The following is a 57671-nucleotide window of genomic DNA, read 5'->3' on the forward strand; positions in this document are numbered from 1 at the left end:
GTTCATGTATTTCTTCGCCACCGATTCCGGATTGCCGCCACCGAAATAGCAATGGCCGGTGTCGAGCAGCAGCTTGGCATGCGGGCCGGTAAACTCCATCAGCTTGTCGATCTCGGCTTCGGTCTCGACTACGGTGCCCATGTGATGGTGGTAGACCAGCGAAATACCCTGGCTTGCCGAGAACTCGGCCAACGCCTCGACGCCCGCGCCGAACTTTGCCCATTCGGCATCGGACAGAACCGGGCGATCAGCAAGCGCCGTATCATCGGCGCCATGGATGGCGTTCGAGGTTTCGCAGACGATGATGACCTTGCAGCCCATGGCCTTCAGCACATCGAGGAAAGGCTGCATGGCGGCCTTTTCTTCCTCGATCGTGTTGGTCAGCAGGTTCAGCGAATGCCAGCCGGAGACGAATTTAAGGCCGCGCGGCTCAAGCACCGACTTCAATCCAGCCGGATCGGTCGGCAGCTTGTGACCCTTCTCGATGCCGTCGAAACCGATCTTGGCGGTTTCGTCCAGGCACTGTTCCAGGCTGATATGGGCGCCGAGACGGCGGTCGTCATCGTTCGACCAGGCAATCGGGTTGGTTCCGAAAAGGATCATGATCAGGTTCTTTCCTTCAGAGCCGCTTCATAGGCAACGCGGGCTTGATTGACTTCGGCGCGGGCGGAGACTTCCGGCACCGCGACATCCCACCAGTAGCCGCCAGCTCCGGTGGTTGGATAAGGATCGGTATCGATGACGATAACAGTGGTCTCGGTCGCCTCGCGGGCGGCAGCGAGCGCTGTTTCGAGCTCTGATATCGACGACACCTTGTGGGACCGCGCCCCCATTGATGCCGCATGACCGGCAAAATCGATGGCGATGGGGCTGACATTCGAATGGGCGTAGAGGTTGTTGAACTGTGCGCCGCCGGTGCCCATCTGCAGCCGGTTGATGCAGCCGTAGCCCCGGTTGTCGGTGATGACGACAGTGATTTTCACGCCCATGCCGACAGCGGTTGCCAGTTCCGAATTCATCATCATGTAGGAGCCGTCGCCGACCATGACGATGACGTCGCGGTCCGGTTCCGCCATCTTGATGCCGAGGCCACCGGCGATCTCATAACCCATACAGGAGAAGCCGTATTCCATGTGATAGGAGAGCGGCAGCTTGGACTTCCAGAGCTGATGCAGCTCGCCCGGCATGGTGCCGGCGGCACACATGACCACCGTATTGTCCCGCGAGGCGCGCTGCACGGCACCGATCACCTGCATGTCGGTCGGCAGCGCATTGCTGTCGGTGGGTGCTGCCGTCACGGCATCCGCCTTGGCGAACCACGAGGCCTTGAGACCGGCATCAGGTGCTGAATACGTGTGATCACCGAGTGCTGCCGAGAGCTTTTCCAGCCCGATCTTGGCATCCGCTACCAGCGGGATCGCATCATGCTTGGCGCTGTCGTAAGGCTGGACGTTGAGCGCCAGGATCTTGCGATTAGGGTTCTTGAACAGCGCCCAGGAACCCGTGGTGAAATCCTGGAAACGCGTGCCGACGCCGATGACGAGATCTGCCTTTTCGGAGACGACATTGGCGCTCTCTGCCCCGGTGACACCAACAGGGCCGAAGTTCAGGCCATGGTCCCATGATAGTGCCGATTTGCCGGCCTGCGTTTCGACAACAGGGATCTGGTGCTTCTCGACAAAGGCCTTCAGCGTGTCTGTAGCGCCCGAAAAATGCACGCCGCCACCAGCAACGATCACAGGGTTCTTCGCAGTCTTGAGAGCCGCAACCGCTGCTTCGAACTCCACGACATCGGGCTCCGGACGACGGAAACGCCAAGTTTTCTTGACAAAGAAGCTTTCCGGGTAATCGTAAGCCTCGGCCTGCACATCCTGGCAGAAGGCAAGCGTGACAGGGCCGCAATCGGCGGGATCCGTTAGCGTGCGCATGGCGCGCGGAAGTGCGGTGAGCAACTGCTCCGGCCGCATGATGCGATCGAAATAGCGGCTGACCGGACGGAAGCAGTCATTCGCCGACATCGTGCCGTCGCCGAAATCCTCGATCTGCTGCAGCACCGGATCCGGGCCGCGATTGGCAAAGACATCGCCGGGAATGAAGAGCACCGGCAGGCGGTTCACATGGGCGAGCGCCGCCGCCGTCACCATGTTGAGCGCACCGGGGCCAATCGAGGACGTGACCGCCATCGCGCGACGGCGACCGAGCTGCTTGGCATAGGCGATCGCCGCATGCGCCATCGACTGCTCGTTCTGGCCGCGATAGGTCGGCAGCTCGTCGCGGATGCCATAAAGCGCCTCGCCGATGCCGGCGACATTGCCGTGACCAAAGATCGCCCACATGCCAGCGATATAGGGCACTCCGTCCTCGTTCATCTGGCTGGCGAGGTAACGCATCATCGCCTGGGCGGCGGTCAGCCGGATCGTCTTCATGCTTTTCCTCCCTTGGCGGAAACCGCCTTTTGGCGCGCCGCATCCCAGATCGCACAGAGGCTCTGATAACGGGCCGCCATGTCCTCCACTGCCTGGGCGTCATTGATGCTGCCGGCGAGCCACTTGCGCGCGGCGTCCCCGAAGATCGTACGACCGACAGCGAAACCCTTGACCAGATCAAAGCCGGCGGCAAGCTGGAAACTCGCCTCCAGTTCCGCCTGAGGCGCATCGAGACCGAGCACGACGATGCCGCGCGTATAGGGATCGTTGCGCTCGATGGCATTGCAGGCATTGGCCCAGGACGCGGTCGTCTTCATCGGCTCCAGCTTCCACCAGTCGGGATAGACGCCGATCTCGTAGAAGCGCTCGATGATCTTCGCCACCGTCTCGTCGTTACAGGCACCGACCTTGGAGGGGATGACCTCCAGCAGGAATTCGAGGCGATTGCGGCGCGCGGCATGGAAGAGCCTGAGCACCGTCTGCTCCTGCTCGACCTTCATCTCTGCGCTATCATCGGGGTGATAGAAGCAGAGCACCTTGACGACATGCTCAACCGGCCATTCGACCAGGCCGCCGAAATCGGGGCCGATTTCCGGCTCCAGCGTCAGCGGGCGCGAGCCCGGCCATTCGACGGGACGACCGATCCACAGCCCCGTACCGGCAGCGCGATAGAGCGCCTCCCGACCAAGGCGGCTGTCGCAGAGCAGCCCGTAACCGGAACTGCCGCCGGAGACCTTGAGTGCCGCGTCAAGGCAGAGGTTCTTAAAGGCTCCGATCCGATGTTCGGAAACGCCGGCCTCCTTCGCCATGGCTTCGAGCTGCATCCGGTGATCGAAGGCAAAGACCCGCATGGTCGACCAGTCATTCTTGCGGTTTGTCGACCAGTGCACCTGCTCGAGCGCCGCATCCTTGCGCAGCGCCTTGTTCTTGATGCCGGTGCGGAAAAAATACTGCAGCTCTTCCCAGCTCGGATAGGCCGGCGTGCAGCCGTGGCGCGAGACGGCGAAGGCGCCGCAGGCGTTGGCGAATTTCAGCGAGGTCGGCCAGTCTTCGCCGGTCAGCCAGCCCTTGAGCAGGCCGGACATGAAACCGTCACCGGCCCCCAGCACGTTGAAGACTTCGATCGGGAAACCTTCGCCCGTCTGACCCTCGTCGAGACTGTCGGGAATGGCATCCTCGAACACCACGGCGCCCATCGGCCCACGTTTGCAGACCAGCGTGGCCGGCGAGACCTGGCGCACGGCGCGCAGCGACTCGATCGTATCGGTCGAGCCACCGGCGATATGGAATTCCTCTTCCGTGCCGACGATCAGGTTGAACAGATGCAGGGTGGATTGCAGCTTGCGCGTCACCTTTTCGGATTCGACGAACCGGCTTTCGCCATCGCCGTGGCCGGCGAGACCCCAGAGGTTCGGGCGATAATCGATGTCGAGTGCGGTCAAGCCACCGGACTGGCGGGCGATTTCCAGCGCCTTCAATACGGCCTGCTCCGTGCGCGGGTTGGAGAGATGCGTGCCGGTCGCGCAGACGCAGCGCGCTTCTGCGACGAAATCCGGATCGATATCCTCTTCCGACAGCGCCATGTCGGCACAGTTCTCGCGGTAGAAGATGAGCGGAAACTGGTGTTCGTCTCTGATACCGAGCAGAACAAGCGCGGTCAGCCGCTCCTTGTCGGTCTTCACGCCGCGCACATCGACGCCTTCACGCACCAGCTGCTCGCGAATGAAGCGCCCCATATGCTCGTCACCGACGCGGGTAATCAACGCCGACTTCAAGCCGAGCCGCGCGGTGCCGGCGGCGATATTCGTCGGAGAGCCGCCAATATATTTATTGAAAGAGGCCATGTCCTCCAGCCGGCCACCGACCTGGGTCCCGTAAAGGTCCACGGACGAGCGACCGATCGTGATGAGATCGAGCGAAGCCAAGCGATGTCCTCCCTGTGATGCGGGATCTTTCGCCCCGCCTCGCGACCGCTCCGGTTTTGGAACGGCCATTCTTGAAATAGACTATAAATTCTATTTCTGAGAAATTCAATACGGACGTTCAGCCATCCTGTCGCGCAGTGCCGACAGCGACAGACAGCGTGATCGCAAGACACAACGTCGCCGACAGAGACCGGAAGGCGCCGAAATCGACTTCCGAGACCGACAAAAGCGTCGCCCCCATGCGGCGCAGCGGACTGACCACCGTATCGGTGACGGCGACGACAGGAATGCCGCGCGCCCGGACCTGCTCGACCAGTTCGAGCGTCTCGGCCGAATAGGGGGAGAAAGTGATGGCAAGCAGGGCATCGCCCTCGCGGATGGCATGATGATTGTCCAGCCGGCCGACAACGCTGTGCAACATGGCCGGCACGCCCATCTTCTCGAAGGCATAGGCCATGTAGCTCGCAACCGGAAAGGAGCGGCGCAGACCGATGATGTGGATCATACGCGCCTCGGACAACTGTTTGACCGCCACCTCCATCGCCTGCGAATCAACGGTTTTGGCGAGATTTTCGAGCGACAGTCGCCCAGCCTCGACAAATTCGGCGAGAAGGGCGGATGGCGAGCCTTCGGCCTTTTCCCGCAGATGCTGGAGACGCGTGGAATAGTCAGGCCAGCCTCCGACGAAGCTCTCGCGAAACAGCTTCTGCATCTCCGAAAAGCCTGTGAAGCCCATGATCTGGCAAAAGCGCATGAAGGCGGACGGCTGGACGCCCGCACCATCCGCCATCTCCGCCACCGTGGAAACCGCAATGCGATCCTTGTTGGCAGCGACATAATCGGCGCATTGCCTCAACCGCTTCGGCAGGCTGCCGGAGACTTCCAGCAGACGATCCTCGAAGGCCTTGATGGTCTGCGGTCCACCGCTCTCGCTCATTCGCTCCCCTACCCTCATCCGGACACATCGTCCCGCTTGACAGAAATCGTATCACGATCTAGCAAAATGGAACATATATTCCAAAACGCGGCATTTGCCAGCGCGAAATGGAACAGCTTTCAGGCGCCTCCATCAGGAGCGTCCAACGACATCACGATCGCCTCCTCTCGATGAGAGACAAAGGCGCATAGGGAGGAAATGAACATGGTCACGAGACTGGCACTTTTGGGCGCCGGCCGCATCGGCAAGGTGCATGCAAAGGCAATCGCGGAAGACAAGCGCGCGAAACTCGTCGCAGTTGCCGATGCATTCGCAGACGCCGCCAACGCCATCACGGCCCAGACCGGCTGCGCGGTGAAGACGATCGAGGAGATCGAGGCCGACAAGGACATCGACGCCGTCATCATCTGCACGCCGACCAACACGCATGCCGATCTGATCGAACGTTTTGCCAAGGCCGGCAAGGCGATCTTCTGCGAGAAGCCGATCGACCTGGATGTGGCACGCGCCAAGGCCTGCTTGGAAACCGTGCGCGCCGTCGGCGGCAAGGTCATGCTCGGCTTCAACCGCCGCTTCGACCCGCATTTCCAGGCCGTGCGCAAGGAGATCGACAAGGGCTCGATCGGCAAGGTCGAGATGGTGACGATCACCAGCCGCGACCCGGGTGCACCGCCGGCCGACTACATCAAGGTGTCCGGCGGCATCTTCCGCGACATGACCATCCATGACTTCGACATGGCCCGCTTCCTGCTCGGCGAAGAAATCGAAACGGTCCAGGCGTCGGCTTCCGTTCTCGTCGATCCCAAGATCGGCGAGCTCGGTGATTACGACAGCGCCTCCTTGATCCTGACGACGAAAAGCGGCCGCCAGGCGATCATCTCCAACTCCCGCCGCGCGTCTTACGGCTACGACCAGCGCATCGAAGTTCATGGTTCGCTCGGTTCTGTCTCGGCCGAAAACCAGCGCCCGGTCTCCATCGAAGTCGCCAACAAGGACGGCTATACCCGCCCGCCGCTGCATGACTTCTTCATGACCCGCTATACCGCGGCCTATGCAGCCGAAATCTCCGCCTTCATCGACGCGCTCGACAACGGCACGCCGATGGCACCCTCAGCGGAAGACGGCCTGATTGCGCTTGCGCTGGCTGACGCCGCCGTCAAGTCCGCTAAGGACAAGTCTGCCGTTACCGTCAGCTACTGAGACGCAAGAGCTCCCGCGTAACCGTAAGGTCACGCAGAACGGAAACGCCGCCCGAACCTCCTCGGGCGGCGTTTTCCATTTCGATCGCTAAGACTAGACCGCCAGCTCGCGCCGCTCGACTTCCGTCAGCATGGCAAGATCTAGGATCTTCTGCAGATTTGCGGCATGCCGGAAGCTCGGCTCCTGGCCATAACCGGAGCGGATCGCCGTGATGAACTTCTGATAGTTCGTCTCCACCGGATCGACTTCGATCTCGCGCCAGACCGCCTTCTCGATATCCTCTTGCAGGCAGGCCCGAAGACTTGAGCCGTCGAGCCGATGGATGACCTCAAGCGCGCCCTTGTCGCCATGCACCCGTAGGCGCAGCTCGTTCAAATGACCGGTCGCCCAGCGGCTGGCATGGATCACGCCCATGGCACCATTGGTGAACTCGGTCGTCATGGTGAAGCTGTCATTCGCATCGAGATCATATTCGCCGATCCTGTTGCCCGGCGCCTTGTCGAAGGTCTTCAGTCGCGCAAAAACATGGTCGATATCGGTCGCCGCACCGTAGCCGGCAAAGTCGAGAATATGGATGCCGACATCGCCCAGAACGCCGTTCGAGCCGTGCTTGGTGGACAAGCGCCAGAGCCATTGGCTTTCGGTCGACCAATCGCCCCAGGCCTTGGAGACGAGCCAGCTCTGCAGGTAGGAGGCCTCGATGTGGCGGACCTTGCCGATCTCGCCACCGATGACCATTTGCCTCGCCTTCTGCACCTGGGCGACGTTGCGGTAAGTGAGGTTCACCATGTTGACGAGGCCGGACATTTCCGCCGCGGTCGCCATCTCGTCGGCCTTGGCATAGTTCTCGGCCAGGGGCTTTTCGCACATGACATGTTTGCCGGCAGCGAGAAGCTTGAGCGTCGTCGGATAATGCACCTTGTCCGGTGTGACATTGGTGACAGCATCGAACTCGCCCCAGGCGATCGCCTCGTCCAGCGAGGTGAAAGTGTGGGGAATATTGTGCCGGGCGGCAAAGGCCCGCACCGTCGCCATGTCGAGATCAACAGCCGCGACGAGCTGCACATCGGTGATGGTCGAGAAGTTCATGGCATGGGTATTGGCCATGCCACCAGTGCCGAGGATCAGCAGGCGTATGGGGGCAGTGCTCATTTGTAGCCTTCCTCACCGGCCTGATGCAGGCGCGGTCCACGTTCCGTGATCGGCTCCAGCGCCTGCTCGACCGGGACATTCGGCGCATCATGCACGGCCGAATAGCGCGGCATCGGATTGTAGGCCCACTTCACCCCGTTGCGAAGCACCTGCTGAACGGTCGCGTCGTGATAGGTCGGGTAAGTCTCGTGGCCCGGCCTGAAATAGAAGATATTGCCCGCACCGCGGCGCCAGGTGAGGCCCGAGCGGAAGATCTCGCCACCGGCGAACCAGGAGATGAACACCGTCTCCAGCGGCTCCGGCACGGAGAAGAACTCGCCGTACATTTCCTCGTTTTCGAGCACGAAGTTTTCCGGAATGCCGGCTGCGATCGGATGGCCGGGATTGACCGTCCAGATCCGCTCCCGCTCACCCGCCTCGCGCCATTTGAGCGCACAGGGGGTGCCCATCAGCCGCTTGAACGGCTTGGCAAAGTGACCGGAATGCAGGACGAGCAGCCCCATGCCTTCCCAGACTCGGCTTGCGACCCGCTCGACGATCTCGTCGGAGACATCGCCATGCGCCTTGTGGCCCCACCAGACGAGCACATCGGTGTCGGCAAGGCGGGCTTCGGAAAGGCCATGCTCCGGCTCCTGCAGGGTGGCCGTCGTCGCCTCGATTTCGCTCTCAGTGTTCAGAGCAGCGGCAATCGTCGCATGCATGCCGTCGGGATAAATCCCGCGGACGACGGCGTTTTCGCGCTCGTGAATGTTTTCACCCCAGACAACCGTTCTGATCGTCATCTGAATTCTCCTTGGTTAGCGCCAGTCAACCGGCCATCAGAAAAGCCTCGACGAGACCCATCGTTCCGTCAGAACTAGGAATGAATCAAAACGAAACTAGGGCACGAAACGGAAAATTTGAAAGCGGTTTGAAGAGCCACACTTGCAGTTGGCAGCTTGGGTGTCAAACAGCCTTTCTATGAGGATTGAGGTTCTCCACGGACACATATCGCAATCTGCAAGCCACTGGACATGCTAGCTTTTGGAAGCGCTTTGACATTGCGATACAAGAATTGCCACAATGCGCCAACGCATGACATAAGCCGTGGGCGAGCAGCGATAGCCTCGCGAAGGTGCAGGCGAACGTATGAAGCTCAAAGACTTTGCCAGAGAGATCGGATTGTCACCGACCACAGTCAGCCGCGCGCTGAGTGGCTATCCGGAGGTAAGCGCCTCCACCCGCACACGGGTGATGGAAGAAGCCGCACGTCTCGGTTATCGGCCTAACATCAATGCGGTCCGGCTTGCGACGGGTCGGGCCGGCGCGATCGGCGTGGTCATGACAAGGGCGGGCGACTACCAGTTCTCCGAATTCATCAGCGGCATGGCCGACCGCCTGAGCAGCGAGGACACCGACATCCTGATCACGCCGATGATCGGGCACGATCCCGGCGACGAATTGCAGCTCTACCGCAGACTGGCCGAGAGCCGTCGTCTCGATGCTGTCGTCATCCACTCGCCCATGCCGAATGACCCGCGCATCGCTCTGCTTGAGAGATTGAAGCTGCCCTTCATCGTCCATGGTCGCTCCGTGACCGATGTGCCGCATGCCTGGCTCGACATCGACAATGAGGGTGCGATCCGACAAAGCACGGAGCACCTCATCAACCTCGGTCATAGGCGCATCACCTTGCTGAACGGTCGTGAAGGGCTAACCTTCACGCTGGATCGTCTAAAGGGTTACAGACAAGCCCTCGACGACCGCGGAATTCCGTTCGATCCTAAGCTGGTCATTCATGGCGACTTCACCGACGAGATCGGTTTCCGATTTGCCTGCTCCGCGCTCAAACAACGCCCGCAGCCGACCGCCTTCGTTGCAGGTTCAATGATGACAGCGCTCGGCATTTACCGGGCGGCGCGATCAATGAACCTTGTGATCGGCCGGGATGTTTCGATCGTCGCCCATGACGATGTCTTCCCCTATCTTACAGCCGAGAACATGGTGCCGCCGCTATCGACCACGCGCTCCTCGATCCGGGCCGCCGGCAAGCGCATCGCCGATCTCCTTCTGCAGATACTCGCGGGTCAACAAGCCCGCGACATTCAAGAACTTTGGCCAGTCGAACTCATTCTGCGCGAAACCAGCCGCCCCGCACCGGAGAAAGCTTCCGCATGAGCAAGACAGGCAGGAAGTGGGTCGTCGTTATCGGCCACATCAACCATGACCGCATCTGGCACCTGACCGAGCCGCTGCGCGCCGGTGGCCGGATTGCCTGGTCGTCGCGGGAAACACGGCTCGGCGGCGGCGGATATTTCACCGCGCGGCGGCTGCTCGACCTCGGACACGACGTGGCACTCCTCTCGAACCTGATGTCCGACATCCATGGCGAGAACGCCTTTGCCGAACTGCAGGACGCAGGGTTCGATACGTCGCTGATTGCGCGGCGTGACGGCGAGACGGATTTCGCCGACATCCTGCTCGACCCAACCGGCGAGCGGACCATCCTTTCCAGCGAGCGACGCCTCTCCCGCACGTTCCTGCTCGATCACGAGATTGCGGCCGACGCCCTCTACGTCAACGCACCCAAACTGCCGGACACCATCCTCGCATCCCTGAACCGCGCGCCGCTGGTCATCTCGCAGTTTCCGCTGCGCGAGGGAGACGTCCGTGCCGCCGATATCATGGTCGGTTCGAAAGCCGATTTGCCCGATATTCCCATCGCCGATGTCTGGGGCATGGCAAGAAGGCTCGCGACCGGTCGGCTCACCCATCTGGTGATGACGGACGGTCCCGCCGCCATCTCGGTTTATGACGGAAACACGGAAACGCGAGTGACCCTCGGCCGGTGCGTTACCGTGCGAGACACGATCGGTGCCGGCGACACCTTCAGCGGCAGTCTGCTGCACACCGTGCTGGGCGGGAAGAACGTGGTTGAGGCAAGCCAGCTTGCCGGCGACGCGACCACGGCATGGCTTGAGCACCGAGAATCGCAAACGCGAAGTGCAACAGAAAAATCAATATCATAACATTTTTATTTGATCGAAGTCCGGGAACTTCCTGACCCACCTCCGAGTTGCTGGGGCCAAACGGAGGAAGGCATGACAGAAGCCGATTTCACCTGGAACGTACCCGTCGAACTGGAACTGCCCTGTGGGCTGACGCGGCGCTTTCTGAATGCGTATGATGCGCTTGATTTTCTCGACGCGGAGTGGCCGACAAGACGCGGCCCGGCCTATGAACGCGCCCTGCGGCTTTGCCGCAATGCCCTGCGTGGCGCACGTGCCGCGGAGCTGGCGCGCAGCGCCTTCATCGCGGCGGCAGACGAAGCCGGCATGCGCCAATGTTCAAACCCGCGCAAGCAGATGGTGAGCTTCCTGCCGAGAGCGCGATCCGCCGTCGCCTGATAGTCCGGAAAAACGTATCGTCGCCGCCGACGGAACGGATCGCCAGATCGGCCGTCTGGATCCGCGTTGAAGGGGAGCCGCTCAGCCGGCTCCCGAAATCAGCAGAGCGATCGTCTGCCCGTCCATCAGCTCCCGCATCAGAAGGCCATTCCCGGCGGAAAGCTGGCGGTCAGACAAGATCTCCGTCCAGCCATGCCCCGCAAGTGCCTCCGGCATTTCCACGAGGGTATCCCCCCAGAACTGCTCCGACGTCAGCCCCTCGCCCGCCTGAAGCATGGCGATCGGTAGACGGCAGGCGACCGTGATCGATGCGGCACCGTCTATTTCCCGCGCAAACGCCACGACGTGCGACTGGCGAGGCCCCGTGATCGTCAACGGGAGATACCGCCCGTGCAGGAAAAGCTGAGGATGCCGGTTGCGAAGCGACAGGCCGCGGCCGATGACCGCTTGCTTCAGCCAGCCCTCCGCCAGCGCACGCGGGTCACTGAACGAGATCGGCGCCTTCGGATCGAAGGCAGACAGGGTCTCGAAGGGCGGCGGACGCCTGTTGTCCGGATCGACGAAACTGAAATCGAGCGCTTCGCTTCCCTGATAGATGTCAGGAACGCCAGGTGCTGTAAGTTTGATGACAGTCTGGGTCAGGCCGTTCGTCAAACCCGCCCATATCAGCGGCTGGATCTCGCGCACGAACTCGGTGACGAAGTGAGGCCTGTCGAGAAGCAGAGTGCGGACATAATCCTTCACGGCGGCCTCATAGGTCTCATCCACCTCGTTCCAATCCGTCCGCAGCTTTGCCTCGCGTAGAGACTTTTCCACGAAGGCTAGGACGCGCTCGGCGAAATCGGCGATCCCTTCCCGGTCGTCGGTCGTGAGATCGACCGGCCAGTGGCCGATCAGGGCCTGAAAGATCATCCACTCCACCTCGGCTTCGGGCGCGGGCTTGCCGTCGACGTCGATGACGGCATACCGATTCGCCTTGCGCCAGCCCTCGATCAGGGCCGCAAAGCGGGGCGCATCCTCGGCAAGGGCGAAGAGACGTGCGCGGGCATCTTCGCCGCGCTTCGTGTCATGGGTTGAGGAGGCGGAAAGCCCGGATGGCTGCGTCTTTGCACGCCGCTGCATCTCGGAATGGAAATGATCGAGGCCACCCTCTTCCGGCTCCAGTTCTCCGCCAACCTCGTTCAAGGCCAGAAACTCGACATGGCGGAAGAACAACGTGTCCTCAAGCGACTTCGCCATCAGCGGCCCGGTCAGCTGCTGGAAGCGGCGACGGAAGAGATCGGTTCCGACGCCCCCACCCGCAAGGCGCCCTTCGCCTTTCAGAAGATCGGCGATGGACCAGGCCGCATCAGCCGCCATCTCGTCCAGTCGAGGTTTCGCGCCTTCAAGCACCTGATCGACGAGTTCGCGATCTTCGGCGCTCATTTCTCCCTGGGCCGCATAGGTCCGGTAACGTGGGAAGGCGAGGAGAAGCTCTTCCAGGGCGCGGTTCATCGTCTCCTCGTCGAGCCGGAGCAAATCGGCGCCCTGCCCGACCAGGGCCTTTACCTCGCCGGCGAAGTTGACCCGGATCATGCGAAGCTTCGCCTCACGCATCTTGTCCGCAACGGGCGTCTGTTGCCCGGCGATCCCGGCATAGGCCTGACGCATGGCGAGGAAGCCCGCGGGATCGAGCAGAACCGGCACCTGGGCCGCGATGAATTCGTAGCCAGTCGAACCTTGCACGGGCCAGCCTTTCGGCAGATCCTCTCCCGGCGCCAGGATCTTCTCGACATAGATTGGAATGTCCTGCCCGACAGCGTCGCGCAGCTGCTGCAAGTAACGGCCAGGATCTGCGAGACCATCGACATGATCGATGCGCAAGCCGTCGACCTGACCGGATTCTATTAACTCAAGCACCGTCCGATGGGCAGCCTCGAAAACGTCCGGTGCCTCGACGCGCAAACCGACCAGACCGGCGATTTCGAAGAAGCGCCGATAGTTGAGGCCCTTGGCCGCTTCCGTCCAATGCATCAGGCGAAAGGGCTGGAGGTCGTGGAGAAAGAGCAGAAACTCATGTTCCTGCGCCTTCGCCCGGAGCTCCTCGAGCAGCCCGTCGCAACCATGCTCGCGGCAAAGCGAAACGACGGCTTGATGGAACTCGGCCTCCTCCCCGGCTGTCGCCTGGCGCCCGAGATCCGAGAGCGGTGCGGCCATGGGATTCTCGCAGCTGGCGAGAGCCGCCGGATAGGTCGATGGGTTCAGCGGATAGAGACTATCGAAATAGGCGAGCGCGAGTACCCCTTGGTCAGCATCGAGCGTGAGCGAGATCTCTCCATCCACCACAGCCTGCTCGAACGGCTTGCCGAGAAACGGAAGCGTGAGCCGCTGGCTCCAGTCGATGTCGAAATAGTGCCCGTAGCGGCTCGCCTCGCCCCACTCGATGACGCTGCGCCACCATGGGTTCTCAAGACTGGCTGCCATGTGGTTCGGCACGATGTCGAGGATCAGGCCGAGACCTTCGGCCTTCAAAGCGGCAGCCAGCCGTTCGAGCCCCTCCCGGCCGCCAAGCACGGGATCGATGACATTGGCATCGGTGACGTCATAGCCGTGTGTCGAGCCGTCGGTCGCGGCAAACACGGGCGACGCGTAGAGATGGGTGATGCCGAGGCGCTTGAGATAGGGCACGAGCCCGATGGCGCCATCGAAGTCCATGCCGCCGCGAAACTGCAAACGGTAGGTCGAAACGGGAAAGGGCATGCTGGCATCCTTGGGGGGTGGGGTGTCCGACCCGGACAAACGCCCACCAGCCTGCCTTGTTCCCGTCGTCCCGTTGGATCCAGTATCCTCAGTGGAGGTTGAATTCGCCGTCCACCTTGCGCCACTCGTTCGGGCCGATCAGCCGCTTGTGGCTGAAACGCACGGAATGCAGGTCACCATCCAGATTGGTCCGCCAGAAATCGAGAAACTTCGTCATCTGCGGGAAGTCGGGAGCCAGATCGTAGTCCTGCCAGAGGAACGTCTGCAGCACCGAGCGGAAGTCTGGCATGCGGTACAGGATGTGTGCCGTGGTCAGGCCGTAGCCCTCCATCTGGAGGGTGAAGTCATTGGAAGATTTCATGCGGTTTCCCTCGTGGTCATCGACGATAAAAAGTTTGACAAAAATTCGCGATCTGGCAAGAGGCGACTTGAATTTGTGATTGAAATTCAGCCTGTTAGCAGCAGGGATCCGAGAGTGCTGATTTTTTTGAGCGATCCTCTTGAAAGATAAAATCGGAAAAACCAAATCATCGCGCGCCGGATGCCAGGAAAGGGTCCGGCAACCCGTCCGGACCTCATCCGGTCCGGCCTTTGGGGACGTTCCATTTTGTTTGTCCAGGAGGAAAACATGAAGTTCCGTCCGCTGCACGACCGTATCGTCGTCCGCCGCGTTTCGTCCGAGGAAAAGACCAAGGGCGGCATCATCATCCCAGACACTGCCAAGGAAAAGCCGCAGGAAGGCGAAGTCATCGCCGTCGGCCCCGGCGCCCGCAACGATCAGGGCCAGATCCTCGCCCTCGACGTCAAGGTCGGTGATCGCGTTCTCTTCGGCAAGTGGTCCGGCACCGAAATCAAGATCGACGGCGAAGAGCTGCTGATCATGAAGGAAGCCGACATCATGGGCGTGATCGAAGCCCAGGCCGCCGAAAAGAAAGCCGCCTGAGAACCATCAGTCATCATTTGCCTTTGAGGAGTGAACCATGGCTGCAAAAGAAGTAAAGTTTAACACCGATGCCCGCGAGAAGATGCTGCGTGGCGTCGACATCCTCGCCAATGCCGTGAAGGTGACGCTGGGCCCAAAGGGCCGCAATGTCGTCATCGACAAGTCCTTCGGCGCGCCGCGCATCACAAAGGACGGCGTCTCGGTTGCCAAGGAAATTGAACTGGAAGACAAGTTCGAGAACATGGGCGCGCAGATGCTGCGCGAAGTCGCTTCCAAGACCAACGACCTCGCCGGGGACGGGACGACCACCGCGACCGTTCTTGCCCAGGCGATCGTCAAGGAAGGCGCCAAGGCCGTCGCATCAGGCATGAACCCGATGGACCTGAAGCGCGGCGTCGATCTTGCCGTCGAAGCCGTCGTCGCGGAGCTGAAGGCCAATGCGCGCAAGATCTCGAACAACGCTGAGATCGCCCAGGTCGGCACCATCTCGGCCAATGGCGATACCGAGATCGGCCGCTATCTGGCCGAAGCCATGGAGAAGGTCGGCAATGACGGCGTGATCACAGTCGAGGAAGCCAAGACTGCCGAGACCGAACTCGAAGTCGTCGAAGGCATGCAGTTCGACCGCGGTTATCTGAGCCCCTATTTCGTGACCAATCAGGAGAAGATGCGCGTCGAACTCGACGACCCCTACATCCTGATCCACGAGAAGAAGCTCTCGAACCTGCAGGCTCTGCTGCCGGTGCTTGAAGCCGTGGTCCAGTCGGGCAAGCCGCTCGTAATCATCGCGGAAGACGTCGAAGGCGAAGCGCTCGCCACCCTCGTCGTCAACAAGCTGCGCGGCGGTCTGAAAGTCGCGGCCGTGAAGGCTCCCGGCTTCGGCGACCGCCGCAAGGCCATGCTTGAGGACATCGCCATCCTGACGGGTGGTACGGTCATCTCGGAAGACCTCGGCATCAAGCTCGAAAACGTCACCCTCAACATGCTGGGCCGTTCCAAGAAGGTGTCGATCGAGAAGGAAAATACCACGATCATCAACGGTGCCGGTTCCAAGAGCGAAATCGACGGCCGCGTTGCCCAGATCAAGGCGCAGATCGAGGAAACCTCCTCCGACTACGACCGCGAGAAGCTGCAGGAGCGCCTGGCCAAGCTTGCCGGCGGCGTTGCCGTCATCCGCGTCGGCGGCTCGACGGAAGTCGAGGTGAAGGAGAAGAAGGACCGCGTCGACGACGCCCTGCATGCGACCCGTGCAGCGGTCGAGGAAGGCATTCTGCCCGGTGGCGGCGTTGCCCTGCTGCGTTCGGTCAAAGCGCTCGAAAACCTGAAGACCGCCAATGAAGACCAGCGCGTCGGCATCGACATCATCCGCCGTGCGATCGAGGCCCCGGTCCGTCAGATCGCCGAGAATGCCGGCGCCGAAGGCTCGATCATCGTCGGCAAGCTGCGCGAGAAGCCCGACTTCGCCTTTGGCTGGAATGCCCAGACCGGCGACTATGGCGACCTCTTCGCCCAGGGCGTCATCGATCCCGCTAAGGTGGTCCGCACGGCGCTTCAGGATGCAGCCTCCGTTGCTGGCCTCCTGATCACGACTGAGGCGATGATTGCCGAGAAGCCGAAGAAGGACGCAGCCCCGGCGATGCCGGCCGGCGGCATGGACTTCTGAGATCCGCTCTCGCAATAAATCAAGGGGCCGCCTGTCGCAGGCGGCCCCTCCTTGTTTGAAACGGACTGGCCTCGATCAGGCCGCAAGCGCCAGGGAAACCGGGCTCAGCCCCTCGAAGGTCGGACGGGCGATGTAGTAGCCCTGGATCAGATCGACGCCGAGTTCCGTCAACACCTGAAGCTCGCCAGCCGTCTCCACACCCTCGCAGACGGCGGTCACGCCGAGATCGCGCAGCATGTCGAGCGTCCGCCGGACCACGACCTGCTTGACCGCATCGGTATCGATGCCCCGGATCAGATCCATGTCGAGTTTCACAAGGTCAGGCTGGAAGCGGGTCAGAAGATTGAGCCCGGAATAGCCCGCGCCAAAATCGTCGATCGCCGTCTTGAAGCCGATCTCGCGGTAGCTTCGGAGAATGTTGAGCAGATGCGCCGTGTCGAGCTTCTCGACTTCGGTGAATTCGAAGATGATGCGATCGAGCGGAAAATCGGTGCGCCTAGCAGTCTCCAGCGTCTGTCGGATGCAGGCGCGCGGCTCATAGACGGCATTGGGCATGAAGTTGATCGACAGATGCGGCATGTTGCTGCGCGGAAAGAGGTGAGCCGCCAGCTCGATGGCCCGCACGCGACACTGCTGATCGAACGCATAGCGGTTGTCAGGATCGACCAGGGACAGGACGGAACCTGCCCCGCTCCCGTCAGCGCCTCTCACAAGCGCCTCATGTGCGAAAATCTCTCCGCGACGCGTATCCATGATCGGCTGGAAGGCCATCGTGAACGTGGAGCTGAACGCAGCCCCATTCTTGCAACCTTGGCAGGTCATGTTGTCTCCTTGAAGCCGAGCATGCATTAAAGCGCGGGGCTCTTAAGGAAGATTGAAAGCGGCTACACAGGTCACTCTTAAAATATCAACCGGCATCGTCGTCATTTCATGACCTTTTTTGGGTACCTCATTTAATCAATTTAAATAATAGGATATTCTCGAATACGAGGCTGATTCGAGAAAGCCTCGCGGGCTAAATGACTTAGCTGGGGATGCGGACATGAGGGAACAGACTGATATCGAGACCTGGGCGATGGTCCGGGCTCAACAGATCGTCATGCAGCAAGGCGCAAATCTGGTTGTCGCGGCGCAGAGGCTGGATCACAAGAAAACCACCGCAAACACTTATGCGCTTCGCAGCGCGATCATGGCATCACTGATCGAAGCCATGAAATCACCGCCTACGGAAGCCTTGGTTTCCATGGAGGCGCAGGCCTGAGACGAGGCTCGAGCAGCCGAACATCGGAACCTGGCAGAGGACATCGAACGGCGCCCATGGTGGCGGCGTTGCTCGATTGAACGTCGCGTTCGAAAGTAACTGGACGGGAAAGCTCTCAGATCGCGTTTTCCCCGGCCGATGCTAGCGTCACCTCACCTTGATCGCGGCAGTCAGACATGCGAGCGTCCGGCCATGCGCATTCTGCTCGTGGAAGACACGCTCGACGTTGGAGAGGCCATCTCTCGCCGCTTTGAAACCATTGGCCATACGGTCGATTGGGAGACGGACGGTCGTGCGGCCTCCGAGATCCTCGACTTCACCGAATATGATCTGGTGATCCTGGATGTCATGCTGCCGGGCATGGATGGCTTCTCGATCCTGAAGCGGATGCGTGACCAGGGCTCGACCGTGCCTGTCCTCGTGTTGACGGCCCGTTCGGAAATCGACGACCGCGTCGGCGCCCTTGACCTTGGCGCGGACGATTACCTGGTGAAACCCTTCGATTTCCGGGAACTCGAAGCTCGTGCCCGCGTGCTGCTGCGGCGACATGCCGGTGGCGAGGCGACCAACGTGATTGCCTGTGGTGACGTGTTGCTCGACCGCACCCAGCGGACGGTCAAGGTCGGCAACCGCGAGGTGCAACTGAAGCGCCGCGAAATGACCCTGCTCGAAATCCTGGCAAGCCGTCCGGGACGCGTCTTCAGCAAGGACCAGTTGCTCGACCAGCTGTTCGGCTTCGACGAACCGGCAGGCCCGAATGCCATCGAACTTTATGTCGGACGTCTGAGAAAGAAGCTCGAAGGCGCCAGGGCGCGGATCGTGACTGTGCGTGGTGTGGGATATCAATTGGTGTCCGATGCAGAGGACTAGGCGCTCCCTCTTTGCACGCCTCGTCATCCGCGTTGCGATCGTGCTGGCGGGTGGCGCCGCGATCCTGATGACGGCGGCGTGGCTTTATGCCCGTGCGGCAGCCGACGAGGCCTATGACCGGCTCCTGCAGGGCGCGGCAATCCAGATCCTTGATAGTCTGGTGGTGGAAGAAGGCCGCATCGCGGTCAACCTGCCGCCGAGTGCCTTCGAACTGCTCGGCCTCGCACCGCGAGACAAGATCTTCTACCGCGTCATGGCACCCGACGCTTCGACGCTGACCGGCTATGAGGACCTGGAGTTCCCTGTCGACATCGCCAATGCCCGCACCGATGTCCTGTTCCAGACGTCGCGCTTCCGCGATCAGCCGGTGCGCATGGTGGCCGCGAGCCGCGCGATTGCCGATCCCTCACTCGGTGGTTGGGCCAAGGTCCTGATCGCCCAGACCATCGAGGCTCGTCAGGAACTGACGACCGAGTTAACGACCCGCGCCCTGGTGCTCGTTGTCGTCATGAGCCTGCTTGCGCTTGGGGGGACCATCCTTGCCGTGCGTTACTCGTTGCGGCCACTGGATGCGCTCGGCGACACGCTTCGCCGCCGCGACAGCCAGGACCTGACACCGCTTGCCGTCGACGTACCCCGTGAACTCTCGCCCTTCGTGGAGTCCATCAATCACTTCATGCGCCGGCTGGATGATCGGTTGCAGCTGTTGCAGCGCTTCATCGCCGACAGCGCCCATCAGATCCGAACTCCCCTCACGGCGCTATCGGCCCAGGTGAGCCTGATCAATGAAGACGCGCTTTCGGAGAATGACCGCCGCCACCTCGACCGGGTGAAGAACCGGGCGTCGGAGCTTGCGCGCTTCACCACGCAGTTGCTCAACCATGCCATGGTCATCCACCGCTTCGATTCCGTGCAGCTCTCGCCGATCGACGTCGTCGATGTCGCGCGCAAGGCCTTCCGGGCTGCCGTGCCGATCACCATCGACCCCGACATCGTTGTCTCCTTCGAGGCGCCGCCGGAGCCGTTGATGGTGCTCGGCGATGGCTTGAGCCTCCGCGAGGCGATCGTCAATGTCATCGACAACTCGCTGCGTCATGGTGTGGTGTCGAGCCTTGCCGTGCGTGTGATCCGTCGCGGCGATTTCGTTCTGGTCGAGGTGGAAGACGACGGCCCCGGCATCCCGGCCCAGGACTGGGCTCAAGTCACGCGCCGCTTCGTTTCGTCGAAGTCGGGCGAAGGCAGTTCTGGCCTCGGATTTGCCATCGCCTCTGAGGTAGCAACGACGCTGAACGGCGCGCTGGCCTTCCGCGAAAGGACACCAGAGACAGGTTTCACCGTTTTCCTTGAACTTCCGCTGATCGATGCGAGGTCGAACGCATGAGCCTGTCGACGACGTTCCGAACCGTAGTGTCTGGTCTCGTAGCCGCGGCCCTGGCATCGACCTCGGCACTCGCCCTCGAGGGGGAACGCTCGGTCTTCCCGGCACCTGGACAGGAGCGGACAAGACTTATCATCAACGGCGTAACGGACGCCGACGTCATTGCACCTCTGATCCGGGACTTCCAGGACATGGCGCGCGACGTGACGGTCGAATTCAACGACTATGTCAGCAACGATCTCTTTCGCGAGGCGGAACTGGCTTGTCGCCAGCGGCGGAGCCACGGCGACCTGTGGATTTCCTCCTCGGTCGACCACCTCGTCAAGCTCGCCAATGACGGATGCGCAAGATCCCACCAGTCGGAGGAAACGGAGCGTGTTTCGGCCTGGGCCAACTGGCGCGACGAAATCTTCGGCTTCGCCTTCGAGCCCGCCGTGATCGTCTATGACGCCGCGCAAGTGCCGCCGGAGGATGTGCCGCGCTCGCATGTTGAGATCGCCGAACTCTTGCGCCGCAAGCCGGACGAATACTGGACCCGGATCGGCACCTACAATGTTCAGCTATCAGGCGTCGGCTATCTCCTCGCCTTTCACGATGCCCAGCAGGCACCGACAAGTTATGGCCGCCTGCTGGAGAGCTTCAGCCGCGCCCAGGTGGTGACCAGCTGCTGCAACAAGGAAGTGCTCGATCTGATCGAGCAAGGCAGGCTGAAGATCGCCTACAACATCCTCGGTTCCTATGCCTATGCGCGCTATCTGCGCAACAACGACATGCAGGTGGTCGTTCCCCGCGATTACACGCTGATCCTGACCCGCGGCGCGATGATCCCGACCCATTCGCCCCAGCCGGATCTCGCCGCCCGCTTCGTCGACTACCTGGTTTCCGAGCGCGGCCAGAAGGTGGCCCGCGAGAAAGCCTTCTATTTTGCCGAAAACGCCCCTCTGCCCCCGGGTGTGGACGGTCCGATCTCGCTGATCGAATCCGGCATCGGCAGGCCGATCCGTGTCGGCCCTGCTTTGCTTGCAGCCCAGGATCGGGCCACCCGGGAAGAGTTCATCCGCAACTGGACCTCCCTCTTCGCACCCGGCACACGGTGACGCTGAAAGCGGCGTGGCGCTAACGAAAAGGGCGGCGCTCTGTCGGTGCCGCCCTCCCATAGTTCTGATCGATGCTTCCAAGGAGACGCTTAGTCCACCCCGCGCGCTATCGCTTCCGTGGTGACAAAGCGACGCTGATAGAGGAAGAGCGAGCCCCCGACGACCAGTCCGATCACGTCGGAGACCAGTCCGCCACTGATCATGCTGAGTGCGCCTGCAAGCAAGACAAGCCGCAGCGGCGCCCCGAGTGCACCGAAGAACCATCCCTGAACCGCAGCCGCGAGCATATAGATGCCGAGGCTTGCCGACACGAACACATGCAGGATTTCCAGCCAGGTACCCTGCATCAGCATGGCCTGAGAGTAGAAGAACATGAACGGCACCACGAAGGCTGCGAGGCCGATCTTGAAGCTCTCGACGGAGGTCTTCATCGGATCGGATCCCGCGAGCGCTGCCCCTGCGTACGCAGCGAGCGCCACCGGCGGTGTGATCGCTGACATCACCGCAAAGTAGAAGACGAAGAAGTGTGCGGTCAGAACCGGAATGCCGAGATTGACCAGACCGGGCGCCACCACGGCTGCGGCAACGGCATAGGCAGCGGTCGTCGGCATGCCCATGCCCAGCACGATGGAAATGCACATGGCGAAGAACAGCGCCAGCAGCTGGTTCTGTTCGGCAATGCCCAGGAGCAGGCTGGAGAAGCGAGCCCCGACGCCCGTCAGCGCGATGACGCCGACGATGATGCCGGCGCAAGCACAGACGGCGACAAGCTGGACTGACATGCGTGCGGCGATGTCGAAGGCCTTCGCCAGCAATCGCGGTCCCATGCGATGCGGTGTCAGCCAGCTGACCACAGCCGCGGCCATCATCGACACCGTACCGGCGCGGATAACCGAATATCCGGCAAACAGGGTGTAGATCAGCATGATGATCGGGATGAACAGGTAGACCTGCTTCAGCAGCTCCTTGAAGACCGGCAGCTCTTCCTTCGGAAGACCTTTCATGCCGAGTTTCGTCGCCTGCAGGTCGACCATGAAGTAAACGGATGCGAAGTAGAGAACCGACGGGATGATCGCGGCAATCACGATGTCCGTGTAGGGGATGCCCGTCACTTCCGCCATGATGAAGGCGCCGGCACCCATGATCGGCGGCATGATCTGGCCGCCGGAGGACGCTGCAGCTTCAACCGCCGCTGATGTCTTTGCAGGGTAACCCACCTTCTTCATCAGCGGAATGGTCAGCGAGCCCGTGGAGACGACGTTGCCCGCAGAGGTGCCGTTGATCATGCCCATCAGACCGGACGCGAGAACCGCAACCTTGGCCGGACCGCCACGCGCACGACCGGCTGCCGCAAAGGCGAAGTTGACGAAGTAATCGCCGACCTTAGACGCCTGCAGGAAAGCCGCGAAGGTGATGAACAGGATGATGTAGGTCGAGGACACCGCCACGGGATCGCTGAGGATGCCCTGGTCGGTGAAGATGTAGGTGAAGAAGCGCCGTGCCTCGTATCCACGATGGGCGAGGAAGCCGGGCAGATAGGGACCGGCGAAGGAATAGAGAATGAAGATCGAGGCGATCACCACCAGGGCAAGGCCCGCGACACGCCGCGTCACTTCGAGGATGAGAATGACGCCAACCAGGGCAGCATAGAAGTCCGCCGGCTGCGCCATGGCCGTTCCAGCTCTCAGACGAAGCGGTCCGACATTGAACAGGATATAGCCGAGGACCGCAATCGAGGCGACGCCGAGCGCATAGTCGGCCCAATCGACGCGGGTCCGGTCACGGCTGGGGAAGAACCAGGCAGCGAGGAGCGCGGCAGCAGTGCCCGCCAGGAGCGGCAGGCCATAGGTCGAGAAAACGAAGGCTGGAGGACGCGCAATGCCGGCGACCCAGTAGGCGCCCCAGGCATAGGCGATCATGGCAAAGCCGTAGCCGATGCCACCGACACCCACCAGAAGAAGAAGCCACTCGATCGGATTGCGCCGCACCCGCTCCGGCACGGCGACCGGCAATTGCACGGCCGAATAGATCAGGAAGCCGAGAAGCAGACCGCCGCAGACGTGGATCAGGCGATAGGTCCAGGTTTCGAGCGGATAGAGGTTCATCACCCCGATATGGAAGGCGGTATAGGCGATGCAGAGAACGATGATCGCCTTGTTCGTCCAGTTTGCATGGAGCCGCTGGTTGCTCGCAACCGGCTCGTCATCGACGTTCTGAGCCACGATGGGCCCAGCGGCTTGCTGCGCTGAGATGTTGTCAGCTTGTGTCATGGTGGTGTGTCCCGATAAGGAAGCCGGATCTTGCACGAGGAGGGCGGCAGCCAGAGCTGCCGCCAATTGCCTGCACGGAAAGGTGCAGGTTCCGGGCTTTACTGGCCCTTCAGGTCATCGGGAATGGTGATGCCTTTTTCCTCGAAATAGCGCACCGAGCCGGGGTGGAACGGCAAGAAGGTGTTCTTCTCGATGTTCGCGGAAATCGTCTCAGAGGCCGTGGCATGGATCTGGACCATGCGATCGTTGTTTTCCATCACCAGCTTGGTGATCTCGTAGGCAAGCGTCTCAGGCATTTCGGCATTGGCGACTGCGAAGTTCCAGAGGCTGACCGTGCCCTGCGGGTCAGGGAAACCCTGATAGAGACCACCGGGTACTTCGAAGGCAGCCAGTTCCGGCATGGCTTCGAGGATCTTCGCCTGCTCTTCTGCGCTGAAGCCGAAGATGTTGACCGGGTTTTCAGCGGCGATCTGCGCGAAGGCCGAAATCGGAACGCCGGCAGCAAAAGCGAAGGCGTCGATCAGACCATCCTTCACCTGGCTGGTCGCGTCATTGGCACCCGAGAAGGAGATGACCGGCTTTACGCCGACGCTTTCGAAGTAGCGCGGCCAGTAGGTCGCGGCAGTACCGCCGGCAGGACCGACCGAGACGCGCTTGCCGTTGAGGTCAGCCACGGACGTGATGCCGGATGACTTCAACGCAACGACCTGGAACGGGGTCTGATACATCGGGAACAGGGCGCGCAGGTTCTTGTGTTCGACACCCGGTGCAAGTTCGCTGTTGCCAGTCCAGGCTTCGTAGGCCGGACCCATGGTCACGAGACCCATCAGATGGTCGCCGGTCTCGATGAGCGTGGCGTTCTGGACAGGACCGCCGGTGACTTCAGCGGATGCGTTGACACCCAGCTTTTCGGTGATGAGGCCGGCAAGACCCGTGCCGTAAATGAAGTAGGTGCCGCCCTGGCTGGCGGTGCCAATGGTCAGGCTGCCCGGCCAGTCGGCCTTGTCCTGAGCGGAAACGGATGCGGCAAACGTCAGAGCCATGGCACCAGCCATAGCGATCATGAACTTTTTCATGAAGTCCTCCCTGCATGTTTTGACGTGACAGAGTCCGACGCCTCCTCTGGGCCGGACCTTGTGCGAGCTAAGCCTCGGCTTGAGCGGGAGGCAACGAGGTGTGAGCCCCCCTCACCCGCGCCCGGCCATTTTCACGCCGCGCATGGGGGGAAATCGTAACATTTCGACAGGTCGATGGGTGGAAAGCCACCCATTTCGTGCACGCGAGCCCACCGAAATCCGACCGATCCAGGCCTAGCCTCAGCCGTCGACGGCCAGATTCTTGTCCAATCCGTGCTTCTGCATCTTCTCGTAGAGCGTCTTTCGCGAGATGCCGAGCTGTTCATAGACAGGCTTCAGCGCGCCCCCATGGGCCGCAATCGCGCTGGCGATCAATTGCTTTTCATAGGCTGCCACCTTTTCGGCAAGCCGTGTGGCGGATGCATCAGGATCGGTCGTGACATCGAGCCCGGTTTCAATGCCGAGCACGAGGCGATCCGCAGCATTTCTGAGCTCACGCACATTGCCCGGCCAGTCGCGCTCGGCGATCTCGGACAGAATATCCGGCTCGACCTCCATGTCGTCGCGGCCGTAGCGCGCCGAGGCTTCGCGCACCAGGTGCAGGAAAAGCAGGGGAATATCGGCCCGGCGCTGCGAAAGCGACGGCACCCTGAGCGTCGCGACATTGAGCCGGTAGAAGAGATCGGCGCGAAACCGGCCGGCTGCGACCTCGCTTTCGAGATCGACCTTGCTGGTCGCCAGAAAGCGCACATCGAGCGGCACCGTCTCGTTGGACCCGAGCCGGGTGATGGTACGCTCCTGGAGGACACGCAGGAACTTCGCCTGCAGGTCGAAGGGCATGGAGCCGATCTCGTCGAGCAGGATCGTCCCGCCGCGGCCATGCTCGAACTTTCCGTAGCGCGCGCGGATCGCGCCCGGAAAGGCACCGGCCTCGTGACCGAAGAGCTCGCTTTCGATCAGCGTCTCCGGCAGCGAGGCGCAGTTGATCGCGATGAACGGTCCCTTCGACCGAGCGCTGACGTCGTGCAGGCTGCGCGCCACGACCTCCTTGCCGGCACCCGTCTCGCCGATGATCAGCGCATCCGCTTCGGTGGCGCCGATGGCGCGCACACGGTAACGCAGGTCGACCATGACGGGCGTGCGCCCCGGAAGCCGCGTCTCGATATCGTCGCGCTTACCCGCAACCGCTCTAAGTCGCCGGTTCTCGAGCACCAGAGACCGGCGGTCGAGCGCATGGCGCACGACACCGGCAAGCGCCTGGCTGGCGAACGGCTTTTCGATGAAGTCGTAGGCGCCCTCACGCATCGCCTTGACCGCAAGCTGCACCTCGCCATGTCCGGTCACGAGAATGACGGGGATTTCGTGATCGAGTTCGCGGATGCGGTGGAGAAGCGTCATGCCGTCCATCCCCGGCATGCGGATATCGCTGACGACCACGCCATCGAAACCGAAACCGACCCGCGAGAGTATCTCCTCTCCCGAGGCGAAGGCCTTGACCTGCAGGCCGTGCAGTTCGAGCGCCTGACTGGTGGAGAAGCGCAGCTCCTCCTCGTCATCGACGAGCAAGACCTGTCCTGAGTTCATTCCGCCGCCTCGTTCAATGCTTCAGCCTGCAGGAGTTCGATGCGAAAGAGTGCGCCGCCGCCTTCCCGTTTGCCGACCGTCAGGCTGCCGCCGAAATCCTTGATGATATTGTAGGAAATGGAAAGACCGAGACCAAGCCCCTTGCCCACGCCCTTGGTGGTGAAGAAGGGATCGAAGATACGCTCGACGATTGCCGGCGGAACCCCTGGCCCACGGTCGGCAATCTCGATCACCACGTGTCCGTGAGCACTCCGCGCCGAGAGCTCAATCTTGCGGTCTTCCAAACCCTCGACGGCATCGCAGGCATTGGTGAGAATGTTGACCAGAACCTGCTGCAGACGCACGGGGCCACCCTGGACGGCTGGCAGACCGGGCTCGAAACTGAGAGACAGGCTGGCATCGGCTGTCCCAAGCCGGGCCGAGACGATCTCGAGCGTCTCGCGAACCACCTCTTCGATCGAGATCGGGCCAAGCTTCTCGTTCGGCTTGCGAGCGAAGTTGCGCAGATGGCGCGAGATCGATGCCATGCGGTCGATCAGGCTGGAAATGCGCCCAAGATTGTCGCGTGCTTCTGGTATCCGGTTGCGATCGATCAGCATCGTCGCGCTGTCGGCATAGGTCTTCGCAGCGGCAAGCGGCTGGTTGAACTCATGCGACAGAGCCGCCGACATCTGGCCGAGACCGGCGAGCTTACCCGCCTGGATGAGATCGGCCTGGGTCTGACGCAGTTGCAGGTTGACGCGCGCCAGATCGGCCGTGCGCTCCTCGACCCGCCGCTCCAGCTCGGCCTGAGCTTCGATCTGCATGTGCATGCGCTCCTGCAGCCGCGCGCGGCGCTGGATGACCACGGCGAGCCCCAGAACGAAGAGGCAGAGAAACAGCAGGATGGCGACCAGCATGGTGCGCGCCTGGGCGTGAATGGTGCCGGTGTCGAACAACACCTTCACGGTCCAGTCGGCATCCGGCATATAATGTTGCAGCACGAGATATTCGCGATTTCCATCGCTCTGGTTGATGGTCATCAACACATGGTCGTCGAGTGCACCGCGCTTGATCGGCAATTCCCGCAGGACGGCGTCCGAATACCGCCGGGAGGCGGTGGTCCGTTCGAGACGTTCGGGTGTCAGCGGCAGGACCGAGGCATAGAGCCATTCCGGGTTGCCGGTCATGAAGATGATGCCCTCGGGATCATGCACCAGGATCTTGTATTCACCGCCGCGCCAGGAGGTCTCGATCTCCTCGATGTCGACCTTGAAGGCGATGACGCCGCGCACCGCGCCGTTCACTTCGATCGGCGAAGAGAAATAGTAGCCGCGCTTGGCCGATGTCGTGCCAAGCGCATAGAAGCGCGCCTGCTTGCCGGCCGCTGCTTCGTAGAAATAGGGACGGTAGCTGAAGTTCTCGCCGACAAAGCTCGCCGCCCCGTCGAAATTGCTCGCCGCGATCGTGTTTCCATCCATCGTCATCACATAGATGTCGGAGGATTCGAGCAGCGCGTTGATCTCTTTGAGATAACGATTGGTCGCATCGCGAAGCGCCGGATTGCCGGGATCGAGAACAAGCTCCTTCATGTCGTCGTGGTCGGCGATCAGTGCAGGCAGCGTTTCGTAGCGGCTGAGATGGCCTGACAAGGCCGAACTCGCCAGACGCAATGCGCTATTGGCCTGGAGCGAGGCCTCTTCCATGACCTTGCGCGTGATCAGCCGGTTGCCGACCGTCAGCAGCGCCAGGCTTGCGGCAAGCAGAACCAGAACGAGCGCGATGATCATGCGCCGTGCTGCGGCCAATCGCCGTGCGGGTGGTACCATTCCGATCGTCAAATGCGCGCTCCTCCTTGTCCAAAGGATAGCTGCCTGTCTGCAGCTTTCCAACCCGGCTTTCACGCGACAATGTCCGGTCGCGAAAAAGCCGCCGATCCACAGGGACCGGCGGCTCGTGATCTTGCAGCGATTGGCGGCAATCAGGCGGCGCGATGATGGGTGTGCATGGCCTGCTGACGGCGGCCCTCAGGCGCGAGCTTGAACTGGTTGACGAGCTGCATCAGCGCATCGGCCTCGTCGGCCAGCTGGCGGGTCGCCGCATTGGTTTCCTCGACCATAGCGGCGTTGCGCTGGGTCATCTGATCCATCTCGTTGACGGAGGAGTTGACCTCGGCCAGCGCATTCGACTGGTCGCGGCTGGCCATGGCGATGACCGAGACGCGGTCAGCAACCGTGATGATGTTGGCTGAGATCTCGGCGAGCACAGACCCTGTCTGCTGCACCAGCTTGGCGCCGGAAGAGACTTCCGTGCTCGACTTGTGAATGAGGTCCTTGATCTGCTGGGCAGCCCCCGCCGAGCGCTGTGCCAGTTCGCGCACTTCCTGCGCAACGACCGCAAAGCCCTTGCCGGCTTCGCCCGCACGCGCCGCCTCGATGCCGGCATTGAGCGCCAGCAGATTGGTCTGGAAGGCGATCTCGTCAATGACGTCGATGATCTGGACGATCTGGCCAGACGCGTCTTCGATGCGACCCATGGCATCGATGGCGTTTCCGACAACCGTTGACGAGGTATCGGCACGGCCCTTGGTATCGGCGACGATGTTGTTCACTTCCTCTGCCCGCTCCGCAGACGACTTGACGGTCACGGTGATCTCATCGACGGCGGCGGCCGTTTCTTCGAGTGAAGCCGCCTGCTGCTCGGTGCGCTTGGCCAGCTGATCGGCAGCACTGCTCATCTCGGCGGCATTGCGCTGGATCATGTAGGTGTTCGAGCGGATCTGCGTCATCGTATCCTGCAGATGCTCGAGCGACTGGTTGAAGTCGTTGCGCAACTGCTCAAGACGGCCATGGAACGGCGTGTCGATGGTTTCGGAGATGTCGCCCTTGGCGAGGCGGCCGAGACCGGTGGCAAGCGCATTGACGGCGAAGTCGATCTGGCGATCGATCTCCTGCTTCTCAAGGTCGTTGCGGCGGCGTTCTTCCTCAGCCTGAGCGCGCTCCGCCTCGCTGCGGCTTTCGATTTCGATCTTCGACAGCGCGTTCTGCTTGAAGACGCCGAGCGCACGGGCCATCTCGCCGATCTCGTCAACACGGGCTTCGCCATTGATCTTGGTATCGAGAACACCTTCAGCCAGGCGACGCATGGCGCCGGTGATCTGGCCAATCGGACCCTTGAAGGTGAGCACAAGACCGATGCCGGCGAAGATGGAGATCAGGATGCCGAGCGCGGTCGCGCTGATCGAGATGGAGTTGGCCTCCTGCCGTTCCTGGCCAGCCGAAACCTTCTGCATCTCCGCAAAGGTCGTAAGCTGCCTCCAGATGACGTTGAGATCTGCTGCCGCCTCTTCGAAGCTTGCCTTGCGTTCCTGGCTGACCTTCACGAGCTCGGCGCTGGCACCGATCATCGTATCGACAGCCGGGCCGAGATCCTTCTTGACCTGCATTAGGATCGGCTGATCGGCGGCCGTCTTGTCGAGTTCTGCAAGGAACTTTTTCACAGCGTTGAACTGCTGCTCCAGCAGCATGCGGTTCTGCTCGGTCGGCTCCAGCAGAAAACGGGCCATCATGATCTGCACGGCATAGCCGGCGGCCATGACCTGTCGACCGTCTTCGATGACAGCCTGGGCCTTGGCGAGCGGCGCATCGAGTTCGCCGAACTTGATCGTCGCTTCCTTCATCTTCTGCTGCGCGGCAAGGCCGAGATAGGCATTGAGCTGCGTGAAATTACGAAGCTGAGAGGTCATGCTTTTGATTACATCCTCGGACATATCGTTGCTTGCGAGCGCTGCCTTCAACTCGCCGCCGATCTTCTCAAGCGTCTTGGCGGCCGACAGGTTCGCTTTCGGCAGCACTTCCGCCAGCACCTGCTGGCGGGCAAGGATCTCGTCGATGCGCTCCCCGATGACGGCGAATTTCTCCTCCGGCGTCTTGGCCTTGGTGAAAGCGGAATTCGTTTCGGTGAGGAAGGTGCCGGTGCTGCGAATACTCTCCGCGTCGCGCAGCATCGTCTTGGCAGCAGCGTCATCCGCCTGCACGGCGCGCTCCATGGTCGCCATGGCGGCCGTCACGCGCCCCTGCGCGACGACGACCTGCTTGCCACCCTGCTGGAGGGTTTCGACAAGCGCCTTCTCCGAAGCATGCAAGGTCCAGAGATCGTTGATATGGACGAAGACCTTGTCGATCAGCTTGCCGGCGTCTTCCAACTCCCCACGACCATCGGCGTCGGGAGCAAGCTGGGCCAGCGTGCTGTCCAGATCCCGTCGCTGCTGCTCGAGGCGACCGGTCAGATCAGCCTTGGCCTCTTCGGTCGTATTGGCGAGAAAGCTGCTCATCGAGGCGGAGACGTCGCGGAAACCGCTCAAAGACTGCAGCACGCTGTTCGAGATTTCGATGCGGCCCTGCAACAGACCCGACGCATAGAGCCCGGTGAAGCCGACAGCGGAAATGCTGATGACGAAAGGCAGAATGAAAATCAGCACCTTCGTCTGGATGTTAAAGCGCGACAATATACGGTCAATGAACACGGTTTTGGTCTCCCCCGACATCGAAGCCAGCAAAATTGCTGCCATCGGCGTCCATGCATGAATCGCCTGGAGCATGGCCAAGGAAGACTAATATGACCTTAATGAGACGGGTCTGAATGTATCCAGACGGGGCTTCCGAGTGGCTCGGGAAAGCGCCGAGTTAACAACCCAGGATAGAATACACACAAAGAAAAACGGCATGCGGAATGGACGATCCCGCATGCCAGTATCGAGTTACTTCTCCACGGCAGAAGGCCGCGTCAGCGCATGTCCTCGATGGCGACCGCATCGACATCGGTATAATCGACATTGTCGCCGGCCATGGCCCAGATGAACGAATAATTCGCCGTGCCGGCCCCGGAATGGATCGACCAGCCGGGAGAGAGAACAGCTTCTTCGTTCTTCATGATGATGTGGCGCGTCTCGTCCGGTTCGCCGAACAGATGGAAGACACGGGTCTTTTCCGCCATGTCGAAATAGAGATACACCTCCATGCGTCGGTCGTGGATGTGGCAGGGCATGGTGTTCCACACCGAGCCCTTGGCAAGGCTCGTCATGCCGACCACCAACTGGCAGGTCTTCACGCCTTCGGGGTGAACGAACTGGAAGATCGATCGCTCATTGCTTGTTTCCTGCGCGCCGAGATCGAGCCGCTTGGCATCGCCGATACCGATGTGCCGAGCCGGGTGCCGTGTGTGTGCCGGAGCGCTGAGCAGGTAGAATTTTGCGGGCTCGTCCGCCGACACCGAGGCGAAGGTGACCGACGATCCCATGCCGGCATAGACCATGTCACGTGTGCCGGCTTCGAACCGTTCTCCATCGACCGTCACCACGCCTGCCCCGCCGATATTGACCGCAATCATCTCACGACGTGCGAGCAGTTCAGGCGTACCCGCCGGCTTGATGGTTTCGAGCGGCAGTTCCGAGGCGAGCGGCACGGCACCGCCGACGATCATGCGATCGTAATTCGTGTAGTGCAGCTGGATGCGGCCCGGCACGAAGAGCGGCGGCAGCAGAAAATTCGAGCGCAGTTCATCCGTGCCGAAGCCGGCAGCGGTCAACGGATCGATGGCGAAGCGATTGGTGAAATCGGTGTGCGACATCATTCCTCCCATACATGTTATGTCAACTTATCATACATGTTGCAGGTCATGCGGCAAGCGCAAAAAATCTTTTCATTAGCGGCATAGCAATAGGGAGAGTGCGTGTACCGCGATAAAGTCATAAGACAGGATTCAGCCACGCGGCAACGGATAGGCCACCTGGCCATCCTCATCACCCCTGGGAAAAGCGCCTTCGCGGTTGCGCCGTTCGGCTTCCCTGTATCCCTGCGGACTGATCCCGATATAGCGCTTGAACATGCGGGAAAAGTAATAGGCGTCCGCATAGCCGGAGAGAGCGGCGGCCCGCTTCACCGTGCAGCCGCCGGCGAGCAGTCCCATGGCGCGCTCCATGCGCTTGAACTCCTGGAACTTGTCCATGGTCCAGCCGACGCGCTTGCGGAATTCGCGCTTGAAATAGTCGGGATTGTAGGGCGCGGCCGAAAGCACCTGCGAGGTGATCGCCTCGTTGAGCGGATCGGCGGCGATCTGGCTGGCGGCGACCATGATTGCAAGCGACAGCTGGTCGGGATTGGCGACCGTCCCGACCGACTGCTCGCGCCAGCCGATGAAGGCCTGCTCGATGAACTCGATCAACAGGAACATGAAGACATGATGCTGCTGCAGGCTCGTCGAATAAGGTGGCGCGGTTTCGCGAAAGTGACGGACGACCTTTTCCAGCATGTCCCAGCGGGCAAGCTTCACCGACAAAGCGAGATCCATTTGCGCAATGAGATCGAGCCGACCGAAAAGATCGAGAGTGAAATGCTGCGCAACCCCGGTATAGGCTTCGACCGACGCCGATCGACCGACGAACCGCGTGCCGGCGGGCAAAAGCATCGCCGAACCCGGCTCCAACTCCACCGTCTGCCCCTCGACCTCATAGATCCCGCGACCGCTCAGGCAGATCACGAGGTCATGCACCCGGTTCGACTTGTCGATCGACCAGGTCTGCGAATGCTGCATGCGGATGGTCGAGCGTGTCAGGTTGAGCGCCAGCGCCTGCATCGGAATACCGCCGAGCACACTACCTTCAGTTTCGTCCATCATTTTTCCCCTATTTGTCGATTTCCGCGCGAACCGTATAGCGAGATAGTAGACACAGGACCGGTCGACTTGGGAAGACCGGGGAGGATATCAGGAGGAGAAGGGTAGACGGCGAGACAGGCCACGGAGGTGGGCCGGTCTTGGCCTCGTCCACCCCAAATATTGCGATGCATAAAACGGAACACACGCGCCCCGTCACCATCGCCTATGTCGGCGGCGGCTCGCTCAATTGGGCGACGAAACTGATGGGCGACCTCGCCCAGGACGGAACGGTGCCGGCGACCGTCCGGCTCTACGACCTCGACCATGCTGCCGCCGAGCGCAACGCCCGTATCGGCACCCGCTATGCGGCACGCAGCGACACCGGTGCGCCCGTCACCTACACGGCAGAGTGCACGCTGGAGGCAGCACTTCGTGGTGCCGACATCGTCATCATCTCGATCCTGCCAGGTTCCTTCGAGGACATGGCAAACGACATCGCGATCCCCGAGCGCTACCGCATCCGCCAGTCGGTCGGCGACACCGTCGGACCCGGCGGCTTCGTCCGCGCCATGAGGGCAATCCCGATGATCGCCGAGATCGGCCGCGCCATCGCCCGTTACTGCCCGGAAGCCTATGTCTGCAATCTCACCAACCCGATGTCGGTCCTGACGGGCACGCTCTATGCCGTGTTTCCGGAGATCCGGGCATGGGGGTCCTGCCACGAGGTGATCAAGACCCGCAAGATTATGGCTTACCTTGCAAACCGCCGCGCCGGTGAAGTGCTCTACGGCTATCGCGATGCGAAGGTGAACGTGCTCGGCATCAACCATTTCACCTTCGTCGACCGCGCCGCAGTTGGCGGTGTCAACATGATGCCGGCCTATCTCGATTTCGCCAAAGAGCACCATGCGAACGGCTGGCGCGAATCCCCGCTCGACCCCGCCAATGAACACGATCGCTATTTCACAGATAGCTTCCGCGTTAAGTTCGACCTCTCGCGCCGCTTCGGCATCGCCGCAGCAGCGGGCGACCGCCACCTCGTCGAGTTCCTGCCGCAATGCTGGTACCTCGATGATCACGCCGTCTGGAAGTTCGGCCTCACCCCGGTCGAGTTCCGGATGCGGGAACGACAGGAGAAGGTTAATTGTGCCGATGCCCTCGACAAGGGCGCCGAACTGCCGCCAGCCCGCGCCTCGGACGAAGCCATCGTCGAGCAGATCAAGGCTCTGATGGGCGGTCCTGAGCATGTGAGCAATGTCAACCTGCCGAACCGGGGGCAGTTCGCAGGCTTCGAGGAGGGTACGATTGTCGAAACCAATGCCCGCTTCAGCCCACTCGGCATCCAGCCCATCGTTGCAGGACGACTGCCGAAGGGTCTCGAACTGCTCGCCCGTCCCCATGCCGACCGGCAGAACGCCCTCGTGGCAGCGGTCCTTTGTGATGACGTCGATGCGCTTCTGCCGCTCTTTGTCTCGGATCCGCTCGTCGCCGCCCTACCCCAGAATAAGGCGACCCGCCTCTTCCGAGAAATGGTGACTGCTACCCAGCATCGCCTGCCTGAAACCTTGGCGAAAGCCGGAGGTGTTGCATGAGTGGAGACAGCCGTTACCTCGGGCTCTTCTATCTCGCGCCCTACATCATCGGGCTCCTGATCTTCACGGCCCTGCCCTTCGTCGTCTCGCTCTATCTGAGCTTCACCGACTACAATCTGATGAGTGCGCCGATCTTCACCGGCTTCGACAACTATGTGAGGCTGTTTACCGGCGATCGGACCTTCCGCAAGTCCCTCTGGGTGACGCTGATCTACGTCTTCACGACGGTGCCACTGAAGCTGATCTTCGCACTCTTCGTCGCGGTGATCCTGAACTACAAGCTGAAGTTCATCAACGTTTACCGCACGGCCTTCTATGTGCCCTCGATCCTCGGCGGCTCCATCGCGATCGCTGTCCTCTGGCGCTACATGTTCGCTGATGTCGGCCTGGTCAACATGGGCCTGACGATGATCGGCCTCGAGCCCGTCAACTGGTTCGGCGACCCGACCAATGCGCTCTTCACCATCACCCTGCTGCGCCTCTGGCAGTTCGGTTCGGCCATGGTGATCTTCCTGGCGGCGCTCCAGAGCATCGACAAGAGCCTTTACGAGGCAGCCGCCATCGATGGCGCCGGCAAGTGGAAGAGCTTCGTCCACATCACCCTGCCGCTGATCACGCCGGTCATCTTCTTCAACCTGATCATGCAGATGGTCCAGGCCTTCCAGGAGTTCAACGGCCCCTACATCATCACGCAGGGCGGCCCTCTGAAGGCCACCTACTTCCTGCCGATCTACATCTATGACGAAGCCTTCAAGCGTTTCGACATGGGTTATGCCTCGGCCATCGCCTGGGTGCTCTTCGTCATCATCATGGCGCTCACCCTCATTGCCTTCTGGTCTTCGCGCCACTGGGTCTACTACGCCGGCGACAAGCGGAGCTGATCATGACAGACCACGCCCTTCCCCCCTATGCCGCTGGCATCGAAGAAGCCGACAAGGCCCACCGCCGCGATCTGCGCCGGCAAAAGATCACGACCGTCTTGCGTTATGCTGTCCTGACAGTGGTTGGCCTGATCATGATCTACCCGCTTGTCTGGCTGATCGGCGCCTCGTTCAAGACCAATTCCGAGATCTTTGCCAATCCCGGCTTCTGGCCGGAGAACCCGACGGCTGACGGTTATATCAGGGGCTGGCAGACCTCGACGCCCTATACCTTCGGCACCTTCTTCCTGAACACGCTCTGGATCGTGCTGCCCAAGATCATCGGGACGGCGATCTCCTGCACGGCGGTGGCCTATGGCTTTGCCCGCTTCGATTTTCCGTTCAAGAAGCTGCTCTTCGCGACCCTCATCGCCACGCTGCTGCTGCCGAATGTCGTCACCCGCATTCCGCAATATCTGCTGTTCCGCGATCTCGGCTGGCTCGATACCTACCTGCCACTCTGGGTCCCCTCGGCCTTTGCCGGCGACGCCTTCTTCGTCTTCATGCTGGTGCAGTTCCTGCGCGCCATTCCGCGCGACATGGAGGAAGCAGCCCGTGTGGATGGCGCCAATACCTGGCAGGTCCTCGTCTTCATCGTCATCCCGCTGCTGATGCCGGCGCTGATCTCGGTCTGCCTCTTCCAGTTCATGTGGACGATGAACGATTTCCTAGGACCGCTCATCTACATTTCCTCCGTTGAGAAGTTCCCGGTGTCGCTGGCGCTGAAACTCTCGATCGACACAACGGAGGCCTTCGAATGGAACCGGGTGCTGGCAATGTCGGTGCTGACACTGCTGCCCGCCCTCACCGTGTTCTTCCTCGCCCAGAAATACTTCATCGACGGCATCTCCGCCGGCGGCATCAAGGGATAAAACAATGGCCCGGTTGCAACTGAAAAACCTCGAAAAAGACTATGGCTCGTTTCGTGCCGTGCATGGCATCAACCTCGATGTCGAAGACGGCGAGTTCATGGTTCTGGTCGGCCCCTCCGGCTGCGCCAAGTCGACGACGCTGCGCATGATTGCCGGCCTCGAGCGGATCACAGGCGGCGAAATCCGCATCGGCGGGGAGCTGGTCAATGACCGAGCCCCCGGTGATCGCGGCATCTCCATGGTCTTCCAGAACTACGCGCTCTATCCGCATATGAAGGTGAAGAAAAACCTCTCCTTCTCCATGCGCCTCAAGCGCCGTCCGCAAGTGGAAATCGACGAGGCAACCGACAAGGTGGCCGGCACGCTGGAAATCGGCGCCCTGCTCGACCGGTTGCCGAAGCAGCTCTCTGGCGGCCAGGCCCAGCGCGTCGCTGTCGGCCGCGCGCTGATCAAAAAGCCGCAAGTCTTCCTCTTCGACGAGCCGCTGTCGAACCTCGACGCCAAGCTGCGCGCCTCGATGCGCGTGCGCATCACCGACCTGCACAAGCAGCTGAAAGCCGACGGCATGGCCGCGACCGTCATCTACGTCACCCACGACCAGACCGAAGCCATGACCATGGGCGACCGGATCTGCGTCATGAAAGACGGGCACATCATGCAGGTGGCCGACCCGGTGACGCTCTACAACCGCCCGGCCAATGCCTTTGTCGCCGGCTTCATCGGCAGCCCCGAGATGAACCTGATCGCCGCCGAACTCTCCGGCAATGGAGAGTTGGTGACAGCAGGCCAAACACTGTCGATTACGGATGGCCTTGCTCAGCGACTGCATCGCGATGCCGCGCGCGAGGTCACCATCGGCATTCGTCCGCAGCATCTCCGGATCGCGCCGCCCGAGACATCGGGCACGCTGTCGGGCCGCATCAGCCATGTCGAGTTCATGGGCCACGAGGTCTATCTCTACGTGGACATCGGCGGCGAACGCGTCATCGCCGTCGTGCCCTCCAGCCAGTACGACAGGTCGCAGATCCGCGACGACCATGTCTGGCTGAGCCCGGACATCCGGTCCGCACACATCTTCAACCGCATGACAGGCGAGAACATCTCGCTCGCCGACTGAAAGCCGTCATTGTTCCAACTTGGGAGGAGCCAGAATGAGAACCTTGATCATGACCGCCGCACTTCTTGCGGCAACCAGCCTGACCGCAGCCAATGCCGCCAATCTTCGCATGTCCTGGTGGGGCAGCGATGATCGCCATATCGCCACGCAGGAAGCCTTGAAGCTCTGCGGCGGCAAGTTCGGCCATACGATCTCGCCGGAATTCACCGGCTGGACCGGCCACCAGGAAAAGATCACCACGCAGCTCGCCGGCCGCACCGAAGCCGACATCATGCAGATCAACTGGCCCTGGCTGCCGATTTTCTCGAAAAACGGCGACGGCTTCGTCGACCTGAACGAGTTCAAGGACGTCATCGACTTGAGCCAGTGGTCGGAGACGGACCTGAAGGGCGGCACCGTCGAGGGCAAGCTGAACGGCCTGCCCGTCTCGACCACCGGCCGCGTCTTCATGTTCAACAAGACCACCTATGACAAGGCGGGCCTTGCGATCCCGACCACCTGGGACGAACTGCTTGCCGCAGCCCCCGTTATGAAGGAAAAGCTCGGTCAGGATTATTACCCCTTCGAAGGCACCGCGCTGGACGCGCGCCTCGTCGTCATCCTGCGCACCACGCAAAAGACCGGCAAGGACCTGATCGACCCGGCGACCAATCAGGTTGCCTGGACCGTGGAAGAACTGGCCGATGGCCTGCAGTTCTACCAGACCATGGTCGACCAGGGCGTCATCAAGTCCTGGAAGGACGTGGCCGCCGGCGGCAATGCGCCGCTGCATGAAAACCCGGCCTGGGCCGCCGGCAAGATCGCCGGCACCTATCAGTGGGACAGCACCTACGGCAAGATCTCCGGTCCGATGGAAGAAGGCCAGCAACTCGTGCCCGTCAAGCTCTTGCAGATTGAAGGCGCGACGACCGAAGGCGTCTACCGCAAACCATCGATGCTCCTGGCGATCTCCAGGAACAGCAAGGAGCCGAAGGCCGCCGCCGAGATCGTCAACTGCCTGTTGAACGATCCGAACGCGATCAAGCTTCTGGGCGCGACCCGTGGCGTGCCTTCGAGCAAGATCGCGCTCGAAGAACTCTCCAAGGCCGGATCGATCGAGCCGGTGCAGGTTGAGGCCAACAAGATCGTGCTGGAAAGCAATGGCGTCGGTGTCTCGCCGCTCAACGAACATCCGCGCGTGACGGAAGCCTTCGACAGCACCTTCGAGGCCTTTGCCTATGGTCAGGCTTCGGCCGAAGACGCAGCCGCCGAGATCATCGACGGCATCAACAGCGCACTCACCGGCATCTGAGGAGGACGATCTTGACCGACGGCCCCATCCAGCTGCTGCATCTGTCGTCAAGGACGGCAACACTGTCGATCGAGGCGGACAGGCATCTGTTCGCCCTCGACCGGGCGTTGCCCTGGGTGCTGCAGCTGGCTGACGGCACGACGCTCAAGACGGGCAGTGCGACCTCGGTCGTGCTGTCCCTCGATGGTCTGGAACCGAAGAGCGAGTACCGCTTCTCGACCGCGATCGGTGGGATCACCTTTCGAACAGCCGACGAAACGGCCCTGGTCGATATCCGCGACCACGGAGCGCGACCAGATAGCAACGACAATACCACGGCGATCCAGTCCGCGATCGCTGCGGTGCCGGCGGGTGGAACACTCCGGCTGCCCGCCGGCTCCTGGACTTCAGGCCCGCTTTTCCTGAAGAGTGACATGACACTCTTGATCGAGGAAGGCGCTGTCCTGCAGGACAGCGGCACCCGCGAGGGACGACGGATCCTGTCGTCACGCCACCCGGAGGGACGCGTGCTCGGCACCTGGGAAGGCGTCGCGGAAGCTTGTTTCGCCAGCCTCCTCAACGCGATCGATTGCGACAACCTGACGATCTGCGGACAGGGTATTGTAGACGGCGGCGGCGATCGCGGCGACTGGTGGACCTGGCCGAAGGAAACCCGCGACGGCGCCCGGCGCCCGCGCACGATGTTCCTGTCCGGCTGCCGTCATCTGACGATTGCCGGCATCACGGTGCGCAATTCCCCTTCCTGGACTGTCCATCCCGTACTCTGCGAAGACGTGCTCGCGGTCGGACTGACGATCCGCAACCATCCCGACTCTCCGAATACCGACGGGTTGAACCCCGAATCCAGCCAGAACATTCGCCTTGTTGGCCTCGACATCTCCGTCGGCGACGATTGCGTGGCGATCAAAGCCGGCAAGCGCGATCCGCGCGGCGGTCCGGATCGGCCGACCCGCAATGTCGAGATCCGCAACTGCCTGATGCAGCGCGGCCATGGCGCGGTGGTCATGGGCAGCGAGATGAGCCAGGGGATCAGCGACGTCTCGATCAGCCGCTGCCATTTCTTCGGCACCGACCGGGGCCTGCGCATCAAGACCCGGCGCGGCCGAGGCGGCACCGTCTCCAAGATCAGCGTCCATGACTGCCGGATGGAGGATGTCGCGACCCCGATTGCTGTCAACGCCTTCTACTTCTGCGATGCCGATGGCCGCTCCGACTATGTCCAGTCCCGCACCGCCCTGCCCGTCTCCCTCACCACGCCGAAGATCGAGGGCATCGATATCCGCAATCTCGAGGTTTCAGGCGCGGAAACGGCGGCAGCCGTCTTCTACGGACTGCCGGAATCGACCATCGACGCCGTGTCGATCGACGGCATGAGCATCGCCTACAGCGCCGATGCGAAACCCGCCGTGCCGGAGATGGCCTGCCATCTCCCGGAACTGCGCCACGCCGGCATCATTGCCGAGAACACCAATTTCAGCCGGATTGTCGGCCTCTCACCCGCATCCATTCACCCGGACCCATGAAGACCAATGCTGATCTCCTATTTCGACGACTATGCTCGCGACTATGAACCCTATAAGGCCGGTGCCTGGTGTTATGAGGACGGCTGCCTCTATCGCGGCCTGATCACGCTGCATGAGGCGACGGGAGATCGGCGCTGGCTCGACCATCTGACCCGGCTCGTCGATGCGCAGGTGGATGCCGACGGCGGTCTCGCCGACTACCGGATCATCGAATTCAACATCGACAACATCCTGCCCGGGCGCGCGCTGTTTTACCTCCATCGCCTGACGGGAAAGGCCCGTTATCTGGAGGCCGCCAGGCTCCTTGGAAGGCAACTCACACACCATCCCCGCATCGCCAGCGGCCCCTATTGGCACAAGCTGCGCTACCCGCATCAGGTTTGGCTGGATGGCCTCTACATGGCCATGCCGTTCAAGATCGAGCTCGGCCTGGCACTCAGTGATCAGCGCCTCGTGGAAGATGCTATCGCCCAGTTCAACTCAGCGATCGACCTGACATTCGACGCAGCCTCCGGCCTCTATCGCCACGGCTATGACGAGTCACGTCTGCAGGATTGGGCCGACCCCGACACCGGCCTGTCGCCGGCGCATTGGGCACGATCGATCGGCTGGCTCGCCATGGCCTTCGTTGACGTGATCGAACATCTGCCCGAGGGCGAAACGCGCCGCGACCTGTCTACACGTCTGATTGCGCTGAACGACCGGCTTGCCGCGCTGGCGACGAAAGATCATCGCTGGCTGCAGGTGATCGATGCGCCCGAGGCAACGGGCAATTACCCCGAAAGCTCGGCAACGGCGATGTTCGCCTACGCCCTGCAAAAGTCTGAGCGCCTGGGGATCGACCAACGCGGCGATCTCGGGCGGTCGGCGCTGCTGGCTCTCGCCAACCTCGAAGTCCGTCCCGTCGCGGGCGGACGGCGACAATTGCACAACATCTGTTGCGTCGCGGGCCTCGGCCCCTTCCAAGGCATCTATCGCGACGGCAGCATTGCCTACTACCTCACCGAAGCCATTCGCCCCGACGACATCAAGGGTGTAGGTCCCCTGATGATGGCTGAGGCCGAACGTCTGCTGGCAGAAAGCACCACTTTTTCCCGACAGAACGAGAGCCAGCGGCGGCCGGCGGTGAACGCCGTCTGATGCACAGGAGATGGACCGCCGGCGTCTGTTACCGACGGTCCTGCCCTAAAGCTTAGCTCGCGGCCTTCTGCTCGACACCTGATGCTGCACCCTGCCGGACATCCGTCCAGCCGAGATTGCCGGCATAGCGCCAGGCCATTTGGCCCTGCTCGTCGAGCGCAAAGAGGCTGAGCCAGCCATTGTCGAACAGCGCCCGCACCTGCGCATGCCGCTTCAGGATGTCGGTGATTGCCTCCTTCGGCGCCTCGACGGCAACCGTCAGACGCAGTGGCTCGTGGACGAAATTCTCTCCGTCGTGGACCGACTGCCAGGGGAGCCCGGCCCGCATATTGCCGCCATTGCCCTCGACGACGCCGATGCCGCCGACGACATTGTGCAACAGCTTGTTGCCAGCACCAAAGAGCGACGGCGCAACCGACGAGCCGAAATACTGCAGGCTGATCCAGCTCGCGACGACCACGGGAGCCGTCAGGATCAGTTCGAGGATCTTGAAGCCCTCGTCCTTCTTCCAGACATAGTCGTGCAGGAAGGCTTGGCCCTCCAGCGAGCGTCCTGTAGTCCGCGAGCGCGGTGCCGCGATAAAGGCGCGGCAGCCGGCAAGCCCGAGCTCGGGCCGGACTTCCGACCAGTCCTTGCTACGCGCGATGACACTATCGCCTGTCGCCCGCGGCAGCCGCCGCGCCCGCTCCGCCCGCGTCAGGCTGCCGGCCTGGGCAAGCCATTGGCGGATGCGAACGATATCCTGCGCTGCGAGGTCGTTCTCCAGATCGTCTTCGAACAGCGTCACCGTGTCAGTGGTCGTATCATGCAGGCCACCGAGGAAGACGGTATCGGTCGGGATGGTGATCCCGATCAATGCCAGCTTCTCGCGCACGGCCTGGTCGTTCAGCAGATCGGCCAGCAGGCGCGCGTTAACGTCGCCCGCGTAGCCGCCGCAGGCGCCGCAGTGAAGCGCACTGGCATAGGGGTTGTTGACCACATTCGCTCCATGACCGGAGATGAGCACGAAGCGGCCAAAGCCTTCCGTCAGCGACATCGCCTTGAGCACGGTTTCAGCAACCACCGCCCGCGTGTCGAGATCGAGGCTCGGGGCAAAGCGCGGCTTGGCCGCATCCGGACCCTTGCCCTTGCCGAAACCCAGACCGTCGCGCATCAGCTTGCCGGCATAGACGGGGCCCATCGCTTCCACGAAGGCAAAGGAAGAGACGGCAGCCAGCTTGAAACGACCCCAGGCACGGGTGGCGCGCGCGCTGAACCGAGCCTGCTGATCGGCATCCTCATCGTGATCGATGGCGCTGCAGCTGAAGACGGAAGGCTTCAGGAGGACCGGCAAGCGACGCTCTGATACGTCGGAGGCAAAGCCCTTGTGGCTTGCACCAAGACCGAAGAAGCCGGCAAAGCCGAGCGTGCGAACAGCAGGATCAACGCTTTCGAGCGCGCGGCGGAAGACTTCCGAGCGCACGTCGATGCAGAAGGCCGCCTGCAGGACTGGCCGCAACTCAGCAACCTTGATCGGCGAGGGTGCAGCAAGCGTAGCCGCAAGCTTCCGCTGCGCCGCGCGCTCGGCAGCGACCTGCAGCAACCCGTCCATGACGGTATCGAAATCGGGACTGACCGGCTCGACATGGGCGCGCCGTACCTGCTGCCACTCGCTTTCGATGGCGGTCTTGTGCTGGGCGTAGAGCGCCTCTTCGAAGACCAGCCGGATCGCCAACAGTTCAAGCGCGGTGCTATCTGCTCGCCCCTCGACCTCCGCCCCGAACTGGATGTGGCGCGCATACTGCGCCCAGCCCCCGACGGTCAACAGGAGCTGATGGAAATAGGTGCCGGGCTCGGCACCAAGGCCGAGGGAGACAGCCGCCCGTTCGATCGCCGCATATGGTGTCTCCGGCGTTTCGTCGACATGGATGCTGAAGCCTTTCAGGCCCAGGATTTCCGGCGTCAGGTCGTGGGTCGCAAAGGCACGCCAGGCGGCGTAGAGACCGTTGCGCCGGGAAGCAGCCCAAAGGGCCTGCCCCTGATCGAAGAAACCGGCCGCAAACGTGCCGATCCGCTCGGAGACGAGCCCCGGCCAATCCTTGCCCGTGGCCCGCGCGGCAAGTTCAGCGATCGTCGGGAGTGCCACAACCGGCTGCAGCTCCTCGCCAACAGCAGCCTTGAGCGCCGGCAGATCGATGCGGTTGAAAAGCGCGCTCGACTGGAGCGCTGCCGCCAGATCCTCATCCGTGATCTCGCCCTTGTCGATCTGGTCGGCATAATGCTTGCGCGGCAGGGCGAGCCGGACGCCGCCAATCCGGGCGAGCCGGGCTGCGGTGTTGTCCAGTGTTTCGCTGATCTGGCCGAGGAAGGGATTGACGGCAACGGTCGCCGTCAGCGGCCAGGCTGGCGGGATCGCCCTCACGGCCTGATCTGCCGCGCGGGCAAGCGCTTCGCCATGCAAGGTGTCGATCGTGGTCATATCGGTCATCGGTTCACTCCTTGATGGAAGCAGGCGTTGCGGGGGTGGAGCGCGGAAGCGTCCAGCCACCGAGCAGGCGATCGAAGAGGGCATTCACGTAGAGGCCGTTGGCGAGATGGACGCGCAGGCCCGCCGCCGCCGGATGATAGGCCCAGAGCGGGAAGAGCGACTGGGCGACGGCGACGACCCCGAAGGTGACGACGGCCAGCAGCATCAGCGTCCACTCAAGCGGCCCGGGCTGCGGGGTTGCGGGCAGCGTGCCGAGCATCAGCTTGTCGGAGATGCGCTGCAGGGCGAAATAGGCCGTCGCCGCCGAAATCGCGTAGAGCGAGGTTCGCCAGGTCAGCGCCCGGGGAGCCGCATCCGCCAACCCTTGAGCGATCAAGTAAGCGACGCCGAAGATCAGGATTGCACCAAGCGCCAAAGCCTGCGGCGGCTTGTCGGCAAAGCCGAAGAGCACACCGATGACGGCATAGATGGCAAGCGCCAGCAGGAAGGCGCGCCCGACCGCCTTGGCATTTGGGATCGCGACCGAACCCGGGCGCTTGATAGAGGCGACCTTTTCGATGGCCGAGCCGGAGGCGAGGAAGGCATGTGCCTTGTAGAGCGAATGGGCGACGATGTGCAGCAGCGCAATCGGGAACAGTGCCAGGCCACATTGCAGGATCATGAAGCCCATTTGCGCGACCGTGGACCAGGCGAGCGAGGTCTTCACCGCTGACTGGGTGAGCATCACGAGACTGCCGAACAGCGCCGTGAAGCCACCAACCATGACCAGCACCGCCAGTACCACAGGCGCCTGCAGCATGACATCGGCAAAGCGGATCAGGAGGAAGCCGCCAGCATTGACGACGCCGGCATGCAGCAGAGCCGAAACCGGGGTCGGCGTTTCCATCACTTCCGTGAGCCAGCCATGGGTCGGGAACTGCGCAGACTTCAGAAGTGCGGCGACAGCAAGGAGCGCTGCGGCAGCGATCGTCAGCGGCAGCCCCTCGCCTTCCCGCGCAGCGGCAAGGATGGTGGCGATGTCACCAGTGCCGAAGGAAATCGCAAGCAGGATGACGGCGCCGATCAGCGCGGCATCACCCGTGCGCGAGACGATGAACTTCTTGCGCGCGGCCCGCTGGGCAGCGATCCTGTCAGGATAGAAGAGCAACAGCTGATGCAGGAGCAGGCTGGTGGCGATCCAGCCGATAACGAGCTGGAGCAGCGTACCTGACTGGACGAGCAGAAGGACGGCAGCGAGGGTTGCCGTCATCCAGCCGGTGAACGGGCCCTGCCGCTCTTCCCCGTCGAGGAAGGTGCCGGCATAACGCAGCACCACCCAGCCGATGAAGGATACGAGCAGCAGCATGACAAGGCTGACAAGGTCAAGCCGCGAGGCCAGCGCGAAGTAGCTGTAGCCGATTGCCGGGCTGGTTCCCGACCCCTGCAGCACGAGGACGACAGCGGAAAGGATCGCGACGATGATCGAACCGAGAGCCGCGAGTTCGGCAACGCGGATCGCCTGACGCGGGCGAAGCCCTGGAGCCTTGAATGCGTAATAAGAAGCACCGGCAAGCAACAGCGGTGCGAAAAGCGGCAGCATGTGGATCACGTGATATCTCCAGGCTGGGCCGCTGCTTGGGAGGAGGCAGCGGCGATCTCACGGACCTGTTATCAGCGGCGTGATCTCAATAAAAATTCATTGTTTCTCTCAATTCGTTCTATAAAATAGAACTATGGCTGATCTGAACTACCACCACCTCCGCTATTTCCGCGCCGTCGCCCATGACGGCAACCTGACCCGCACGGCCGAACGGCTGAACCTGTCGCAATCGGCGCTCTCCATCCAGATCAAGCAGTTGGAGGAGCGGCTCGGCCATTCTCTCTTCGAGCGTCGTGGACGACAGCTCTATCTGACCGAAGCGGGACGCATCGCGCTCGACCATGCCGACACGATCTTTTCGGCCGGCGAGGAACTGATCGAGACGCTGAAAGAAACCGGAAGAACCCGCCGCGCCATTCGTATCGGTGCGCTTGCTACGCTGTCGCGCAACTTCCAGATGGAGTTCCTGCGCCCGATCCTGGGCCGCTCCGACGTCGATATGATCCTGCGCTCCGGCAGCACCAGCGAGCTTCTAGGCGCACTCGAAGCACTAAACCTAGACATCGTCCTGCTCAACCAGGCGCCGATGGCCGATTCGGTCACGCCCTTCATCGCCCAGCATGTCTATCAGCAGCGAGTGAGCCTGATCGGCAAGCCGTCCTATGGCAAACCGGGCGCGAAGCTCGCAGACCTGCTCACCGAGCACCCCGTCATCCTGCCGACGCTCGAAAGCGGCGTGCGCTCGCAGTTCGAAGCCCTCGTCGCACGCCTCGGTATAACGCCGCAGATTGCGGCTGAGGTGGATGACATGGCGATGATGCGTCTGCTGGCCCGAGAGGGTGCGGGCCTTGCCGTTCTGCCGCCGATCGTCGTCAAGGGCGAACTGGAGGCCGGAACGCTGGTCGAGTTCGACGCCCTGCCCGGCATGATCGAATCCTTCTTTGCCGTGACCGTGAAGCGGCGTTTTCCGAACCCGCTCATCCGGCCACTGCTGGAAGCAAGCGAGGACGGTAAAACCGCTGGCGCCTGAACAACGTAAAGCTCAAGCGCATCAAGCATTTGAGAAGGGGACCGCGTGAAGACATCCATCGCCATCATCGGAGCCGGCATTGCCGGCATCACGCTTGCCCGCAATCTCTCAGCTCACGCCGACGTCACCATCTTTGAAAAGAGCCGGGGTCTCGGCGGCCGCATGGCAAACCGCCGTCGCGAAGGGTTTTCCTTCGACCATGGCGCCCAGTATTTTACCGCGCGCTCGCCGGCGTTCAAGGCGGCAGCGGAACAGGCCGTAGCACAGGGCCATGCCAGCATCTGGCCAAAGGCCGTTCATGCGCTGAAGGCAGACGGCCTTGTGACAGACACCCGCCCGACCGAGCCGCGCTATATCGGACTCCCCGGCATGAGCGGGTTCGCGAACGGCTTGGCCGAAGGGCTTGATATCCGCAAGGAAGCGACCGTCGCGCGCCTTGCTGCCTCCAGGGATGATTGGGTCCTGACCGACAACGAGGACAAAGATCTTGGCCGTTTCGATCTTGTCATCTCCACCGCCCCCGCTCCGCAGACCATCCGGCTGATGCCGGAGGCTTTTTCCGCCCATGCCGCCCTGAAGGCCGTGGAGATGAGTGGCTGCTTCACCCTGATGATCGGCCTCGACGCACCGCTGGCCCCCGGCTTCGAGGCCGCCCGCATCGAAGATCATGTCCTGAGCTGGATTGCCGTCGAGGCAAGCAAGCCGGGTCGATCCGAAAAGACCGCGCTCACCATCCACAGCCGAAATGATTGGGCCGAGGCCAACCTGGAGCGCGACCGCGGCGAGGTACAGGCCGAGATGCTCGAGTCTCTAAAGCGACTTCTCGGCAGGGACTTCTCCACGGCCGCCTGGCTCGACCTGCATCGCTGGCGTTACGCGAATGTCGAAAAGCCGGCTGGCCAGCCTTTTCTCTTTGATCCAGCCCTCGGCCTCGGCGCCTGTGGCGACTGGTGCCTGGGCAACCGTGTCGAGGCGGCGGCCGAAAGTGCCACGGCCCTGTCAGAAATGCTGATCGCCCGTCTGCAAGGAGCCTGACCGATGTATCGCGACCCCGCACTCACCAAATTTCTGACTTATGCTGGCGCCCTGCCCTTCTGGGCGCTGGGACTGGCCCAGGTGCTCGGCTTCCAGCCCGCACTCGCCACTCAGGCTTTTGTCGCCTACGGCACGGGCATCGCCTGCTTCATGGCCGGAACGCTCTGGAGCCAGGCACAGATCAAGGCAGAGAAACCACAGCTGATGCTCGTCGTCAGCAATGTCGCGGCCCTGGCCGCCATCGGCGCACTGTTGCTCCTTACGTCTCTCCCCACTCTGACGATGGCGCTGCATATGGCCGTGTTTCTCGCGCTCCTTGCCAGCGATCTGGCCTTCCATCGGAAGGGCGATCAACCCGATTGGTATCTGGCGCTTCGGCGCAATGTCACGCTGCTCGTGATCGCCGCCTACGCTGTGGTGATGATCCTGACATGAGATTTTTTTATTCCATGCTGTAAGATCCCCTGGGGAGCCGCGACAAAAGAGGGCGTGCTGTGTGGCACGCGAGATCTTGACAGTGCGGACGACGTCCGGGGGATCACCATGGTGAATGCGGGTGAGCAGGAAGCGAATAGTGGAAACGGTGCTGCGGCCCCTTTTCTCGCCGATGCTGTTTACATGGCGGAACTGCGCCAGCGCATGCTGAAATTTGCGAGCCTTCAGCTTGCCGATCCCGGCCTTGCCGAAGATGCGGTACAGGAGGCGCTTGCGGGTGCGCTGCGCAACGCCAAGGCCTTCGCCGGGCGGTCCGCCTTTCGCACCTGGGTCTTCGCCATCCTGCGCAACAAGATTGCCGACCAGATCCGTTTCAAGCGCCGCCAGTCCCAGATGATCGCCATGCCGCTTGGTCACTTCCCGGACGAGGATGAGCCGCGCTATTTCGACGCCAAAGGCCACTGGGTGCCGGAAAACAGGCCGAGCGACTGGGGCAATCCGGAGGTCGAACTCTTGGGCAAGGATTTCTGGCGGGTCTTCGAGGCCTGCCTCGATCATTTGCCCCCCGACCAGGGCCGCGTCTTCATGATGCGTGAATTCGTCGAGATGGAGACATCGGAGATCTGTGCCGAGATCGGCATCACCACCACCAACATGCATGTCCTGATGCATCGCGCCCGGCTGCGTCTGCGCAATTGCCTCGAAGGGCACTGGTTTGCACCGGAGGAGAGCCTGTCATGATGTGCGAAAATGCCACGAAACTCGCCTCGGATGAACTCGATCGACGCCTGTCAATTGGCGAGACCTTGCGGCTGCGGCTGCATCTATTCGGCTGTGACGCCTGTTCGGGCTTTGTCCGGCAGATCGGGATGATACGCAAGGCGACCCGCCGCTATGTCGCGACCGACGCATCCGACGCGGATGAGCGCTGATCAGCGCTCGCCAAGGTCCTCGATCGACAAAAGCAGATCGGTTGCGAGCCTCGTCGCAGCACCCGTCGCAATCGCCATCTGCGGCAGGATCATCCATTCGAGCGTCCAGGCAGCTCCCGACCGCTCCTGCTCATGGACAAGTGCCTGATGCAGGCCCGAAATCTGGACGGCATTGAACCGGGCGAGCGTCACAAGCACTTCCGCCTTCACGGGATTGCGCTTGTGCGGCATGGCCGAGGACGCACCGCCGCCGCCGATCACCGCGGTGCCATTGTCCGCCATCAGTGCCAGATCCTGACCGATCTTGCCGAGGCTGCCGGTGATTTGAGCCAACAACCCGCCGATGTCCGCGATGACGCTGCGCTGGCTGTGCCATTGCGGGCGGTCAGCGAGCGAGAGCAGATCGGCAAGCCGGCCGCGCACGGCAAGCGCCTTGTCGCCAAGCTTTTCGAGCGTGCCGGCAGCCCCGCCGAATTGCAGAGGCAAACCCGATTCCAGCATGCCCTGAACGGCCGCTTTGTGGGCGACCACCGGCGATTTCCAGCTCGTCAGACGATCCGAAACCGTGATCGGGATCGCCGCCTGCATCCGCGTGCGGCCCATCAACGGCTTGGCACCAAAACGCGTATCCAGACCGTCGAGTGCTGTGGCCACGGCTGCCAGTCGTTGATCAAGGATCGAAAGCACAGCCGTTAGCCGCAGCATCAGCCCCGTATCGATGGCATCCTGGCTGGTCGCACCGAAATGCAGAAGTTTTCCATGTTCACCGAGAGCGGCACGCCATTGACGCACGAGATCGGGAATGACCACGCCATCGCGGCCGATCGACTGTTTCAGGGCATCGAGATCGGCCAGAAAGACCTCCGGCAGAGCCGCAATTGCGTGTGCAGCCTCAGCAGGGATCAACCCCTCCGCGGCCTCCGCCTCGGCAAGTGCCACCTCGAAACCGAGCATGGCTGAAAGCTCGGCTGAGGCCGAGAACTGCGCTCCGATCTCGTCATCGCCCAGAAGGCCTGACACGATCGGATGGTCGAAGGCGGATGCGGTCATGCAGATATCGATGCCCTTCTTCTCAGATGTCGAAGAAGACCGTCTCCTTCTCACCCTGCAGGTGGATGTCGAAGTGATAGGTCGAACTATCACGCTGCGCAATCAGCGTCGGCACGCGCACGCGGTGCTCGATGCGGGCCAGAATCGGATCCTCGGCATTGGCCGTCTCTTCGTCGCCGAAATAGAGGCGCGTGTTGAGGCCGAGATTGATGCCGCGCGCGACGATCCAAAACGAGATATGCGGCGCCATCAGGCGACCATCGCGGAACGGCACACGGCCCGGCTTGATCGTCTCGAAACGGTATTCACCGGTCGTGAGATCGCAGGGGCAGCGTCCCCAGCCAGTGAAGTTCGGATCCGCACTGCCGCGCGTCTCGGACGGACTGTTATAGAACCCGTCGGCATCCGCTTGCCAGATCTCAATCAGCGCATCCTTGAGCGGCGTGCCGGAGCCATCGATGACACAACCGGTCACGGTGATACGCTCGCCGCGCGTCTTGTCGTTGACCATGGTGGTGCCGAGATCGACGGGATAGACGCCCTTGATGTCGGCGAAGTTCGGCGTAAGGCCGATGTGGACGTAAGGGCCCGCCGTTTGGCTGGCGCTTTCCTTGAGGTAGCCGAGATCCTGGACCATCAGTTCCCCTCCATCCGGTTTTCAAACAGGGTCGAGCGGCGACCGCGCAGAACAATGTCGAACTTGTAGGCGCGGGCATCCATCGGGATGGTTGCCGACCAGTCGAGGGCTGCCACAAGCTGCTCGATCGCCGCACGATCCGGGATCGTCAGCACGATCGGACACTTCCAGATCATCGGATCGCCCTCGAAATACATCTGGGTGATCAGACGCTGCGAAAAGCCGTGACCGAAGATCGAGAAATGGATATGCGCCGGCCGCCAGTCGTTGACGCCATTAGGCCAGGGGTAAGGACCGGGCTTGATGGTGCGGAACGCGTAATAGCCGTTCTCGTCGGTGATTGTGCGCCCGCAGCCGCCGAAATTCGGATCGAGCGCTGCCAGATAGCTTTCCTTCTTGTGCCGATAGCGACCACCGGCATTGGCCTGCCAGAATTCGACGAGAGCCCCCGGAACCGGCCGTCCACGCTCATCGAGCACACGGCCATGCACGATGATGCGTTCGCCGATGGCGCTCTCGCCGGGCTTGGCGAAGTTGTGGATCAGGTCGTTGTCGAGCTCGCCGAGCATGGAGTGGCCAAAAACCGGGCCTGTTATCTCGGACTTCGTGCCGTCAAGCGACAGAAGCGCCTTCTGCGGCGAGCGCAGGACGGAGGTCTTGTAGGTCGGGGTATAGGCCGGCGGATGCAGGTTGCGGTCGCGCGCAAAGAAGGCGCCCGTTTCCGGCTTCTTGTTCGAAAGATCAGTCATGGCTCCCTCCCCCGGCCTCGCCGGCATCCATCTTATCAAACACGTGCTTGGCGATCTTGAAAGCCCTATTGGCGGCGGGAACGCCGGCATAGACCGCGACATGCAACAGCGCTTCGGTGATATCCTCACGGCTCGCACCGGTATTGGCGGTAGCGCGCACATGCATCGCGACTTCTTCGTCGTGGCCGAGGGCTGCCAGCAGTGCGATCGTGATCATCGAGCGTTCGCGCGGGCTGATCCCGGGACGTGACCAGACAGTGCCCCAGGCCCCCTCGGTGATCATCTCCTGGAACGGCTGGTCAAACGGCGTGGCCGAGGCCGAGGCTCGATCGACATGGGCGTCGCCCAGCACACGGCGGCGGGTTGCCATGCCCTGTCGATAGCGATCTGAAGGACTGCGGGCATCAGCCATGGGCTGCCTCTCCTGAAATGACGGGCGTGAGAAAGGCCTCGATAATGGTGGTGAGCATTTCCGGCTGCTCGACACAGGGAATGTGTCCAGCGTCCTTGATGACTTCATAGCGCGCGCCGGGCACGAGCTTGGCAAGCGACAGCATGAGATCGGGTGGCGTTGCCCCATCCTGATCGCCGACGACGCAGAGCGTGGGAACTGCGATCTGGCGGGCAGCAGCCGTGTAGTCGGCATCGCGGATCGCAGCACATGTGCCGATGTAGCCGTCGACCGGTTGGCGGAGCATCATGTTGCGATAGCCGGGGAAGGCCGGATCGCTGTTGCGGAAGGCCGGCGTGAACCAGCGCTCCATCACACCATCGACGATGCAATCAAGACCACCATCCTCAATGGCTGCGATGCGGGCAGCCCACATCTCCGCCATTCCGATCTTGTGGGCCGTGTCGCAGAGGATGAGCGCCCTCACCAGATCAGGTCGACGCGCATAGAGCCCTTGCGCAATGAGACCGCCCACGGAAAGCCCGCAGATGACGGCATTGCTGACCTTCAGATGCTCCAGCAACCCGATGAGATCGTCGACATGGTCATCGATCGTATAGGGCGCCTGCCCGACATCAGAGAGACCATGGCCGCGCTTGTCATAGGTCAGCAGCGGATAGCTGCCGGCGAGCCGGACGATCACGTCGCGCCAGATGCGAAAATCGGTGCCCAGCGAATTGATGAAGACGATGACCGGCTTGTTTCCTGGCCCACCGATGATCTGGTGATGCAGGCTGACGCCGTTGACCTGAACGAACTGCACGGGTTCCTCCTCCGTTATCTGCATATTGCTCATGCGGTTTGGTTAGGTAAAATGATGTTTTTCATCTTATTCCTAACCGCAGGGTTATGTTTCCCGATGATCGACAACCGCGTGAAGTTTCGGCACTTGCAAACCTTCGTCGAGGTGGCACGTCAAAAGAGCGTCATGAAGGCGGCGGAACTCCTGCATGTCAGCCAGCCGGCCGTGACCAAGACCATCCGGGAACTCGAGGAGGTGCTGGGTGTCGCGGTGTTCGAAAAGGATGGTCGCGGCATCCGCATCACCCGCTATGGCGAGGCCTTCCTCAAACATGCAGGTGCTGCACTGACGGCGCTACGCCAGGGTTTCGATTCCGTCTCCCACGCCCTGCATGCCGATGCTCCGCCGATCCGGATCGGGGCGCTTCCGACGGTCTCGACCCGCATCATGCCGCAGGCGATGACGCTGTTCCTGCAGGAAGACATTCCCGCCCGCATCAAGATCGTCACCGGCGAAAATGCAGTTCTGCTCGAACAACTGCGGGTCGGCGATCTCGACCTCGTCGTCGGTCGTCTCGCCGCGCCTGAGCAGATGACCGGCTTTTCCTTCGAGCATCTCTATTCCGAGCAGGTGATCTTTTGCGTCCGCGCCGGTCACCCGCTCCTGTCGGCGGGTTCGGACCTTTTCGGCGAGTTGGAGCACTATCCGGTGCTGATGCCGACCCGCGCCTCGATCATCCGCCCCTTTGTCGAGCGCTTCCTGATCGCCAATGGCATTTCCGGCCTGCCCACCCAGATCGAAACCGTCTCGGACAGCTTCGGCCGCGCCTTCGTCCGCCAGACGGATGCCGTCTGGATCATTTCGGCCGGCGTTGTGGCGACGGACCTTGCCGATGGCACGCTGGCAGCCTTGCCGATCGACACCAGCGAGACCAAGGGACCGGTTGGTCTGACCGTGCGCGCCGATGCCGTCCCCTCAATGCCGCTGGCGCTTCTGATGCGCACGATCCGCGAGGCCGCTACCGAGGTGGCGAAGACCTGAAACTCAGGGCAAGAGCGGCTTCAGCCGAGCCTGCATCTCGCGCAGGGCCGGCAGGCAATGTGCCGGCAGCTCCGCAGCCGGCAGGATCGCGGCCGGCGCGCCGACATTGATGGCTGCCACCACGCGACCACGGTCGTTGCGGATGGGAACCGCGATCGAACAGAGGCCGATTTCCAGCTCCTGATCGATGACGGCGTAACCCTGCTCGCGGACCCGGGCGATTTCCGCCTTGAGTTCTGACGGATCCGTTAGGGTGCGCGGCGTATGCGCCTTGAGCTGCGAGGCAGCCAGAATGGCATCGACCTCCGCATCCGAAAGCGCAGCCAGCAGCACCCGCCCCATCGAGGCGCTGTAGGCTGAAAGCCGCGATCCCGGCATCAGGTTGATCGACATGACCCGCTTCTGTGCAGCGCGGGCGATATAGACGATCTCGGTATTGTCGAGGATCGAGGCCGAGGCGCTGTGCCCCAGACGCTCGGAGAGCTCATCCAGATGCGGCTGTAGAAGCACCGGCAGAGGCGTGGCGGACAGCCAGGCGTGGCCGATCCGCAGGATCTTCGACGTCAGCGAGAAGAACTTGCCGTCATAATCCGCATAGCCAAGCTCGGCGAGCGTCAAGAGACAGCGCCGTGTGGTCGCCCTGTCGAGGCCGCTCAGATCCGCTGCCTCGCTGATACTCAGGCGCTGGCGGTCGACGCCGAAGGCTTCCAGCACCTTCAGCCCCTTGGCAAAACCGCCCATGAGATCCCGCTCTCCGATCCCCATATGCACCTCCAAAATGTGCGATTATCGAACAAATATCAAATATCGCACAAATTGCTTGCTGTCGACGGATGGAGGGACCTATTTGTTAAGGCGAGGAGCCGGGTGACCGCGCTCTAGGAAACGGGAGTTCCCATGGACAAGAGAATTGCAAGCCTGGCGGATGCCGTGGCCGGGATCGGCGATGGCGCAACCGTGATGATCGGAGGCTTCGGTGGCTCAGGCGCGCCAATCGAGCTCATTCATGCGCTGATCGACAAAGGGCCGAAGAACCTCACCGTCATCAACAACAATGCCGGCAATGGTCGCATCGGCATTGCCGCGATGATCGACGCCGGCATGGTCAGGAAGATGATCTGCTCCTTCCCCCGCTCCTCCGATCCCCGCGCCTTCACCGACCGCTACCTCGCCGGCGAGATCGAGCTGGAACTCGTGCCTCAGGGCACGCTCGCCGAGCGCATCCGTGCCGGCGGCGCCGGCATCCCGGCCTTCTACACCCCGACCGGCTTCGGCACTGAACTCGCCGACGGCAAGGTGATCGCCGAATTCGATGGCCGGAAGTATGTGCAGGAACGCTGGCTGAAGGCCGACTTCGCCATCGTCAAGGCGCATCTCGGCGACACCATGGGCAACCTCAACTATCGGATGGCCGGCCGCAACTTCAATCCGCTGATGTGCATGGCCGCCGCCAAGACCATTGCCCAGGTCTCGAAGATCGTGAAGCCCGGCGAGATCGATCCGGAGCAGGTGATCACCCCCGGCATCTTTGTCGATGGCGTCGTTGAAGTCGCCAACCCGCAACAGGAAGAAGCGCTCATCCGGGCCGGAGTGGTATACGCATGACCGAGACACCTGCAATCGACACCCGCGAAGACATCAAGCTCTCGAACGCCCAGATCGCCTGGCGCGCCGCTCAGGACATCGAGGACGGCGCCTATGTGAACCTCGGCATCGGCTTCCCGGAAATGGTGGCCAAATTCCAGCCCGAGGGACGCGAAGCGATCTTCCACACCGAAAACGGCGTGCTGAACTTCGGTGAGGCGCCGGCTGCCGGCGAGGAAGACTGGGACCTGATCAATGCCGGCAAAAAGGCGATCACGCTGAAGCCAGGGGCGGCCTTCTTCCACCACGCCGACAGCTTCGCCATGGTCCGTGGCGGCCATCTCGATGTGGCGATCCTCGGTGCCTATCAGGTCGCCGAAAACGGTGACCTCGCCAACTGGCGCGTCGGCTCCAAGGGCGTTCCCGCCGTCGGCGGTGCCATGGATCTCGTGCATGGCGCAAAGCAGGTCGTCGTCATCACCGAACACGTCACCAAGGACGGAAAGCCGAAGCTCGTCGAGCGCTGCACCTTCCCGCTGACCGGTGTCGGCTGCATCACCCGCGTCTATACGAGCCATGCCGTGATCGACATCGTCGACGGCAAGTTCGTCGTGCGCGAAAAGCTTGGCCCCATGACCATGGACGAACTGCAGGCCATGACCGGCGCCAAGCTCCACACCGACGGTCCGGTCGCCGACCTCGTCGTGCCTGCGCTGTAAGGAGTGAAAGACATGACCGAAGCCTTTATCTGCGACTACATCCGCACGCCCATCGGCCGTTTCGGCGGCTCGCTCTCCTCCGTCCGCGCCGACGATCTCGGCGCCGTGCCGCTGAAGGCGCTGATGGAGCGCCACACCGGCATCGACTGGGAAGCCGTCGAGGACGTGATCTACGGCTGCGCCAACCAGGCCGGCGAAGACAACCGCAACGTCGCCCGCATGTCAGCTCTGCTCGCCGGCCTGCCCGTCGCCGTTACCGGCACCACGATCAACCGCCTCTGCGGCTCCGGCATGGATGCCGTGATCACCGCTGCCCGCGCCATTAAGGCGGGCGAAGCCGAGCTGATGATCGCAGGCGGCGTCGAAAGCATGAGCCGCGCGCCCTTCGTCATGCCCAAGGCGGAAACCGCCTTTTCCCGCAATGCCGAGATCTACGACACCACCATCGGCTGGCGCTTCGTCAATCCGCTGATGAAGAAGCAATACGGCGTCGACTCCATGCCGGAGACCGGCGACAACGTCGCGATCGATTTCAAGGTCTCCCGCGAGGACCAGGATGCCTTCGCAGTGCGCAGCCAGGCCAAGGCGGCAGAAGCGCAAGCCAATGGCCGGCTGGCGAAGGAAATTACGCCCGTCACCGTCCCCCAGCGCAAGGGCGATTCCGTGATCGTGGACCGTGACGAGCATCCTCGCGGGACCTCGGTCGAGGCACTCGCCAAGCTGAAGCCGGTCAACAAGATGGAAGGCGCCAGCGTCACCGCCGGCAATGCGTCGGGCGTCAATGACGGGGCAGCCGCCCTGATCATCGCCTCCGAAGCCGCCGTGAAGAAATATGGCCTCAACCCGATCGCCCGCATCCTGGGTGGTGCGACGGCAGGCGTTCCGCCGCGCATCATGGGCTTCGGCCCGGCCCCTGCGTCGAAGAAGCTACTCGCTCGCTTAGGCCTGACGCAGGAGCAGATCGACGTGATCGAGCTGAACGAAGCCTTTGCGAGCCAGGGCATCGCCACACTCCGCGATCTCGGCATCGTCGACGATGACCCACGCGTCAACCGCAACGGCGGCGCAATTGCGCTTGGCCATCCGCTTGGCATGTCCGGTGCCCGCATTGCAGGAACGGCAGCCTTGGAACTCAAGGAAACAGGCGGGCGCTATGCGCTCTCCACGATGTGTATCGGCGTCGGCCAAGGCATCGCAATAGCGCTCGAACGGGTCTGACAGACGATTGAAGGCGCCCCATACGGGCGCCTTTTCAATTCAGGGGTTGAGAAAGGCGAGGATCAGCTGATGCACAGCACCGCCCGGAGACATCTCGACCCGGTCATAGTCGCTGTGGCGCGCCACATGCGCATCCGAAATCGGCTTCAGCTGCGCCTGCAGTGCTGCACGCACTTTCTTGCATCCCGGATCATTCTCGTCGCGAAGGCCGATCGAAACATCCTGGATGTTCTGGGTCAGGTCCTTCATAAACTGCCCATGCAGTTTTTCGTGCTCGACAATGCCGTCGTAGAACGCTTGCCACTTCGCCGCGACATCGGGCGATAGCTTCTGCGCAGGCTTCGGCAGCGTATAGGTGATGATCAGTCGCGGCTTCGCAGACGCGAGCACACAAGCCTGGCCCTGCGGCTGATAGTCCCGCTGCCAGGTGAGCTTGAAGGTCGTATGGGCGATCACCCGACCAAGGCTGAGTTTCGGACCACGCTCACCGATGGACTGGTAGAGCGCCATCGGCGTCGAACCGTTGACGTTATAGTGATCGACCTTTTCCGTCGCCTGCCACTCTTGGGCGACGGCCGGCATCGCTGCACTGATGAAGACGAAAAGGCCGACGAACGCATGAAGTCTTGCTGTCACGGTCAAAAAAGCTCCCTGGATCGGCCATCCTGATATCTGCGGCGCCAGGGAACTGCAACGATCATCTGACCAGAAGCGCGCCGCATCGCCACAAATTGATAGTCCGCAATTTCCGTAATTTTAACGGAATCTCATATAGGTTTTTCAACTTGAGGCGCGGGGAGAAGCTGAAGGCGTGGATAACAAGGGGACGACACTGGGTATCCAGACACGTGCAGGACGCTGGCTCGACCTGCTCAAGGTTCCGAACGGCAATCCCGCGCTGACCGCGGCTCAATTCGAAGCCTTTTCGAAGCAGGTCCCGCTTCTTTACTTCATTCTCGCGACCAACATGGTCTCGCTGGCCTGGACCCACCAGGGTGCGGCTCCCG

General features: G+C 61.9%; 52 protein-coding genes (2 of these 52 only partly in view). 27 read left to right on the forward strand and 25 right to left on the reverse strand.

Features of this window, described 5'->3' with window-relative positions:
* From iolE to QWE_RS03515, 4 genes are all read right to left on the reverse strand, one after another.
* Positions 1–603, reverse strand: partial view of a myo-inosose-2 dehydratase gene (gene iolE / locus QWE_RS03500; protein ID WP_006724695.1) — the 5' portion only. The gene continues 291 nt to the left of window position 1, outside the view; 603 of the gene's 894 nt are visible here — the first part of the coding sequence; the start codon lies at positions 601–603; its stop codon lies beyond the left edge, outside the window.
* A gap of 2 nt (positions 604–605) precedes the next feature.
* On the reverse strand, positions 606–2426 hold the full coding sequence (gene iolD, locus QWE_RS03505) for a 3D-(3,5/4)-trihydroxycyclohexane-1,2-dione acylhydrolase (decyclizing) (protein ID WP_006724696.1): 1821 nt from the start codon (positions 2424–2426) through the stop codon (positions 606–608).
* Positions 2423–4351 carry a bifunctional 5-dehydro-2-deoxygluconokinase/5-dehydro-2-deoxyphosphogluconate aldolase gene (locus QWE_RS03510; RefSeq protein ID WP_006724697.1) on the reverse strand — a complete coding sequence of 643 codons (1929 nt, stop codon included), beginning with the start codon at positions 4349–4351 and terminating at the stop codon, positions 2423–2425. Before QWE_RS03510 ends, iolD begins: the two co-directional genes overlap by 4 nt.
* 118 nt (positions 4352–4469) lie before the next feature.
* Positions 4470–5288 carry a MurR/RpiR family transcriptional regulator gene (locus QWE_RS03515; protein ID WP_006724698.1) on the reverse strand — a complete coding sequence of 273 codons (819 nt, stop codon included), beginning with the start codon at positions 5286–5288 and terminating at the stop codon, positions 4470–4472.
* 204 nt (positions 5289–5492) lie between these two features.
* Between QWE_RS03515 and iolG the strand changes: the two genes are divergently transcribed.
* The gene (iolG, locus tag QWE_RS03520; protein ID WP_006724699.1) at positions 5493–6488 is read left to right on the forward strand and encodes an inositol 2-dehydrogenase; all 996 of its coding nucleotides are present in this window, start codon (positions 5493–5495) and stop codon (positions 6486–6488) included.
* A 93-nt stretch (positions 6489–6581) separates the two neighbouring features.
* Here iolG and QWE_RS03525 read toward each other — a convergent pair whose 3' ends face one another.
* Complete coding sequence (locus QWE_RS03525; protein WP_006724700.1) at positions 6582–7640, reverse strand: Gfo/Idh/MocA family protein; 1059 nt, start codon at positions 7638–7640, stop codon at positions 6582–6584.
* Positions 7637–8422: a ThuA domain-containing protein gene (locus QWE_RS03530; RefSeq protein ID WP_006724701.1), complete on the reverse strand. Its 786-nt coding sequence runs from the start codon at positions 8420–8422 to the stop codon at positions 7637–7639. Before QWE_RS03530 ends, QWE_RS03525 begins: the two co-directional genes overlap by 4 nt.
* 346 nt (positions 8423–8768) lie before the next feature.
* Between QWE_RS03530 and QWE_RS03535 the strand changes: the two genes are divergently transcribed.
* The 3 genes from QWE_RS03535 (at position 8769) to QWE_RS03545 (ending at position 11026) form a co-directional block, all read left to right on the forward strand.
* Positions 8769–9797 (forward strand): substrate-binding domain-containing protein, encoded by a 1029-nt coding sequence (locus tag QWE_RS03535; RefSeq protein WP_006724702.1) that lies wholly within the window; start codon positions 8769–8771, stop codon positions 9795–9797.
* A complete protein-coding gene (locus QWE_RS03540; RefSeq protein WP_006724703.1) occupies positions 9794–10648 on the forward strand; it encodes a PfkB family carbohydrate kinase in 855 nt (284 codons plus the stop codon). The genes QWE_RS03535 and QWE_RS03540 overlap by 4 nt, the downstream gene beginning before the upstream one ends.
* 72 nt (positions 10649–10720) lie before the next feature.
* Positions 10721–11026, forward strand: coding sequence for a DUF982 domain-containing protein (locus tag QWE_RS03545; protein ID WP_006724704.1), 306 nt, complete (start codon positions 10721–10723; stop codon positions 11024–11026).
* A gap of 81 nt (positions 11027–11107) precedes the next feature.
* Here the strand turns inward: QWE_RS03545 and treY are convergent, their stop codons facing one another.
* Positions 11108–13765, reverse strand: coding sequence for a malto-oligosyltrehalose synthase (gene treY / locus QWE_RS03550; protein WP_006724705.1), 2658 nt, complete (start codon positions 13763–13765; stop codon positions 11108–11110).
* Between the two features lie 88 nt (positions 13766–13853).
* Complete coding sequence (locus QWE_RS03555) at positions 13854–14126, reverse strand: usg protein (protein WP_006724706.1); 273 nt, start codon at positions 14124–14126, stop codon at positions 13854–13856.
* 267 nt (positions 14127–14393) lie between these two features.
* On the opposite strand from QWE_RS03555, the gene groES reads away from it, so the two are divergent.
* Together groES and groL are read left to right on the forward strand one after the other, a co-directional pair.
* Positions 14394–14708: a co-chaperone GroES gene (gene groES / locus QWE_RS03560; protein WP_006724707.1), complete on the forward strand. Its 315-nt coding sequence runs from the start codon at positions 14394–14396 to the stop codon at positions 14706–14708.
* Between the two features lie 37 nt (positions 14709–14745).
* On the forward strand, positions 14746–16371 hold the full coding sequence (gene groL / locus QWE_RS03565; protein ID WP_006724709.1) for a chaperonin GroEL: 1626 nt from the start codon (positions 14746–14748) through the stop codon (positions 16369–16371).
* Between the two features lie 75 nt (positions 16372–16446).
* Here groL and QWE_RS03570 read toward each other — a convergent pair whose 3' ends face one another.
* Positions 16447–17193, reverse strand: a complete 747-nt coding sequence (locus tag QWE_RS03570) for an EAL domain-containing protein (RefSeq protein WP_006724710.1) — start codon at positions 17191–17193, stop codon at positions 16447–16449.
* Between the two features lie 220 nt (positions 17194–17413).
* Between QWE_RS03570 and QWE_RS03575 the strand changes: the two genes are divergently transcribed.
* The 4 genes from QWE_RS03575 to QWE_RS03590 all read left to right on the forward strand — a co-directional run bounded on the left by QWE_RS03575 (position 17414) and on the right by QWE_RS03590 (position 20977).
* A complete protein-coding gene (locus QWE_RS03575) occupies positions 17414–17632 on the forward strand; it encodes a hypothetical protein (RefSeq protein WP_006724711.1) in 219 nt (72 codons plus the stop codon).
* A gap of 192 nt (positions 17633–17824) precedes the next feature.
* Entirely contained in the window at positions 17825–18502 is a 678-nt protein-coding gene (locus tag QWE_RS03580; RefSeq protein ID WP_006724712.1) for a response regulator transcription factor, read from the forward strand.
* Positions 18489–19883, forward strand: coding sequence for a sensor histidine kinase (locus QWE_RS03585; RefSeq protein ID WP_006724713.1), 1395 nt, complete (start codon positions 18489–18491; stop codon positions 19881–19883). The genes QWE_RS03580 and QWE_RS03585 overlap by 14 nt, the downstream gene beginning before the upstream one ends.
* The gene (locus QWE_RS03590; RefSeq protein ID WP_006724714.1) at positions 19880–20977 is read left to right on the forward strand and encodes an ABC transporter substrate-binding protein; all 1098 of its coding nucleotides are present in this window, start codon (positions 19880–19882) and stop codon (positions 20975–20977) included. The genes QWE_RS03585 and QWE_RS03590 overlap by 4 nt, the downstream gene beginning before the upstream one ends.
* Positions 20978–21066: 89 nt before the next feature.
* On the opposite strand, the gene QWE_RS03595 is transcribed toward QWE_RS03590, so the two are convergent.
* The 7 genes from QWE_RS03595 to QWE_RS03625 form a co-directional block, all read right to left on the reverse strand.
* Positions 21067–23247: a TRAP transporter permease gene (locus QWE_RS03595; RefSeq protein ID WP_006724715.1), complete on the reverse strand. Its 2181-nt coding sequence runs from the start codon at positions 23245–23247 to the stop codon at positions 21067–21069.
* Between the two features lie 98 nt (positions 23248–23345).
* Complete coding sequence (locus tag QWE_RS03600) at positions 23346–24323, reverse strand: TAXI family TRAP transporter solute-binding subunit (protein WP_006724716.1); 978 nt, start codon at positions 24321–24323, stop codon at positions 23346–23348.
* Positions 24324–24563: 240 nt separating this feature from the next.
* Positions 24564–25907: a sigma-54-dependent transcriptional regulator gene (locus QWE_RS03605; protein WP_006724717.1), complete on the reverse strand. Its 1344-nt coding sequence runs from the start codon at positions 25905–25907 to the stop codon at positions 24564–24566.
* On the reverse strand, positions 25904–27676 hold the full coding sequence (locus tag QWE_RS03610) for a sensor histidine kinase (protein WP_006724718.1): 1773 nt from the start codon (positions 27674–27676) through the stop codon (positions 25904–25906). The genes QWE_RS03605 and QWE_RS03610 overlap by 4 nt, the downstream gene beginning before the upstream one ends.
* Before the next feature lie 191 nt (positions 27677–27867).
* On the reverse strand, positions 27868–30411 hold the full coding sequence (locus QWE_RS03615) for a methyl-accepting chemotaxis protein (protein WP_040299478.1): 2544 nt from the start codon (positions 30409–30411) through the stop codon (positions 27868–27870).
* A gap of 260 nt (positions 30412–30671) precedes the next feature.
* On the reverse strand, positions 30672–31514 hold the full coding sequence (gene kduI, locus QWE_RS03620) for a 5-dehydro-4-deoxy-D-glucuronate isomerase (RefSeq protein ID WP_006724720.1): 843 nt from the start codon (positions 31512–31514) through the stop codon (positions 30672–30674).
* A 132-nt stretch (positions 31515–31646) separates the two neighbouring features.
* A complete protein-coding gene (locus tag QWE_RS03625; protein ID WP_006724721.1) occupies positions 31647–32558 on the reverse strand; it encodes an AraC family transcriptional regulator in 912 nt (303 codons plus the stop codon).
* Positions 32559–32725: 167 nt separating this feature from the next.
* Here QWE_RS03625 and QWE_RS03630 point away from each other — a divergent pair, with 167 nt between their 5' ends.
* From QWE_RS03630 to QWE_RS03660, 7 genes are read left to right on the forward strand one after another with little or no spacing between them, the layout of a single operon-like run.
* Positions 32726–34132: a family 4 glycosyl hydrolase gene (locus QWE_RS03630; protein ID WP_006724722.1), complete on the forward strand. Its 1407-nt coding sequence runs from the start codon at positions 32726–32728 to the stop codon at positions 34130–34132.
* A complete protein-coding gene (locus tag QWE_RS03635; protein ID WP_006724723.1) occupies positions 34129–35013 on the forward strand; it encodes a carbohydrate ABC transporter permease in 885 nt (294 codons plus the stop codon). Before QWE_RS03630 ends, QWE_RS03635 begins: the two co-directional genes overlap by 4 nt.
* A gap of 2 nt (positions 35014–35015) precedes the next feature.
* On the forward strand, positions 35016–35924 hold the full coding sequence (locus QWE_RS03640) for a carbohydrate ABC transporter permease (RefSeq protein ID WP_006724724.1): 909 nt from the start codon (positions 35016–35018) through the stop codon (positions 35922–35924).
* A gap of 4 nt (positions 35925–35928) precedes the next feature.
* Positions 35929–37041 (forward strand): ABC transporter ATP-binding protein, encoded by a 1113-nt coding sequence (locus QWE_RS03645; RefSeq protein WP_006724725.1) that lies wholly within the window; start codon positions 35929–35931, stop codon positions 37039–37041.
* Positions 37042–37075: 34 nt separating this feature from the next.
* Positions 37076–38332 carry an ABC transporter substrate-binding protein gene (locus QWE_RS03650; protein ID WP_006724726.1) on the forward strand — a complete coding sequence of 419 codons (1257 nt, stop codon included), beginning with the start codon at positions 37076–37078 and terminating at the stop codon, positions 38330–38332.
* A gap of 11 nt (positions 38333–38343) precedes the next feature.
* Positions 38344–39855: a polygalacturonase PglA gene (pglA, locus tag QWE_RS03655; protein ID WP_006724727.1), complete on the forward strand. Its 1512-nt coding sequence runs from the start codon at positions 38344–38346 to the stop codon at positions 39853–39855.
* Between the two features lie 6 nt (positions 39856–39861).
* Positions 39862–40995, forward strand: coding sequence for a glycoside hydrolase family 88/105 protein (locus QWE_RS03660; protein ID WP_006724728.1), 1134 nt, complete (start codon positions 39862–39864; stop codon positions 40993–40995).
* 52 nt (positions 40996–41047) lie between these two features.
* Here QWE_RS03660 and QWE_RS03665 read toward each other — a convergent pair whose 3' ends face one another.
* Positions 41048–43462: a YbcC family protein gene (locus tag QWE_RS03665; protein ID WP_006724729.1), complete on the reverse strand. Its 2415-nt coding sequence runs from the start codon at positions 43460–43462 to the stop codon at positions 41048–41050.
* A 4-nt stretch (positions 43463–43466) separates the two neighbouring features.
* Positions 43467–45041, reverse strand: a complete 1575-nt coding sequence (locus tag QWE_RS03670) for a proton-conducting transporter transmembrane domain-containing protein (RefSeq protein ID WP_193353702.1) — start codon at positions 45039–45041, stop codon at positions 43467–43469.
* Positions 45042–45174: 133 nt separating this feature from the next.
* On the opposite strand from QWE_RS03670, the gene QWE_RS03675 reads away from it, so the two are divergent.
* The 5 genes from QWE_RS03675 to QWE_RS03695 all read left to right on the forward strand — a co-directional run bounded on the left by QWE_RS03675 (position 45175) and on the right by QWE_RS03695 (position 48473).
* Positions 45175–46071, forward strand: coding sequence for a LysR family transcriptional regulator (locus QWE_RS03675; protein WP_006724731.1), 897 nt, complete (start codon positions 45175–45177; stop codon positions 46069–46071).
* A gap of 45 nt (positions 46072–46116) precedes the next feature.
* On the forward strand, positions 46117–47106 hold the full coding sequence (locus QWE_RS03680; RefSeq protein WP_006724732.1) for an NAD(P)/FAD-dependent oxidoreductase: 990 nt from the start codon (positions 46117–46119) through the stop codon (positions 47104–47106).
* A 3-nt stretch (positions 47107–47109) separates the two neighbouring features.
* A complete protein-coding gene (locus QWE_RS03685; protein WP_006724733.1) occupies positions 47110–47541 on the forward strand; it encodes a DUF3429 domain-containing protein in 432 nt (143 codons plus the stop codon).
* A gap of 108 nt (positions 47542–47649) precedes the next feature.
* Positions 47650–48282 carry a sigma-70 family RNA polymerase sigma factor gene (locus QWE_RS03690; protein WP_006724734.1) on the forward strand — a complete coding sequence of 211 codons (633 nt, stop codon included), beginning with the start codon at positions 47650–47652 and terminating at the stop codon, positions 48280–48282.
* Positions 48279–48473, forward strand: coding sequence for a zf-HC2 domain-containing protein (locus QWE_RS03695; RefSeq protein ID WP_006724735.1), 195 nt, complete (start codon positions 48279–48281; stop codon positions 48471–48473). Before QWE_RS03690 ends, QWE_RS03695 begins: the two co-directional genes overlap by 4 nt.
* Here the strand turns inward: QWE_RS03695 and QWE_RS03700 are convergent, their stop codons facing one another.
* Genes QWE_RS03700 through pcaD form a run of 5 tightly spaced genes read right to left on the reverse strand, consistent with a single transcriptional unit; the run spans position 48474 to position 52123 of the window.
* On the reverse strand, positions 48474–49523 hold the full coding sequence (locus QWE_RS03700) for a 3-carboxy-cis,cis-muconate cycloisomerase (RefSeq protein ID WP_006724736.1): 1050 nt from the start codon (positions 49521–49523) through the stop codon (positions 48474–48476).
* A 22-nt stretch (positions 49524–49545) separates the two neighbouring features.
* Entirely contained in the window at positions 49546–50160 is a 615-nt protein-coding gene (gene pcaG, locus QWE_RS03705) for a protocatechuate 3,4-dioxygenase subunit alpha (RefSeq protein ID WP_006724737.1), read from the reverse strand.
* Complete coding sequence (gene pcaH / locus QWE_RS03710) at positions 50160–50909, reverse strand: protocatechuate 3,4-dioxygenase subunit beta (protein ID WP_006724738.1); 750 nt, start codon at positions 50907–50909, stop codon at positions 50160–50162. The genes pcaG and pcaH overlap by 1 nt, the downstream gene beginning before the upstream one ends.
* Positions 50902–51321 carry a 4-carboxymuconolactone decarboxylase gene (gene pcaC, locus QWE_RS03715; RefSeq protein WP_006724739.1) on the reverse strand — a complete coding sequence of 140 codons (420 nt, stop codon included), beginning with the start codon at positions 51319–51321 and terminating at the stop codon, positions 50902–50904. The genes pcaH and pcaC overlap by 8 nt, the downstream gene beginning before the upstream one ends.
* Positions 51314–52123 carry a 3-oxoadipate enol-lactonase gene (gene pcaD, locus QWE_RS03720; RefSeq protein WP_006724740.1) on the reverse strand — a complete coding sequence of 270 codons (810 nt, stop codon included), beginning with the start codon at positions 52121–52123 and terminating at the stop codon, positions 51314–51316. The genes pcaC and pcaD overlap by 8 nt, the downstream gene beginning before the upstream one ends.
* A 96-nt stretch (positions 52124–52219) precedes the next feature.
* On the opposite strand from pcaD, the gene pcaQ reads away from it, so the two are divergent.
* Positions 52220–53143, forward strand: a complete 924-nt coding sequence (pcaQ, locus tag QWE_RS03725) for a pca operon transcription factor PcaQ (protein ID WP_006724741.1) — start codon at positions 52220–52222, stop codon at positions 53141–53143.
* Positions 53144–53146: 3 nt separating this feature from the next.
* On the opposite strand, the gene QWE_RS03730 is transcribed toward pcaQ, so the two are convergent.
* Positions 53147–53908 carry an IclR family transcriptional regulator gene (locus QWE_RS03730; RefSeq protein ID WP_420804542.1) on the reverse strand — a complete coding sequence of 254 codons (762 nt, stop codon included), beginning with the start codon at positions 53906–53908 and terminating at the stop codon, positions 53147–53149.
* Positions 53909–54040: 132 nt separating this feature from the next.
* Between QWE_RS03730 and QWE_RS03735 the strand changes: the two genes are divergently transcribed.
* Genes QWE_RS03735 through pcaF form a run of 3 tightly spaced genes read left to right on the forward strand, consistent with a single transcriptional unit; the run spans position 54041 to position 56664 of the window.
* Complete coding sequence (locus QWE_RS03735; RefSeq protein WP_006724743.1) at positions 54041–54748, forward strand: 3-oxoacid CoA-transferase subunit A; 708 nt, start codon at positions 54041–54043, stop codon at positions 54746–54748.
* Entirely contained in the window at positions 54745–55446 is a 702-nt protein-coding gene (locus tag QWE_RS03740) for a 3-oxoacid CoA-transferase subunit B (protein ID WP_006724744.1), read from the forward strand. The genes QWE_RS03735 and QWE_RS03740 overlap by 4 nt, the downstream gene beginning before the upstream one ends.
* Before the next feature lie 12 nt (positions 55447–55458).
* Positions 55459–56664: a 3-oxoadipyl-CoA thiolase gene (pcaF, locus tag QWE_RS03745; protein ID WP_006724745.1), complete on the forward strand. Its 1206-nt coding sequence runs from the start codon at positions 55459–55461 to the stop codon at positions 56662–56664.
* A 39-nt stretch (positions 56665–56703) separates the two neighbouring features.
* Here pcaF and QWE_RS03750 read toward each other — a convergent pair whose 3' ends face one another.
* Positions 56704–57306: a DUF922 domain-containing Zn-dependent protease gene (locus QWE_RS03750; RefSeq protein WP_006724746.1), complete on the reverse strand. Its 603-nt coding sequence runs from the start codon at positions 57304–57306 to the stop codon at positions 56704–56706.
* Between the two features lie 169 nt (positions 57307–57475).
* Between QWE_RS03750 and QWE_RS03755 the strand changes: the two genes are divergently transcribed.
* A protein-coding gene (locus QWE_RS03755) for a putative bifunctional diguanylate cyclase/phosphodiesterase (RefSeq protein ID WP_006724747.1) crosses the window boundary here: on the forward strand, positions 57476–57671 show its 5' portion. It continues 1817 nt past the right edge of the window; the window shows 196 of its 2013 coding nt (coding positions 1–196); the start codon lies at positions 57476–57478; its stop codon lies beyond the right edge, outside the window.

Source organism: Agrobacterium albertimagni AOL15 (assembly GCF_000300855.1).
Lineage (GTDB): Bacteria > Pseudomonadota > Alphaproteobacteria > Rhizobiales > Rhizobiaceae > Allorhizobium > Allorhizobium albertimagni.

Excerpts from the sequence above, each read along its gene's own strand:
- QWE_RS03525 (WP_006724700.1), bottom strand. The coding sequence starts at position 7,640 with ATGAGCACTGCCCCCATACGCCTGCTGATCCTCGGCACTGGTGGCATG.
- QWE_RS03625 (WP_006724721.1), bottom strand. The coding sequence starts at position 32,558 with ATGGACGAAACTGAAGGTAGTGTGCTCGGCGGTATTCCGATGCAGGCG.
- QWE_RS03690 (WP_006724734.1), top strand. The coding sequence starts at position 47,650 with ATGGTGAATGCGGGTGAGCAGGAAGCGAATAGTGGAAACGGTGCTGCG.
- QWE_RS03660 (WP_006724728.1), top strand. The coding sequence starts at position 39,862 with ATGCTGATCTCCTATTTCGACGACTATGCTCGCGACTATGAACCCTAT.
- groES (WP_006724707.1), top strand. The coding sequence starts at position 14,394 with ATGAAGTTCCGTCCGCTGCACGACCGTATCGTCGTCCGCCGCGTTTCG.
- pcaC (WP_006724739.1), bottom strand. The coding sequence starts at position 51,321 with ATGGCTGATGCCCGCAGTCCTTCAGATCGCTATCGACAGGGCATGGCA.
- QWE_RS03675 (WP_006724731.1), top strand. The coding sequence starts at position 45,175 with ATGGCTGATCTGAACTACCACCACCTCCGCTATTTCCGCGCCGTCGCC.
- QWE_RS03645 (WP_006724725.1), top strand. The coding sequence starts at position 35,929 with ATGGCCCGGTTGCAACTGAAAAACCTCGAAAAAGACTATGGCTCGTTT.
- groL (WP_006724709.1), top strand. The coding sequence starts at position 14,746 with ATGGCTGCAAAAGAAGTAAAGTTTAACACCGATGCCCGCGAGAAGATG.
- QWE_RS03515 (WP_006724698.1), bottom strand. The coding sequence starts at position 5,288 with ATGAGCGAGAGCGGTGGACCGCAGACCATCAAGGCCTTCGAGGATCGT.
- QWE_RS03630 (WP_006724722.1), top strand. The coding sequence starts at position 32,726 with ATGCATAAAACGGAACACACGCGCCCCGTCACCATCGCCTATGTCGGC.
- QWE_RS03600 (WP_006724716.1), bottom strand. The coding sequence starts at position 24,323 with ATGAAAAAGTTCATGATCGCTATGGCTGGTGCCATGGCTCTGACGTTT.
- pcaH (WP_006724738.1), bottom strand. The coding sequence starts at position 50,909 with ATGACTGATCTTTCGAACAAGAAGCCGGAAACGGGCGCCTTCTTTGCG.
- QWE_RS03580 (WP_006724712.1), top strand. The coding sequence starts at position 17,825 with ATGCGCATTCTGCTCGTGGAAGACACGCTCGACGTTGGAGAGGCCATC.
- QWE_RS03575 (WP_006724711.1), top strand. The coding sequence starts at position 17,414 with ATGAGGGAACAGACTGATATCGAGACCTGGGCGATGGTCCGGGCTCAA.
- QWE_RS03700 (WP_006724736.1), bottom strand. The coding sequence starts at position 49,523 with ATGACCGCATCCGCCTTCGACCATCCGATCGTGTCAGGCCTTCTGGGC.
- QWE_RS03685 (WP_006724733.1), top strand. The coding sequence starts at position 47,110 with ATGTATCGCGACCCCGCACTCACCAAATTTCTGACTTATGCTGGCGCC.
- QWE_RS03535 (WP_006724702.1), top strand. The coding sequence starts at position 8,769 with ATGAAGCTCAAAGACTTTGCCAGAGAGATCGGATTGTCACCGACCACA.
- QWE_RS03735 (WP_006724743.1), top strand. The coding sequence starts at position 54,041 with ATGGACAAGAGAATTGCAAGCCTGGCGGATGCCGTGGCCGGGATCGGC.
- kduI (WP_006724720.1), bottom strand. The coding sequence starts at position 31,514 with ATGTCGCACACCGATTTCACCAATCGCTTCGCCATCGATCCGTTGACC.
- QWE_RS03635 (WP_006724723.1), top strand. The coding sequence starts at position 34,129 with ATGAGTGGAGACAGCCGTTACCTCGGGCTCTTCTATCTCGCGCCCTAC.
- QWE_RS03585 (WP_006724713.1), top strand. The coding sequence starts at position 18,489 with ATGCAGAGGACTAGGCGCTCCCTCTTTGCACGCCTCGTCATCCGCGTT.
- QWE_RS03665 (WP_006724729.1), bottom strand. The coding sequence starts at position 43,462 with ATGACCGATATGACCACGATCGACACCTTGCATGGCGAAGCGCTTGCC.
- iolD (WP_006724696.1), bottom strand. The coding sequence starts at position 2,426 with ATGAAGACGATCCGGCTGACCGCCGCCCAGGCGATGATGCGTTACCTC.
- QWE_RS03730 (WP_420804542.1), bottom strand. The coding sequence starts at position 53,908 with ATGGGGATCGGAGAGCGGGATCTCATGGGCGGTTTTGCCAAGGGGCTG.
- QWE_RS03555 (WP_006724706.1), bottom strand. The coding sequence starts at position 14,126 with ATGAAATCTTCCAATGACTTCACCCTCCAGATGGAGGGCTACGGCCTG.
- QWE_RS03545 (WP_006724704.1), top strand. The coding sequence starts at position 10,721 with ATGACAGAAGCCGATTTCACCTGGAACGTACCCGTCGAACTGGAACTG.
- QWE_RS03640 (WP_006724724.1), top strand. The coding sequence starts at position 35,016 with ATGACAGACCACGCCCTTCCCCCCTATGCCGCTGGCATCGAAGAAGCC.
- pcaQ (WP_006724741.1), top strand. The coding sequence starts at position 52,220 with ATGATCGACAACCGCGTGAAGTTTCGGCACTTGCAAACCTTCGTCGAG.
- iolG (WP_006724699.1), top strand. The coding sequence starts at position 5,493 with ATGGTCACGAGACTGGCACTTTTGGGCGCCGGCCGCATCGGCAAGGTG.
- QWE_RS03695 (WP_006724735.1), top strand. The coding sequence starts at position 48,279 with ATGATGTGCGAAAATGCCACGAAACTCGCCTCGGATGAACTCGATCGA.
- QWE_RS03670 (WP_193353702.1), bottom strand. The coding sequence starts at position 45,041 with ATGCTGCCGCTTTTCGCACCGCTGTTGCTTGCCGGTGCTTCTTATTAC.
- QWE_RS03590 (WP_006724714.1), top strand. The coding sequence starts at position 19,880 with ATGAGCCTGTCGACGACGTTCCGAACCGTAGTGTCTGGTCTCGTAGCC.
- pcaF (WP_006724745.1), top strand. The coding sequence starts at position 55,459 with ATGACCGAAGCCTTTATCTGCGACTACATCCGCACGCCCATCGGCCGT.
- QWE_RS03570 (WP_006724710.1), bottom strand. The coding sequence starts at position 17,193 with ATGACCTGCCAAGGTTGCAAGAATGGGGCTGCGTTCAGCTCCACGTTC.
- QWE_RS03605 (WP_006724717.1), bottom strand. The coding sequence starts at position 25,907 with ATGAACTCAGGACAGGTCTTGCTCGTCGATGACGAGGAGGAGCTGCGC.
- QWE_RS03740 (WP_006724744.1), top strand. The coding sequence starts at position 54,745 with ATGACCGAGACACCTGCAATCGACACCCGCGAAGACATCAAGCTCTCG.
- QWE_RS03530 (WP_006724701.1), bottom strand. The coding sequence starts at position 8,422 with ATGACGATCAGAACGGTTGTCTGGGGTGAAAACATTCACGAGCGCGAA.
- treY (WP_006724705.1), bottom strand. The coding sequence starts at position 13,765 with ATGCCCTTTCCCGTTTCGACCTACCGTTTGCAGTTTCGCGGCGGCATG.
- pcaG (WP_006724737.1), bottom strand. The coding sequence starts at position 50,160 with ATGGTCCAGGATCTCGGCTACCTCAAGGAAAGCGCCAGCCAAACGGCG.
- QWE_RS03610 (WP_006724718.1), bottom strand. The coding sequence starts at position 27,676 with ATGATCATCGCGCTCGTTCTGGTTCTGCTTGCCGCAAGCCTGGCGCTG.
- QWE_RS03595 (WP_006724715.1), bottom strand. The coding sequence starts at position 23,247 with ATGACACAAGCTGACAACATCTCAGCGCAGCAAGCCGCTGGGCCCATC.
- QWE_RS03540 (WP_006724703.1), top strand. The coding sequence starts at position 9,794 with ATGAGCAAGACAGGCAGGAAGTGGGTCGTCGTTATCGGCCACATCAAC.
- QWE_RS03650 (WP_006724726.1), top strand. The coding sequence starts at position 37,076 with ATGAGAACCTTGATCATGACCGCCGCACTTCTTGCGGCAACCAGCCTG.